The 57,029-nt window shown below is 57.1% G+C and carries 49 protein-coding genes, 4 tRNA genes, 2 pseudogenes and 1 riboswitch (1 of these 56 running past the window's edge); of the genes and pseudogenes, 35 read left to right on the top strand and 20 right to left on the bottom strand.

The window, feature by feature from the left end; translation table 11 throughout:
- Both AACY49_RS19655 and AACY49_RS19650 read right to left on the bottom strand, forming a co-directional pair.
- On the bottom strand, window positions 1–194 hold the 5' portion of the coding sequence (locus AACY49_RS19655) for an XRE family transcriptional regulator (RefSeq protein ID WP_258699472.1). It extends 1 nt beyond the left edge of the window; only the first 194 of its 195 coding nucleotides appear in the window; the start codon lies at window positions 192–194; the stop codon is cut by the window's left edge — 2 of its three bases fall inside, at window positions 1–2.
- Between the two features lie 11 nt (window positions 195–205).
- Window positions 206–523 (bottom strand): helix-turn-helix domain-containing protein, encoded by a 318-nt coding sequence (locus AACY49_RS19650; RefSeq protein ID WP_339525846.1) that lies wholly within the window; start codon window positions 521–523, stop codon window positions 206–208.
- A gap of 278 nt (window positions 524–801) precedes the next feature.
- Between AACY49_RS19650 and bglX the strand changes: the two genes are divergently transcribed.
- Window positions 802–3,084 (top strand): beta-glucosidase BglX, encoded by a 2,283-nt coding sequence (gene bglX / locus AACY49_RS19645; RefSeq protein WP_339525844.1) that lies wholly within the window; start codon window positions 802–804, stop codon window positions 3,082–3,084.
- Between the two features lie 150 nt (window positions 3,085–3,234).
- On the opposite strand, the pseudogene AACY49_RS19640 reads toward bglX, so the two are convergent.
- Window positions 3,235–3,648: pseudogene (locus AACY49_RS19640) on the bottom strand (helix-turn-helix domain-containing protein); the annotation flags it as partial.
- Window positions 3,649–3,653: 5 nt separating this feature from the next.
- Here AACY49_RS19640 and AACY49_RS19635 point away from each other — a divergent pair.
- The 6 genes and pseudogenes from AACY49_RS19635 to AACY49_RS19610 form a co-directional block, all read left to right on the top strand.
- A pseudogene (locus AACY49_RS19635) lies at window positions 3,654–3,773 on the top strand (sulfite exporter TauE/SafE family protein); the annotation flags it as partial.
- Window positions 3,774–3,844: 71 nt separating this feature from the next.
- Window positions 3,845–4,207, top strand: a complete 363-nt coding sequence (locus AACY49_RS19630) for a hypothetical protein (RefSeq protein WP_258699474.1) — start codon at window positions 3,845–3,847, stop codon at window positions 4,205–4,207.
- A gap of 32 nt (window positions 4,208–4,239) precedes the next feature.
- Window positions 4,240–4,929, top strand: coding sequence for a DUF6933 domain-containing protein (locus AACY49_RS19625; protein ID WP_258699475.1), 690 nt, complete (start codon window positions 4,240–4,242; stop codon window positions 4,927–4,929).
- Window positions 4,930–5,018: 89 nt separating this feature from the next.
- Window positions 5,019–6,203 carry a hypothetical protein gene (locus AACY49_RS19620; protein ID WP_339525842.1) on the top strand — a complete coding sequence of 395 codons (1,185 nt, stop codon included), beginning with the start codon at window positions 5,019–5,021 and terminating at the stop codon, window positions 6,201–6,203.
- 99 nt (window positions 6,204–6,302) lie between these two features.
- The gene (locus AACY49_RS19615; protein WP_339525840.1) at window positions 6,303–7,463 is read left to right on the top strand and encodes a hypothetical protein; all 1,161 of its coding nucleotides are present in this window, start codon (window positions 6,303–6,305) and stop codon (window positions 7,461–7,463) included.
- Between the two features lie 78 nt (window positions 7,464–7,541).
- Window positions 7,542–8,723 carry a hypothetical protein gene (locus tag AACY49_RS19610; RefSeq protein WP_339525838.1) on the top strand — a complete coding sequence of 394 codons (1,182 nt, stop codon included), beginning with the start codon at window positions 7,542–7,544 and terminating at the stop codon, window positions 8,721–8,723.
- A 164-nt stretch (window positions 8,724–8,887) separates the two neighbouring features.
- Here AACY49_RS19610 and AACY49_RS19605 read toward each other — a convergent pair whose 3' ends face one another.
- From AACY49_RS19605 to AACY49_RS19595, 3 genes are all read right to left on the bottom strand, one after another.
- A complete protein-coding gene (locus AACY49_RS19605; RefSeq protein WP_339525836.1) occupies window positions 8,888–9,841 on the bottom strand; it encodes a sensor domain-containing diguanylate cyclase in 954 nt (317 codons plus the stop codon).
- A gap of 3 nt (window positions 9,842–9,844) precedes the next feature.
- Window positions 9,845–10,858 carry a response regulator gene (locus AACY49_RS19600; protein ID WP_339525833.1) on the bottom strand — a complete coding sequence of 338 codons (1,014 nt, stop codon included), beginning with the start codon at window positions 10,856–10,858 and terminating at the stop codon, window positions 9,845–9,847.
- A 97-nt stretch (window positions 10,859–10,955) separates the two neighbouring features.
- Window positions 10,956–11,945 (bottom strand): hypothetical protein, encoded by a 990-nt coding sequence (locus tag AACY49_RS19595; RefSeq protein ID WP_339525831.1) that lies wholly within the window; start codon window positions 11,943–11,945, stop codon window positions 10,956–10,958.
- A gap of 310 nt (window positions 11,946–12,255) precedes the next feature.
- On the opposite strand from AACY49_RS19595, the gene AACY49_RS19590 reads away from it, so the two are divergent.
- Window positions 12,256–13,068, top strand: a complete 813-nt coding sequence (locus tag AACY49_RS19590) for an HNH endonuclease (RefSeq protein WP_339525829.1) — start codon at window positions 12,256–12,258, stop codon at window positions 13,066–13,068.
- Window positions 13,069–13,307: 239 nt separating this feature from the next.
- On the opposite strand, the gene AACY49_RS19585 is transcribed toward AACY49_RS19590, so the two are convergent.
- The 4 genes from AACY49_RS19585 to AACY49_RS19570 form a co-directional block, all read right to left on the bottom strand.
- Window positions 13,308–13,823: a BRO-N domain-containing protein gene (locus AACY49_RS19585; protein WP_339525827.1), complete on the bottom strand. Its 516-nt coding sequence runs from the start codon at window positions 13,821–13,823 to the stop codon at window positions 13,308–13,310.
- 390 nt (window positions 13,824–14,213) lie between these two features.
- Window positions 14,214–15,464: a ribonucleotide-diphosphate reductase subunit beta gene (locus AACY49_RS19580; protein WP_258616658.1), complete on the bottom strand. Its 1,251-nt coding sequence runs from the start codon at window positions 15,462–15,464 to the stop codon at window positions 14,214–14,216.
- A 657-nt stretch (window positions 15,465–16,121) separates the two neighbouring features.
- Window positions 16,122–16,394, bottom strand: a complete 273-nt coding sequence (locus tag AACY49_RS19575; protein WP_258699487.1) for a hypothetical protein — start codon at window positions 16,392–16,394, stop codon at window positions 16,122–16,124.
- Window positions 16,395–16,578: 184 nt separating this feature from the next.
- Entirely contained in the window at window positions 16,579–16,842 is a 264-nt protein-coding gene (locus tag AACY49_RS19570; protein ID WP_339525822.1) for a DUF2790 domain-containing protein, read from the bottom strand.
- A 405-nt stretch (window positions 16,843–17,247) separates the two neighbouring features.
- Here AACY49_RS19570 and acs point away from each other — a divergent pair, with 405 nt between their 5' ends.
- Window positions 17,248–19,203: an acetate--CoA ligase gene (acs, locus tag AACY49_RS19565; RefSeq protein ID WP_258699489.1), complete on the top strand. Its 1,956-nt coding sequence runs from the start codon at window positions 17,248–17,250 to the stop codon at window positions 19,201–19,203.
- A 360-nt stretch (window positions 19,204–19,563) separates the two neighbouring features.
- On the opposite strand, the gene AACY49_RS19560 is transcribed toward acs, so the two are convergent.
- Entirely contained in the window at window positions 19,564–19,839 is a 276-nt protein-coding gene (locus AACY49_RS19560; protein WP_258699490.1) for a hypothetical protein, read from the bottom strand.
- Between the two features lie 36 nt (window positions 19,840–19,875).
- On the opposite strand from AACY49_RS19560, the gene AACY49_RS19555 reads away from it, so the two are divergent.
- The 6 genes from AACY49_RS19555 to AACY49_RS19530 all read left to right on the top strand — a co-directional run bounded on the left by AACY49_RS19555 (window position 19,876) and on the right by AACY49_RS19530 (window position 25,169).
- Window positions 19,876–20,649, top strand: a complete 774-nt coding sequence (locus AACY49_RS19555) for an ABC transporter substrate-binding protein (protein ID WP_320393598.1) — start codon at window positions 19,876–19,878, stop codon at window positions 20,647–20,649.
- A gap of 90 nt (window positions 20,650–20,739) precedes the next feature.
- A complete protein-coding gene (locus tag AACY49_RS19550; protein ID WP_007951063.1) occupies window positions 20,740–21,429 on the top strand; it encodes an ABC transporter permease in 690 nt (229 codons plus the stop codon).
- Window positions 21,426–22,124, top strand: a complete 699-nt coding sequence (locus AACY49_RS19545; RefSeq protein ID WP_258699492.1) for an ABC transporter permease — start codon at window positions 21,426–21,428, stop codon at window positions 22,122–22,124. The genes AACY49_RS19550 and AACY49_RS19545 overlap by 4 nt, the downstream gene beginning before the upstream one ends.
- Before the next feature lies 1 nt (window position 22,125).
- Window positions 22,126–23,238, top strand: a complete 1,113-nt coding sequence (locus AACY49_RS19540; RefSeq protein WP_339525818.1) for a succinylglutamate desuccinylase/aspartoacylase family protein — start codon at window positions 22,126–22,128, stop codon at window positions 23,236–23,238.
- Window positions 23,239–23,265: 27 nt separating this feature from the next.
- On the top strand, window positions 23,266–24,030 hold the full coding sequence (locus AACY49_RS19535; RefSeq protein ID WP_046042317.1) for an ABC transporter ATP-binding protein: 765 nt from the start codon (window positions 23,266–23,268) through the stop codon (window positions 24,028–24,030).
- Between the two features lie 158 nt (window positions 24,031–24,188).
- On the top strand, window positions 24,189–25,169 hold the full coding sequence (locus AACY49_RS19530; RefSeq protein ID WP_258699494.1) for a GlxA family transcriptional regulator: 981 nt from the start codon (window positions 24,189–24,191) through the stop codon (window positions 25,167–25,169).
- On the opposite strand, the gene AACY49_RS19525 is transcribed toward AACY49_RS19530, so the two are convergent.
- The gene (locus tag AACY49_RS19525) at window positions 25,166–32,923 is read right to left on the bottom strand and encodes a dermonecrotic toxin domain-containing protein (protein ID WP_339525816.1); all 7,758 of its coding nucleotides are present in this window, start codon (window positions 32,921–32,923) and stop codon (window positions 25,166–25,168) included. The two genes, AACY49_RS19530 and AACY49_RS19525, sit on opposite strands and share 4 nt — an antisense overlap.
- Window positions 32,924–33,229: 306 nt before the next feature.
- Between AACY49_RS19525 and AACY49_RS19520 the strand changes: the two genes are divergently transcribed.
- From AACY49_RS19520 to astE, 7 genes are all read left to right on the top strand, one after another.
- On the top strand, window positions 33,230–34,450 hold the full coding sequence (locus AACY49_RS19520; protein ID WP_258699496.1) for an aspartate aminotransferase family protein: 1,221 nt from the start codon (window positions 33,230–33,232) through the stop codon (window positions 34,448–34,450).
- A gap of 202 nt (window positions 34,451–34,652) precedes the next feature.
- Window positions 34,653–35,672, top strand: coding sequence for an arginine/ornithine succinyltransferase subunit alpha (aruF, locus tag AACY49_RS19515; RefSeq protein WP_258699497.1), 1,020 nt, complete (start codon window positions 34,653–34,655; stop codon window positions 35,670–35,672).
- A gap of 81 nt (window positions 35,673–35,753) precedes the next feature.
- Window positions 35,754–36,779 carry an arginine N-succinyltransferase gene (gene astA, locus AACY49_RS19510; RefSeq protein WP_320393603.1) on the top strand — a complete coding sequence of 342 codons (1,026 nt, stop codon included), beginning with the start codon at window positions 35,754–35,756 and terminating at the stop codon, window positions 36,777–36,779.
- Window positions 36,776–38,245, top strand: coding sequence for a succinylglutamate-semialdehyde dehydrogenase (gene astD / locus AACY49_RS19505; RefSeq protein WP_339525913.1), 1,470 nt, complete (start codon window positions 36,776–36,778; stop codon window positions 38,243–38,245). Before astA ends, astD begins: the two co-directional genes overlap by 4 nt.
- 162 nt (window positions 38,246–38,407) lie before the next feature.
- Window positions 38,408–39,754 carry an N-succinylarginine dihydrolase gene (gene astB, locus AACY49_RS19500; protein ID WP_339525810.1) on the top strand — a complete coding sequence of 449 codons (1,347 nt, stop codon included), beginning with the start codon at window positions 38,408–38,410 and terminating at the stop codon, window positions 39,752–39,754.
- Between the two features lie 72 nt (window positions 39,755–39,826).
- On the top strand, window positions 39,827–40,117 hold the full coding sequence (locus AACY49_RS19495; protein ID WP_258699500.1) for a topoisomerase II: 291 nt from the start codon (window positions 39,827–39,829) through the stop codon (window positions 40,115–40,117).
- A 12-nt stretch (window positions 40,118–40,129) separates the two neighbouring features.
- A complete protein-coding gene (gene astE, locus AACY49_RS19490) occupies window positions 40,130–41,140 on the top strand; it encodes a succinylglutamate desuccinylase (protein ID WP_339525808.1) in 1,011 nt (336 codons plus the stop codon).
- A gap of 128 nt (window positions 41,141–41,268) precedes the next feature.
- Here astE and AACY49_RS19485 read toward each other — a convergent pair whose 3' ends face one another.
- Together AACY49_RS19485 and AACY49_RS19480 are read right to left on the bottom strand one after the other, a co-directional pair.
- Window positions 41,269–41,778: a 6,7-dimethyl-8-ribityllumazine synthase gene (locus AACY49_RS19485; RefSeq protein ID WP_258699502.1), complete on the bottom strand. Its 510-nt coding sequence runs from the start codon at window positions 41,776–41,778 to the stop codon at window positions 41,269–41,271.
- A gap of 115 nt (window positions 41,779–41,893) precedes the next feature.
- A riboswitch (FMN riboswitch) is annotated at window positions 41,894–42,064 on the bottom strand.
- Window positions 42,065–42,184: 120 nt separating this feature from the next.
- On the bottom strand, window positions 42,185–42,364 hold the full coding sequence (locus tag AACY49_RS19480; RefSeq protein ID WP_339525806.1) for a hypothetical protein: 180 nt from the start codon (window positions 42,362–42,364) through the stop codon (window positions 42,185–42,187).
- Here AACY49_RS19480 and ltaE point away from each other — a divergent pair.
- The 7 genes from ltaE to AACY49_RS19445 all read left to right on the top strand — a co-directional run bounded on the left by ltaE (window position 42,363) and on the right by AACY49_RS19445 (window position 48,326).
- Window positions 42,363–43,367, top strand: a complete 1,005-nt coding sequence (ltaE, locus tag AACY49_RS19475; RefSeq protein ID WP_339525803.1) for a low-specificity L-threonine aldolase — start codon at window positions 42,363–42,365, stop codon at window positions 43,365–43,367. The genes AACY49_RS19480 and ltaE overlap by 2 nt on opposite strands.
- Window positions 43,368–43,513: 146 nt before the next feature.
- Window positions 43,514–46,135, top strand: coding sequence for an alanine--tRNA ligase (gene alaS, locus AACY49_RS19470; protein ID WP_258699504.1), 2,622 nt, complete (start codon window positions 43,514–43,516; stop codon window positions 46,133–46,135).
- A 90-nt stretch (window positions 46,136–46,225) separates the two neighbouring features.
- The gene (locus tag AACY49_RS19465; protein WP_105346344.1) at window positions 46,226–47,467 is read left to right on the top strand and encodes an aspartate kinase; all 1,242 of its coding nucleotides are present in this window, start codon (window positions 46,226–46,228) and stop codon (window positions 47,465–47,467) included.
- Between the two features lie 185 nt (window positions 47,468–47,652).
- Window positions 47,653–47,841, top strand: a complete 189-nt coding sequence (gene csrA, locus AACY49_RS19460; RefSeq protein WP_002554426.1) for a carbon storage regulator CsrA — start codon at window positions 47,653–47,655, stop codon at window positions 47,839–47,841.
- Between the two features lie 62 nt (window positions 47,842–47,903).
- Window positions 47,904–47,994: transfer RNA gene (locus AACY49_RS19455), tRNA-Ser, on the top strand.
- A 107-nt stretch (window positions 47,995–48,101) separates the two neighbouring features.
- Window positions 48,102–48,178 (top strand) — tRNA-Arg (locus tag AACY49_RS19450).
- Between the two features lie 71 nt (window positions 48,179–48,249).
- Window positions 48,250–48,326: transfer RNA gene (locus AACY49_RS19445), tRNA-Arg, on the top strand.
- Between the two features lie 19 nt (window positions 48,327–48,345).
- Here the strand turns inward: AACY49_RS19445 and AACY49_RS19440 are convergent.
- On the bottom strand, window positions 48,346–48,864 hold the full coding sequence (locus tag AACY49_RS19440; RefSeq protein ID WP_339525799.1) for a cell envelope protein SmpA: 519 nt from the start codon (window positions 48,862–48,864) through the stop codon (window positions 48,346–48,348).
- A gap of 321 nt (window positions 48,865–49,185) precedes the next feature.
- On the opposite strand from AACY49_RS19440, the gene mgtE reads away from it, so the two are divergent.
- Entirely contained in the window at window positions 49,186–50,628 is a 1,443-nt protein-coding gene (gene mgtE, locus AACY49_RS19435; protein WP_258699506.1) for a magnesium transporter, read from the top strand.
- 171 nt (window positions 50,629–50,799) lie between these two features.
- Here mgtE and AACY49_RS19430 read toward each other — a convergent pair whose 3' ends face one another.
- Complete coding sequence (locus tag AACY49_RS19430) at window positions 50,800–51,126, bottom strand: Arc family DNA-binding protein (protein ID WP_018926380.1); 327 nt, start codon at window positions 51,124–51,126, stop codon at window positions 50,800–50,802.
- 387 nt (window positions 51,127–51,513) lie between these two features.
- Here AACY49_RS19430 and phnN point away from each other — a divergent pair, with 387 nt between their 5' ends.
- Complete coding sequence (gene phnN, locus AACY49_RS19425; protein WP_339525796.1) at window positions 51,514–52,086, top strand: phosphonate metabolism protein/1,5-bisphosphokinase (PRPP-forming) PhnN; 573 nt, start codon at window positions 51,514–51,516, stop codon at window positions 52,084–52,086.
- Here the strand turns inward: phnN and AACY49_RS19420 are convergent.
- Together AACY49_RS19420 and AACY49_RS19415 are read right to left on the bottom strand one after the other, a co-directional pair.
- Window positions 52,061–52,240 (bottom strand): PA3371 family protein, encoded by a 180-nt coding sequence (locus tag AACY49_RS19420; RefSeq protein ID WP_258699507.1) that lies wholly within the window; start codon window positions 52,238–52,240, stop codon window positions 52,061–52,063. The genes phnN and AACY49_RS19420 overlap by 26 nt on opposite strands.
- Before the next feature lie 22 nt (window positions 52,241–52,262).
- A complete protein-coding gene (locus tag AACY49_RS19415) occupies window positions 52,263–52,496 on the bottom strand; it encodes a hypothetical protein (RefSeq protein ID WP_339525794.1) in 234 nt (77 codons plus the stop codon).
- A 277-nt stretch (window positions 52,497–52,773) separates the two neighbouring features.
- On the opposite strand from AACY49_RS19415, the gene AACY49_RS19410 reads away from it, so the two are divergent.
- Both AACY49_RS19410 and AACY49_RS19405 read left to right on the top strand, forming a co-directional pair.
- A tRNA-Arg gene (locus tag AACY49_RS19410) sits at window positions 52,774–52,850 on the top strand.
- Window positions 52,851–52,992: 142 nt separating this feature from the next.
- Complete coding sequence (locus AACY49_RS19405) at window positions 52,993–53,844, top strand: hypothetical protein (RefSeq protein WP_339525792.1); 852 nt, start codon at window positions 52,993–52,995, stop codon at window positions 53,842–53,844.
- On the opposite strand, the gene AACY49_RS19400 is transcribed toward AACY49_RS19405, so the two are convergent.
- Window positions 53,825–54,439 (bottom strand): recombinase family protein, encoded by a 615-nt coding sequence (locus tag AACY49_RS19400; RefSeq protein ID WP_339525790.1) that lies wholly within the window; start codon window positions 54,437–54,439, stop codon window positions 53,825–53,827. The two genes, AACY49_RS19405 and AACY49_RS19400, sit on opposite strands and share 20 nt — an antisense overlap.
- Before the next feature lie 163 nt (window positions 54,440–54,602).
- On the opposite strand from AACY49_RS19400, the gene AACY49_RS19395 reads away from it, so the two are divergent.
- Window positions 54,603–55,265, top strand: coding sequence for a DUF4145 domain-containing protein (locus AACY49_RS19395; RefSeq protein ID WP_339525788.1), 663 nt, complete (start codon window positions 54,603–54,605; stop codon window positions 55,263–55,265).
- Window positions 55,266–55,824: 559 nt separating this feature from the next.
- Here the strand turns inward: AACY49_RS19395 and AACY49_RS19390 are convergent.
- Entirely contained in the window at window positions 55,825–56,481 is a 657-nt protein-coding gene (locus AACY49_RS19390) for a hypothetical protein (protein WP_339525786.1), read from the bottom strand.
- Window positions 56,482–56,725: 244 nt separating this feature from the next.
- Between AACY49_RS19390 and AACY49_RS19385 the strand changes: the two genes are divergently transcribed.
- On the top strand, window positions 56,726–57,029 hold a 304-nt coding region (locus AACY49_RS19385), incomplete at its 3' end, for a transposase (RefSeq protein WP_445262650.1).

The raw sequence follows: 57,029 nt of genomic DNA, 5'->3' as shown, positions 1-57,029 counted from the left end.
TATCTGCGTTCGTCCAGTAACAGGTTTGTATATTCCGAGATTTTTGCCACGGTCAGATCGCAACATTCTCCACGGAGTATTTCGTTCAGTTCCTCCTCAGACAATCCGAGCCGATGGGCAGCCTCAGCCTGACTCAACCGACCGGTTTCGAGGAGCATGCCTATCTTCATAACGTATTCGGCTTTGGCCCGCATCTGCTGAAACCTCACTCAACCATCGCATAATCCGCCCGCCCCACCGGGGCCGGTGTCGACCCTTTCACGTTCATCCCTCTCCCCGGTGCAAACCCCGGGAAAAACGCCAGACCTTGCGATTCAAACCGATACGCCAACGCCAGCCGGGTCACATCCAGCACATCACGCTCCGCCTCGAATCGCTGAATGGCATCAACGGAAACCCCGGATTCCTCAGACAACTCTTCCACACTCCAGCCCAGCATCGCTCGGGCCTGGGCGCAGTGGGCGGGGGTGAACTGGAAGAGGGCGATACGTTCCAGGGTGATTTTCATCGCAAGAGAGGCCATGGTGTTCTCCGGGTTCGAAAGTGGCGATTCGATAAGGTACTGTGTTTTTGTACAGTTGTTTTGAGTCCGGATCAAACTCATTTTTTTGATCGATTCTCTTTTTATGCTCAGGCAGGGGCGCTGGAGCGACTACGCTACTTCTATGCGGGCTCCTGAACGCCCAATGGGTTTTCAATACCGTCAGCAGCAATGATTGAACGTCAGCCTTCTGATCTTCAATGCAGGAAAGGTGGCGTTTCAAAAGCAGTGCGCCACAGCGTTATGCGGGGAAGGGAATCATGAAAAGACTACGTCTGCTATGTGCCCTGATCAGTTTTACAAGTCTGCCCGTCCTGGCCGATACGGTATCGCCAAACAAAGATGCCTTTGTCACCAACCTCATCAATCAGATGACCCTCGACGAAAAAATCGGCCAACTGCGGCTGATCGCTATCGATGAAAAAATGACCCCCGAAAGGATTTGCCAGGAGATCGCCGCCGGGCGAATCGGGGGGACGTATGGCTCTGTAAGCCGTTACATCAACCGCCCCATGCAGGACGCGGCTCAACAAAGCCGTTTGAAAATACCGATGTTTTTCGGCTGGGACGTGATACACGGTCATCGAACCATTTTTCCCATCGGCCTGGCCCTGGCCTCCAGCTGGGATATGGACGCCATCGAGTTGAGCGGTCGAACGGCGGCGAAAGAAGCCAGCGCTGACGGTATCGATCTGACCTTTGCACCGATGATTGATGTCGCCCGTGATCCTCGCTGGGGACGTACATCCGAAGGCTTCGGTGAAGACACCTATCTGGTTTCACGCATTGCCAAAGTGATGGTTCAGGCCTACCAGGGCCAAAGCCTGAATGCACCCGACAGCATCATGGCCAGCGCCAAACACTTCGCGTTGTATGGTGCTGTCGAGGGTGGACGCGACTACAACAGCGTCGACATGGGCCTGGCCAGGATGTACCAGGACTACCTGCCACCTTATCGTTCGGCGATCGAGGGTGGCGCGGGAGCGGTGATGGCGGCGCTTAACTCGATAAATGGTGTGCCGGCAGCGGCCAATGCATGGTTGATGCAAGACCTGCTTCGCAAAGCATGGGGCTTCAAGGGGCTGGTCATCAGCGACCATAACGGGGTCACCGATCTGGTTCAGCATGGTGTTGCGAGGGATCATCGCGAAGCGGCCAGGCTCGCCATCAGGGCCGGCATTGATATGAGCATGAACGACTCCTCCTATGGTCCCGAGCTACCCGGGCTGCTTGAGTCTGGCGCTGTTTCCCAGAGCAATATCGATGACGCGGTGCGGGAAGTCCTGGGTGCCAAGTACGACATGGGGCTGTTCGAAGACCCTTATCGGCGCATCGGCATTGCCAGTGAAGACCCCGCTGATACCAACGACGAAAACCGTCTGCACAGAGCGCAGGCCCGTGAAGTGGCACGCAAGACGTTGGTGCTGCTGAAGAATGAAAACGGGCTCTTGCCGCTAAAAAAAGAGGCGGCGATTGCGCTCATCGGCCCGTTGGCAAAAAGTGCCGTCGACATCATGGGCAGTTGGTCTGCAAGCGGCGTGGCCTCGCAATCGGTGACGATCTACGACGGGCTGAAAAACGCTATGGATAAGGGCTCGCTGATCTATGCCCGAGGCGCCAATCTCACGGAGGATCCTGAGGTCGTTGATTATCTGGGAGTGTTCGAAGTCAAGAACGACGCTCGCCCGGCAGCAGAAATGATTGACGAAGCGGTCAAGGCCGCAGAGCAAGCCGATGTTGTGATTGCAGTGGTGGGCGAGCCCCGCAGCATGTCCCATGAAGCAGCCAGTCGAACCAGCCTCGATCTGCCAGGGCGGCAGAGTGAATTGATCACCGCCCTGAAAGCCACCGGCAAGCCGCTGGTCCTGGTATTGATGAACGGTCGGCCACTGTCCATCGGCAAGGAGCAGAAACAGGCCGACGCGATTCTGGAAACCTGGTACAGCGGCTCTGAGGGGGGCAATGCCGTTGCCGATGTCTTGTTCGGCGACTACAACCCGTCGGGCAAGTTACCCATCACCTTTCCACGCTCCGTGGGGCAGATCCCGAGTTACTACAGCCACTTGAACACCGGTCGCCCCTACCTGCCAGGTGCGCCTCGCAACTACACGTCTCAATATTTCGATCAATCCTATGGTCCGCTGTATCCCTTCGGCTATGGGCTGAGTTATACCGATTTCAGCCTGACCGACATGGCCCTGTCTTCGACCACACTGAACAAGACCGAGAACCTCGTCGCCAGCATCATGGTGAAAAATACCGGCCAGCGCGACGGCGAAACAGTGGTTCAGCTGTATATCCGCGATGTCGTCGGCTCCGTCAGCCGCCCGGTCAAAGAACTGAAGAACTTTCAAAAAATCATGCTCAAGGCCGGAGAGGAGAAAGCGGTCCATTTCAGCATTGGTGAGAACGACTTGAAGTTCTTCAACGCCCAGCTGGAATACACCGCCGAGCCGGGCGAGTTCCGGGTGCAAATCGGTCTGGATTCCCAGGATGTGAAGGAGCAGAGTTTTGAGTTGCTGTCAGAACAAGGCAGTGGCTAAGGCCGCTCAGTCAAGACAATGAAGTGCCAAGCGCAGAACCTGTGCGGGCTTGCTCGCGAAAGCGGCGTGTCAGGCGACATCAATGTTGACTGTGCCGCCGTCTTCGCGAGCAAGCTCGCTCCCACATTGGATTGCGCGGCAGCGGCCTCTCTATTCCGCCCCCTCCAACCAAACGGACGGTGCCAGCCCCAGCACACGACGAAACATCGTCGAGAACGCCACCGGGCTGTCGTAGCCAAAATCCAAAGCAATCCGCGTCACCGGCGTACCCACCGCCAGCCGTGCCAACGCCAGCACCACACAAGCCCGCTGCCGCCATTGGCTGAAACTCAGGCCGGCCTGTTGACGGAACAGACGATTGAACGTACGCAGGCTGATATGCAACTGATCGGCCCATTGTTGCGGCGATTGATGGGTGTTCGGTTGCTGGAGAAACGCCTGACACAACCCGAGCAGTCGCGAATCCATGGGCAACGGAATGTGCAGCGGCAAGTGAGCGCTGCGGGCCAGTTCATGCAGCAGCAAGTCGATCAACGCACCGTCGCGCCCGGCCTCGTCGTATTCCTGCGCTTGGGTCGCTGGTGGGGATTCGGCTGGCTACGCCGTGGATCGGGCGGATACCGGATCGGGTGCATGCGTGGGTTTATATTGGTTTGCTGGTGGTGATGCTGAGTATGTGCGCCAAGTAAGGTTGGAATCTGTGGGCTTATTCGCAAGAATAGGCCTTTGCATTATTTAACATTTCACGTAGGAGAACGTCATGCCGATCCTCGAAAGCGACTGGAAGAAATTCAAGGAATTGCGCGAGATTGCGCTCGATCGTTTCTGCCTGGGTGTGCTCGCCGATGCCGAAACCATCGCCCAGCACAGTGCGCTGTCGCCTCACGCCCGGTACAGAATGCTCTACCGTCTCACCCGTGATCGGGACAAAGATATCGTTCATACCTTCGACCTCTGTAGCCGTTCCAGTGCGCTCATGGCTTTGAGAATGATGGTCATGCATGATCTGTTGACCGACGCGGAATTATCTATCCTCAGCGAAGAAACGCGTGAAAAAATTTCCGGTGTTATTCGTCAGCCTTACGAGCTTGAGTGGGTTGAAGAGATCGTGCGACCAGACTGAGCGACATAACCCTATTAATCAAAGGATCAGGGATGTTGATCTTCAACTGCACCGAAGCGGCCAGCACCTTCTTCAGCCGCGTCCACAAGGGCAAGAAAATGACTCCCGTGGAGAAACCGCCATCGTTCGTTATCGAGGACGATGAGCAGGGTGACTCAGCCGAACAGTGGCTGGTCCACGCCATCACCGTTCAACGCAAGCACGTGTTGTTCGTCATCCATGTGGAAACCCGTTATTGCATGATTTTCGCGGACGCGAAAAAGGCCGACGTGGAAGGTTTTGTTCAACGGTTTGCCGAGCGATGGATCAATGGCCTGATACGCCATGCGGGGCAGAACGATATCCTGCAGTGGGTTAACGATGAGCCGATGATGGAGCGTTTCCAGGAAAACTGCGGCCAGTACACGTTTTACAAACGCGGTCATCGCGGTGCGCAAAAACACATCAACGAGATCGCCTGGATTTTTGAGGATTGCGCCGCGGAATGGGGATCTCTGCCTTCGGACGAATACTCGGCTGGCCGTTTCGATGGTGATATGAACTACACCCTGAGAGGCGGTAAAGGGCACAAGGACTATTACTTTCCGGATGAGGAAATGATGGTCCATTGGTTACGCCAGTACTGCGGCCTCGACGAGTCAGGCATACAGGCTGCGCGTGATCGGCGCAAAGAAGTGAGACGGGAAACTCGAGAACTGATGCATCAGTTTGATCAGGGTTGATTAGACCATATCGATTCTTGGACGCTGCTTCGCCATAATCCGTGCCACGATTTCACGAGTAGACGCTCGCTTCTTTCAAGGATGTTTTGATGTTCAAAGGATTGTTACGCCTGGCGACAGTCGCCACGCTGTTACTCATACTGTGTTCCACTGCTCATGCCGAGGACGGGAGACGAGTGTTCACCGGCACCCTGGGCAAGATGCCGATCGTGCTGGAACTCAACACCAACCAGCCGGACGAAGTCACCGGCCGCTACTTCTATGAGAAATACCATCGCGACCTGGAGCTGAGCGGCTCGCTGCAAGAAAAGACCCTGACGTTAACCGAAGGCAACAACCGCTACAGCGAAGACAAACCCCAGCCAACCCTGAAGTTGCAAGAAACGGCCAACGGCTGGCAAGGCGAATGGAAAGGCCCCAAGGGCAAAGTTCTGCAAATGCAATTGACCGAGGCCAAGATCCCGGCACCGGCTGCAGACGTCTTGCCCTTCATCGCCGCGCTGCCGAAAAGCGACCCTTACGAATATCTGCGCTTGCAAGGCTTGAAACTCAAACCGGGCAAGAAAGAGTCCTTCATGGGCTACGACCTGCAATGGTGGACGGAGCCCGCGTCCGGTCTCTCCATGTTCAGCATCGAGTCCGGCTACCCGAAAGCTGACCAGCAGCGGATCAATCAGCAATTGTTGGAGCGGCTCTGGAGCGAAGTCATCAACTACCACGGCTGCTTGCTGGGAGGTAGGGAATTTGCCGAGTTCGACCAAGGTGTCGCCCCCCAATTCCTATCGCCCGATGTGGTCAGCCTGAACATCTCCACCGGCTACAGCTGCGGCGGCGCTCACCCGGATTTTGGCAATTCGCCGATTAACCTCGACGTTCACACCGGTCATAGCCTGTCGCTGGAAGACGTGCTGTGGATTGGCCAAGGCAAGCCGCTGCTGCATGCCGACCGCTACGGCGCTGGCGATACATCCTTGACCGAGGCAGAGAGCAACGCACGATTCACCTATCAGCGCGAAGTGTTCGTACCATGGCTGATCAAGCAATTCAGCGCGCTGTACCCCGATGAAATGCAGAAGCCGGCGGACGAGGAAGGCTGCGACTACACCGACGAAAGCGTTTGGGGTTATTCCAACTGGCACTTCACCGCAAAAGGCCTGTACCTGGGACCGTACTTCGCCCGCATACAACGCAATTGCGATGATCCGGGCTGGTCAGTGCTGCCGTACGCCGTGGTCAAGCAACATCCCGGCGGCGTGGCTGTGCAACTTCCCTGAGGTTGGGTTACATAAGTATTGCGGACTTGGTGCGTATGGCTTCAAGCAGCACCTGGTCATCCCCCACGAGCATGTGCTCGTTTATACAAGGATGATGTTATGTTCAAAGGACTGTTTCGTCTGAGCGGCGTTATCGCGCTGGCGTGCACAACTTTTTCTACCGCGCTGTGGGCTGAAAACGGTACTCAGGTCTACACCGGAACCGTGGGCAAATCGCCGATTGTGCTGGAGGTGAACGCCAACGGCGGTGAGGGGCGGTACTTTTATCAGAAGTACCGCAAGGACTTGGTGCTCACCGGCAAAAAAGAAGGCGAAATCCTGGTCCTTGACGAAGGAAACCAGCGGTATGGTGAGGATACAGCCCTCCCGCAAATTCGCTTGCAACCCAAGCCCAACGGCTGGTCCGGCGAATGGACCAGCCCTCAGGGCAAAGTCCTCAAGGTCGAGTTGCAGCAAGCCACTCTCCCGCCAGTGTCCGCCGACACCTTGCCCTATCTCGCAGCACTCCATGAAAACTCGCCTTACGAATATTTGCGGCTTCAAGGCATGAAGCTCAAACCAGGAAAGACTGAAACGTTCAACGGCTACTCACTGCAATGGTGGAGCGAGCCGCAAACAAAGACGACGCTGTTTGAAGTCGTTTCGGGCTACGCCACTGAAGAGCGTCAGCGCATCAATCAACAGTTGATGGGGCGCTTGTGGCAGGAAGTGGTGGGTTATTACGGGTGTCTTGCTGGCGGTGGCGTGAACTTCTACTACCAAACGATCAAACCGGTGTTGATGACGCCTTCGGTCATCAGCGTGAACATTGGTACTGAGTACAACTGTGGCGGCGCTTACCCGGATCAGAACGATGTACCGCTTAACCTCGATGCCAAGACCGGCAAGCCCTTGGTGCTTGAGGATATTCTTTGGATAGGGGAGGGCAAACCCCTGCATTACGAAGAACTCTATGGAGAAAGCGACCAATCACCTGACACGTTCACCGCGTTTTCTGCGTACCGTTCCAACGAGCTCGCGCCATGGCTGGTGGCGCAGCTCAGCAAGCTTTATCCAGATCAAATGACCAGTGATGAGGATTGTGCCTACAGTGACGAAGACCGGTGGCGTTACCTGTCTTGGTACTTCACTGAAAACGGTATCAAGCTAGAGCCATCATTTGCTCATGTAGACGCTTCATGTGGGCATGTTGAATGGAGCGTCCTGCCTTACAACCTCATCAAACAACACCCCGGTGGTGTAGCGGTGCAACTGCCTTGAGGCTGGGTTACGTATGGCTTTCAAGCCGCACCTGGCTATCTCCCGCGAGCACGCGTTCATTTATACAAGGATGACTTGATGTTCAAGGGGCTGTGGCGTTTGATCGGCATTGTTGTGCTGGTGTGCTCAACCTTTTCTACTGCGCTGGGGGCTGACGGTGGCAAGCAGGTTTACATCGGAACGTTAGGCCAATCGCCGATAGTGTTGGAGATGAACACCCATAACCCTGATGGCGTGAGTGGGCGTTACTTCTACCAAAAATACCGCAAGGACTTAATGTTCAGTGGCAGTAAGGACGGCGAGACGCTGGTAGTCGATGAGGGTAACGATAGCGATCATGAGGACACGCCGCGCCCGAAAATTCGTCTTCGGCCCACGCCCAATGGCTTGTCTGGGGAATGGACCAGCCCCCAAGGCAAAGCCCTGAAGATAGAATTACTGCAAGCAAAACTACCACCGGTTCCTGCTGGTACTTTGCCTTATCTCGCTATGCTTCATGACGTGACGCCTTATGAGTACTTGCGCCTGCAAGGTATGAAACTCAAACAAGGCAAGACCGAAACCTTCATGGGCTACACACTGCAATGGTGGAGCGAGCCGCAATCCAGGATGTCGATGTTTGAAGTGGTCTCGGGTTACACCGCCGAAGAGCAGCAACGCATCAATCAGCAGTTGATGGGGCGTTTGTGGCAGCAAGTCGTCATCTTCCATGATTGCCTCACCCAGGTCGGCATGAACACCTATAGCCAAACGGCCGATCCGTTGTGGATGTCACCCTCGGTGATCAGCGTGAACATCAGGGCCGAGTCCAACTGTGGCGGGTCCTATTCGGATGAGGGCGACATGCCATTCAATCTCGAAACCAAGACCGGCAAGACCCTGGCGCTGGAAGATGTGCTTTGGATAGGACGGGGCGAGCCGAAGCATTACGAACTAAGCGAGCTCGACGACAAGGCGTCCTATGATGCTTATCTCGCCTATTCCGAATACCGCACCAAAGAATTGGCACCGTGGCTGGTGGGTCAATTGCGTACGCTCTATCCCGAGCAAGTCACCAGCTCGACTGATCGAAATGATGATTGCGTCTACGGTGAAGAGCAGTCGTGGATCTTCCCTTCCTGGTATTTCACCGACAAAGGCATCAAGTTGCTGCCTGCATTTGCCCACAACCAAGCCATGTGCCGAAACGTGGAATGGAGCATCCTGCCGTACAACCTGATCAAACAACACGCTGGGCATGTGGCATTGAAGTTGCCCTGACGCTGAATTACTTATCCGCCAACCCCGGCGCTTCCCGAATAATGAAGTGATCCAGGTTCTCGATATTGGCACTGAACACCCCGAACGTCTGTTCGGGGTTTTTCATGCTCGGCACCTGCTTCAACGCTCTTGTCCGCCGCTACCGTTGGGTTGGGCTGCTTTATTTACTCATACACCGTCACCCGATTGCGCCCGACCTTCTTCGACGCATACAGCGCGTGGTCCGCCCAGGTGATCAGGTCGGTGTAGTTGGTCGAGGGCTGGCTCAGATCGGCCACCCCCAGGCTGATGGTGAAACGGATGCTCTGGCCGTTGTGCAGCACTTCCAGTTCTTCGATTGCCTTACGCAGACGCTCGGCGAAATCCCGTGCACCGCTCTTGTCGGTATCTGAAAGCACCACAGCGAACTCTTCACCGCCATAACGCCCGGCCACATCGGTGTCGCGCACATGCTCACGGACCAGCCTGGCGACTTGCTCGATGACCTTGTCGCCCGCCTGGTGACCATAGGTGTCGTTGACCCGCTTGAAGTGGTCGATATCGAACATCACCAGGCTGATGGCATTGCCATAGCGCTGGTGCCGGGCATAGGCGACTTTCAGGTTTTCTTCCCAATGACCACGGTTGTACAGCCCCGTCAGCCGATCAGTACTGGAGAGTTGTTGCAGTTGCGCATTGGCGGCCTGGAGCTGATGCCGGTTGGCGGCGACGTCGGTGACGTCATAGATCACCAGGCAGATATGGTTGATTTTGCTGTCGGTGGAGCGCAGCGGGAACAACGTGGTGTTCTGGTACATGAACGCTTCCTGGCCGGTGATCGGCTGGTAGTTCTTGAACCGCACCACATACGGGCGCTGCTCCCAGACAGTGAACGCTGGCGTGCCCAGGGTCACGACGCTTTCCACCTTGCGGCGGAACCATTGGCGGTCGATTTCGGGAAACAGATTGAAGAAATACTGATTGTGAGCATCCTTGGGCTGTACCCCGGAGCGGTTCTCCATGAAGGCGTTCCAGACCTGCACGCAGTAGTCGCGGTCGAGCACCACCACACCGACGTCGATGCTCTGGACGATCGCCAGCAACCAGTGAAACTCGTTCAGATCGATAGGATCGTTCATGGCTCAATTCATCAAGTAGGCGAGTTTGTGGGTCAACCGCTCGATTGAGTCTTCCGTGAACAGCAACAATAGGTCGAAACGAATGTCATGCCCTTCCAGGCTGTAGCTGATTTCCACCGCCAGGGTCTTTTTCCAGCGCTTGTGATTGACCCGGATCAGCTCATCGATGGCCGCGTGCTGGCCGAGGACCTGCGGGTGACCTTGAGAAAACGCCACATCGATCTGTTCGGCAATGCTGCTCAGGCAAGCACCGATCAGAACGCTGGAGAGGTCCAGCAGCATTTCCAGGTCTGAATAGTCGGCGCTCTGGCGTTGCATCAATTGCGCGATGTCAGCGATTTCCGAGTCGTGAAACATCAGCAGGGCTTCGCCGGCAATGCCACTGCCGATAAAACCCTGGCAGATGGCCGTGAGTTGCTTGCAACTGCTGGCATCGGTCAGCGCCATGTGCAACTCGCCGACTTCGAGGATGTTCACGTTCGGTACCGGCAACTGCACAAAGACGCCCAACACCTTGGCGATCAGGGCGGCCGCCCGGCCGATGGCAACGTTGACCGTTTCACGGAACACATCGTGAAAACTGATGACGGTATTCGCCGCCGGACGACTCCCCAGCAACGCCTGGTCGGGCTCCATCAGTAGCCCTAGCTGACGGAGTGTCTGGCGCAGCTCGTGTTCGTCGAAAGGCTTTTTCAGGAACGCCAGCGCACCCAGCTCACGCACGCGACGCACCGCTTCTTCCTGAACGTCACCGGAGATCACGATGACGTGCGCCTTCAATCCTTCGGCGCGCAAGGCGCTCAACACCTGATAACCATCCATCTTCGGCATGGTCAGGTCGAGCAGCACCACCTGCCCCAACCCCCGGCGTATGGCCTCCATTGCCTGATGACCATTACCGGCCTCGGTGACCGACACCGGCCAATCCGCCGGCAGTGCCCGTAATACTTGCTTACGAGCCATGCTGGAGTCGTCACAGACCAGTAGGGGAATCACTGACACAGATAAGCCACTCATCAGGGAAAATACTAGCGGCATCATGTCACAAGCTTACAAAGGCCACCTAACAAACGAGGTCTTACTAAGGGCGACGTCCGGCAGGGTGAGCGAATGACTATTTACTCGCCAACCCCGGCGCTTCACGAATGATGAAGTGGTCCAGGTTCTCGATATTGGCACTGAACACGCCGAACGTCTGCTCGGGGTTTTTCTTGCTCGGCACCTGCTTCAACTCCGGCGTCACGCCATAAAAGAAGCAATACAACTGCGCGTCACTGTCGACGGCGTGCTTGATCTCTTCCAGAAACGCTTTGCGCTTGCGGTAGTTGTCGATCAACTTCTTGCTCAAGTAAACGTTCACCGAATAAGGCTTCTTCTTCGCCTCGTCCGGTTGCTTGACCCAGACCTTTTGTTCGAAATCGATGCGAAAGCTCTGCGTGTAATCCTTGATCTCCTTGATCTTGCCCCAGTAAATCAGCCCCTTGTTGTCCTGCAGGTATTCGATCTTCTTGAAGAACGATCCATAAGGCGCCGTGTGCTCGCCAATCTTCAGCGGCATACGCTTGAGCAGATCCTTGTCCTCGAAGTTCGACACAAAACACTCCACCGGATGGGCGAAGACACTGGTCTTGTCCGGCGCCGACTCCCAGCTCGGATGCTCGACGTTACTGGCCGCTGAAGTGGGTGTTGGGTCATCCCGCATGACATCCGCCGCCACCGCCGGGTTGGACGGCTTGCGCACATACTCACGTCGAGTCAGCAACAACTCCGACGGGAAATGCTCCTCCCGACTGTCATCCGATTCCGCCCCGTCCGCCTCCAGGCCCGACGCCGGCGTCTTCAGGCTGACATAAGGACAACCCTCGACATGCCGGGTGCTGGGGATGTTCTTGAAGTGCGGCGTGCGCACGTAATTCACATTCTTGGCGTTGAACGTTCCCAACACGTTGGCGGCATCGAACGCCAAACGGCAGGCATCGTTGGGGCACTGGAAGTGCTCCTTGGCGGAATCGAAGTTCATCGTCTCGTCGAAATTCAAATCGCGCACGTCATAGATCGACAGCTTTTCGTCGAGGCTGAGGCAGTAGGCGAGGTCGAATTTCATGGCGGGCTCGGGTCCTTGAGTGGGGAAGGGTATTAATAGCGGGAGGGGCGTGATAGCGCACCTCTTAATTCGTCAATATCTTCAATCTTTGGGTATGCGTGTGGCACGTTTGGCCTCGCTCACGATGAGGTGCAGTTACGATTTTGCTATCTACGGCATCTGTAAGAAAGGAGATGTTTCTGCGGGTTTTGATTGAGCTGCTAGAGCGAAACTTTTCCTTTGCTGATCGAAATGTGGGAGTTTTTCACGAAGCCTGTAGGAATTTTCTTGTTGTTTGGTAGGCTTCATCTTCTGTTATGAGGATGAATGGATGCCAGCTGTCATTGCCGAAAATGATGTATCGAAGTGGTCCGATAAAACCGGGGCCCGGTATCACTTCCCGAAGCAGTACAGACCAGTGCTCTCCGAAGGAATGGAGGTGCTTTACTACAAAGGGAAAATGAAAAATAAGGCTTTTTCGGATCAGCGCCTGAGTGCGAGCCCACACTATTTTGGTGTTGCTCGAGTAGGGAAGATATATGCGGACAAGGACAGCACAAAGGGTGATCTGTTTGCTGATATTGAGGATTTCAAGCCTTTTGAGTTTGCAGTCCCGAACAAAATTGATGGGGAATACCTTGAGCCAATTCCTCAAAGGCTAAAAGACAATTATTGGCGCAGAAGTGCTCGGGAAATTGATCAAGCCGTATTTGACAGAATTTGCTCTCACGCGGTGCTGAAGGTGCAACTGGACGACGGTTCTAGCCCAATCGATGGCGCGCAGGAGTTTGAGACTAGAGTTACCGGCACTGAAGGGAAAAAAGTCGCCTATTACGGCGTCAGATATGAGCGCAACCCAAAGCTTAGGCTGCAAGCAATCGAAATTCATGGACTTCGATGTAACGCCTGTGAATTTGATTTTGAGAAGGCTTACGGCGAGCACGCGAAAGGCTTTATCCACGTACACCACGTGAAACCCATTTCTGAATATGAAGAAGACCAGGTGGTCGATCCAGCGACCGACATGATTACACTCTGCGCAAATTGCCACGCGGTTGTTCATAAGAAGCCCAACCAGCTGCTGAGCGTTGAACAACTGAAAGGCATTCTCAGTGGGCGTTGGGTTTTCGACGAGTTAACCTAAGGTAGTTGTGTGGTGTAAGAGGAGGGTTGCAGGGGAATTTGAGGTGATTTATTTATCGGACGACTGAAGAGTCCGACTCCTGATCACTCCAATTTGGGATATCGATACAATTGCCCGAGGGTTGAAAAAAACCTCGGGCAATATTTATTGGTCATCAAAGCTGTCTACGAATTGCTAAGAATAGCTACGGATTTCGCAGGCATTCCTAAAAAACACGGCGCCTAGCCCATCGAATGCTTCTACGACTGAAACACCTGAGCGACCCTCCGCCACCATGGTTTCGACACATTCACCCGACTTTGCGTCTGATCGTTTAACAGGTAAGGCATGTCCCGTAACCGAATCCAACCTTCATTCTGCCAATGCAGCAGACTCAACGACATTTCCGGCCAATCCAACAAGCTCAACATCGGCCGATCCGAATTTTCAGATTGCTCCGCATCGCGCAAGGCCGGCACCACCTGATGGGTCAACCACTCTCGCAGCAACCGATTCCCTGGAACATAGTGATACACCAAAAGCGCATACACGCCGGACTCGCTGAGCATTAGCTGTTTTTCTGGTTGTCGGAAATACTCAATCCACAAAACGCGACGCTGATCTTTATCCAGTTTGCTGACCATACGATTACTCAGATGGACACCCATCAAACGGCCAACATCGCGGGCGCAGAACCATGGTTGATTTTCAAGAAGAAGGGCATGGAGGTGAAGGTTGTGGCGGGTGAAGAGCGTCGGCCTAAAGGGATCACGCATGACCGATCGGTGTGGAGTTTCTGCTGGCATATCCATTACCTCTACGTATGAGTGGAAGAGGGCCGGAACCCGACGTAGAGGATCTAAGAAATCCCAACAGGCTCTTTCTCCCACTCACAGGATTGCGCGTATATCGCTGATATCAGCGCGCGTACTGTGGAAAGGAAGTTAGCTTCTACGTTGGGCGTTTCTTAGGCACCTGCTATAGAGCTTAGAGATGCTCTGAAACGACATCAATGCGGACGGTGCTGGAATTGTTGTAGGAGTTTTAGTAGCGAAGGTCGAAATTAGTGAGAATTTTCTTACCCAATAAAAAGGCCCCGATCAGATCGGGGCCTCTTGCAATTCGATTTTTCGATTTACATCGTCAAATCACGGCGAGCTCGGGAATCAATCCCAGCTCAACGCCCCACCCGTCTGATACTCAATAACCCGAGTCTCAAAGAAATTCTTCTCTTTCTTCAAGTCCATAATCTCGCTCATCCAAGGGAACGGGTTAGTCGTCCCTGGATACTCTTCCTTCAAACCAATCTGCGACAAACGACGGTTAGCGATGAACTTCAGGTAATCCTCCATCATCGCCGCATTCATGCCGAGTACGCCGCGTGGCATGGTATCCCGAGCGTATTCAATCTCCAGCTGAGTCCCCTGCAGAATCATCTGGCTCGCTTCTTCCTTCATCTCAGCATCCCACAAATGCGGGTTTTCGATTTTGATCTGGTTGATCACGTCGATGCCGAAGTTCAGGTGCATGGATTCGTCGCGCAGGATGTACTGGAACTGCTCGGCGACGCCGGTCATTTTGTTGCGGCGGCCCATGGAGAGGATTTGGGTGAAGCCGCAGTAGAAGAAGATGCCTTCCAGAACGCAGTAGTAGGCGATCAGGTTGCGCAGCAGTTCCTTGTCGGTTTCGACGGTGCCGGTTTCGAACTTCGGATCGGAGATCGAACGGGTGTATTTCAGGCCCCAGGTGGCTTTTTTCGCGACCGATGGGATCTCGTGGTACATGTTGAAGATTTCGCCTTCATCCATGGCCAACGATTCGATGCAGTACTGGTAGGCGTGGGTGTGGATCGCCTCTTCGAAGGCTTGGCGCAGGATGTACTGGCGGCATTCCGGGTTGGTGATCAGGCGGTACACGGCCAGGACCAGGTTGTTGGCAACCAGGGAGTCGGCGGTGGAGAAGAAGCCGAGGTTGCGCATCACGATGCGGCGCTCGTCGTCGGTCAGGCCTTCCGGGTCTTTCCAGAGGGCGATGTCGGCGGTCATGTTGACTTCTTGCGGCATCCAGTGGTTTGCGCAACCGTCCAGGTACTTCTGCCAGGCCCAGTCGTATTTGAATGGCACGAGCTGGTTGAGGTCGGCGCGGCAGTTGATCATGCGCTTTTCATCGACAGCTACACGGGCAGAGGCGCCTTCCAGTTCGGCGAGGCCTTCGGCGACGTCGAGGGAATCCAGGGCAGCCTTGGCGCGGGCGATCGCGGCGGAGTCCGTCGCGGTCACGGCGCGGGCCTCTTGAGCGGCGGCACCACCGGCGCTGTCGAGGCGGTCCATGTTGGCTTCAGAAGCGTGGCCGGCATTGGCGCCTTTTACAGCGACTTCGCCGTCATCTTCTTTGTCGAATTCGTCCCAGCTCAGCATGACGTGTCGTCTCCTGCGTGAGGGCCAGATTGCCCGTGTGAAAACTGATAGGTTGGTTTTTCACACAGCCTTTTCTGGCCGCGTTGGATCTAAAGGAAATCGTTTGTTGCAGCAGTACAACGCAGGCAATAAACAGAATTTTGTACGGGTGTTCCGAAGCCACTGATGGGCGCAGAGAACGTGAGCCGCTCTGCGTGGGCTTCAGACTGGCTTTTCACCCCTGTAAGGGAATATTGCAGGCCCGTTTAAGTGCGCATTATAAGGAAATTTTCAGCCCCGTGGTGCGGCGAAATGGCACCTGGAGCGGTTGGCGAGGGGCGTTTTCTGGTTGGAGCGAGGGTTTACAGGGCTTTGGCGGAGGAAGTTTTTTTTTCGCCTGTTTTGGCTGGTTTTTGACGGTGAGGCCGGGGTGTTCGCGCCGTTACGGGCAGCTGTTGCGGCGCAAGCCAGGTGGGGCGGGGCTTGCAGGGCAATAGACGGGGTTTTGTGGACGAGATTGTGTGCCATTCTGAGCTGCAAAGGGTCTTGAAAAACGTTGCTCAAAAAACAACCAAAAAACCATGTTTTTCACTACATGTTGTGGTTTTGGTCGATTTTTAACCACTCCAGACACAACTAAGCCCGACCGAAGTCGGGCTGTGAGGTCGCGCTGGGTGTTCAGCTGAAACGAGCGGCCCCCACGCGGTCGGAACCATCGGCAGCAACCTTGGCGGCGCCGGTGTGATCGGAGCCGTCAGCAGCGACTTTGGCAGCGCCGGTACGATCGAAACCGTCAGCCGCGAAAGAGGCAGAACCGGTGTGGTCGTAACCGTCAGAAGCGACAGCCGCGTCGTTGAAAGCAGCCGAGCCCGTGCGGTCGTAGCCATCGGCGGCAAAGGTGTTGGCGGCCAGGACGGAAAGGGTCAGGGCGAGGATCAGTTTAGTTTTCATGGTAGTGGCTCCAGGTTCGTTGGCGTGGTGTGCCTTGGGTGTGGAATTCATACTACGCCAGATAATTTGATTAAAAATCGCAAATAAGTGCTTAAAGCAATCGGTTTTATCGATACAAGGCTCGGCGCTTCATCGGTCTTAAAAAAGGATGGGTCGAGCCTCGGGAGATAAAAGTGGGGGCGGATCAGCCGTTGGAGCAGCCGTTACCCATGACGCTGTAGCGCAGAATGTGCCGCTGGCCTTTGGAGTCGTCGTATTCCATTTTGGCCGGAACCACTTCGCAGACATTCGGGATTTCGCTCATCGAGATCACTTTGGCGATGTCCAGGTGGGTGGAGTAGGTGTATTCCTCGACGACGGGTTGTTGCTGTGCGACATCAGTCGGGACCTCGTCCGCCATGGCGGTTGCGCACAGACTGCTGAGGGCCAGAACTAACAAAGCTTTCATTTCAAATTTACCTTTCTGAGGTCGAATGGGGTCACGCAATCTTTTTGGGATTGCGTGTGGAGCTTTAATAAAGAGTCTTGGATTAACGGCCTTCGTGGGGGCTGCAACTGGGTTAATCACGTTGCCTTGCTGGCGAGACCGATTTTAGGCCTGGGGATGGCGTGCATATAGCCGTGCTTTTGATAAACACTTTTGGCAGATTTGGTAACAATCCTCCGTAAAGATCAAAAGATCGCAGGCTTCGCTAGCGCCTACGGGGGCCCGGAATAGCCGGGTTTGAGCGCCTTGTCGCGATATAGCTACATTCTGTAGGGGCTTGTTACTACCATCGTCGAATGGTTCTATAGGCGCCGCCCGGCTACAACTGGGCCATACAAAAACAACTATTCCACCGAGGTAAGAAAGATGAGTGCGGCTTCTTTGTATCCCGTTCGTCCCGAGGTAGCAGCCAATACGCTGACTGACGAGGCCACTTACAAGGCCATGTACCAGCAGTCGGTCGTCAACCCGGACGGCTTCTGGCGTGAACAAGCCAAGCGACTCGACTGGATCAAGCCTTTCACCACGGTGAAGCAGACGTCCTTCGACGATCACCATGTCGACATCAAGTGGTTCGCCGACGGCACGCTGAACGTTTCCTACAACTGCCTCGACCGTCATCTGGCCGAGCGCGGCGATCAAATCGCGATCATTTGGGAAGGGGATGACCCCGCCGAAAGCCGCAACATCACCTACCGCGAGTTGCATGAAGAAGTCTGCAAGTTCGCCAACGCCTTGCGCGGCCAGGATGTGCATCGCGGCGACGTGGTGACGATCTATATGCCGATGATCCCCGAAGCCGTGGTCGCCATGCTGGCCTGCACCCGGATCGGCGCGATTCACTCGGTGGTGTTCGGTGGTTTCTCGCCGGAAGCTTTGGCTGGCCGCATCATCGACTGCAAATCCAAAGTGGTGATCACCGCCGACGAAGGTGTTCGTGCCGGCAAGAAGATCCCGCTCAAGTCCAACGTCGACGACGCGCTGACCAACCCGGAAACCAGCAGCATTCAGAAAGTCATCGTGTGCAAGCGCACCGGTGGCAACATCAAGTGGAACCAGCATCGCGACATCTGGTACGAAGACCTGATGAAAGTGGCGGGCAGTGTGTGCGCGCCGAAAGAAATGGGCGCCGAAGAAGCGCTGTTCATCCTTTATACCTCCGGCTCCACCGGCAAGCCGAAGGGTGTGCAGCACACCACCGGCGGTTACTTGCTGTATGCGGCGATGACCCACGAGCGCGTGTTCGACTACCGCCCGGGCGAGATCTACTGGTGCACCGCCGACGTCGGTTGGGTCACCGGCCACACCTACATCGTCTACGGCCCGCTGGCCAATGGCGCGACCACGTTGCTGTTCGAAGGCGTGCCGAACTACCCGGACATCACCCGGGTGGCGAAGATCGTCGACAAGCACAAGGTCAACATCCTCTACACCGCGCCGACCGCGATCCGCGCGATGATGGCGTCGGGCACCGCCGCTGTCGAAGGCGCCGATGGCAGCAGCCTGCGTCTGTTGGGCTCAGTCGGTGAGCCGATTAACCCGGAAGCGTGGGACTGGTACTACAAGAATGTCGGCCAATCCCGTTGCCCGATCGTGGATACCTGGTGGCAGACCGAAACAGGCGGCAACATGATGAGCCCGCTGCCGGGTGCTCATGGTCTGAAGCCTGGCTCTGCGGCACGGCCGTTTTTCGGCGTGGTGCCGGCGCTGGTGGACAACCTGGGCAACATCATCGAAGGCGTTGCCGAGGGCAACCTGGTGATTCTCGATTCGTGGCCAGGCCAGGCGCGCACGCTGTATGGCGACCATGACCGCTTCGTCGACACCTACTTCAAGACCTTCCGTGGCATGTATTTCACCGGTGACGGTGCGCGTCGTGACGCAGACGGTTACTACTGGATCACCGGTCGCGTGGATGACGTGCTCAACGTTTCCGGGCATCGCATGGGCACCGCCGAGATCGAAAGCGCGATGGTCGCTCACCCGAAAGTCGCTGAGGCGGCGGTGGTGGGTGTGCCGCACGACATTAAAGGGCAGGGCATTTATGTCTACGTCACGTTGATCGCTGGCGAAGAGCCGAGCGAGCAACTGCGCCTGGAGCTGAAGAACTGGGTGCGTAAAGAGATCGGCCCGATTGCCTCGCCGGATGTCATCCAGTGGGCGCCGGGCCTGCCGAAAACCCGTTCGGGCAAAATCATGCGCCGCATTCTGCGCAAGATTGCCACGGCGGAATACGACGGGTTGGGGGATATTTCGACCCTGGCGGATCCGGGTGTGGTGCAGCATTTGATTGATACGCACAAGACCATGAACGTCGCGTAAGCGCCGATTCCTGAGTCATCGAAGCCCCACCAGGTGTTGAGCCTGGTGGGGTTTTTTATGCTTTGGGTTTTTGTGTTGGCCGTTCTGGCCTCATCGCGAGCAGGCTCGCTCCCACATTTGGAATGCGTTCCCCTGTGGGAGCGAGCCTGCTCGCGAAGGCGATCTGACAGGCAACACATAAACAACTACCAATAATTATCGGCTTCCCCCGTCGGCGCTTTCCCAATGTTACCCATCACCCTTCAAGTAACTGAATGTGTAACCGCGCGCCCGACAACGAGGCATTGAGAAACGCTAAGCCCTGTTTCAGGGCCTCTCAACCCTGCCTGAAAAATAAGACACCACGCTGCGCTTGCTGGATTAGAAGGGTTTGCCAATAATGGGCCCGCAATTTGCAATATAGATCGGTTCAAAATCTTTTGCTCTTGCATGAAATTGCAAGACTGTCAACGCGCTCAAGCGGCTTTTTCGGTGCATCTGTAATTTGTTGTCGCATTGAAGAAATATCGGCTTCGGGCCTGTCGTTAGAATGCCGATCACTCGCTCGTCGTTGTCTGCGTTGAAATCCATCGCAGTCATCCCAGGACGCAGCACCGCTTTCTGTTTAACCCATTCGCATATTGGGCTGTCGCTCACTCTGCCGTTTTTGCCCTTTACCGATGGAGTCCCAAGATGAAGAAACTCGTGCTGCTTGGCGCCCTGGCACTGTCCGTGCTGTCCCTGCCGACATTCGCCGATGAAAAACCTCTGAAAATCGGTATCGAGGCGGCTTACCCTCCGTTCGCCTCCAAAGCGCCGGATGGCAGCATCGTGGGTTTCGACTACGACATCGGCAATGCCCTGTGTGAAGAGATGAAGGTCAAGTGCCAGTGGGTCGAGCAAGAGTTCGACGGCCTGATCCCGGCACTCAAGGTGCGCAAGATCGACGCGATTCTGTCGTCCATGTCGATCACAGAAGACCGCAAGAAGTCCGTGGACTTCACCAACAAGTACTACAACACCCCGGCGCGGCTGGTCATGAAGGCCGGCACTCAGGTCAGCGAAAGCCTGGCTGAGCTGAAGGGCAAGAACATCGGCGTGCAACGTGGTTCGATCCACGAGCGCTTCGCCCGCGAAGTCCTGGCCCCACTGGGTGCCGAGATCAAGCCTTACGGTTCGCAGAACGAAATCTACCTCGACGTGGCCGCCGGTCGCCTCGACGGCACCGTGGCAGACGCGACCCTGCTGGATGACGGCTTCCTGAAAACCGACGCCGGCAAAGGCTTCGCCTTCGTTGGCCCGGCGTTCACCGACGAGAAGTACTTCGGCGACGGCATCGGTATCGCCGTACGCAAAGGCGACGCCTTGAAAGACAAGATCAACACCGCGATCACTGCCATTCGCGCGAACGGCAAGTACAAGCAAATCCAGGACAAGTACTTCGCCTTCGATATCTACGGCAAGTAACCGTCCCCGCAACAAGTCCGAAATGGCGCAAGCAACAGGATCTCTGAGGTTTGCGCCATTTTTTCATCCCAACTTTCGAGGACCTGAATCATGTTGAAAGGCTACGGGGCTGTCATCCTCGATGGCGCATGGCTGACGCTTCAGCTCGCCTTGTCGTCCATGGCCCTGGCCATCGTTCTGGGGCTGATCGGCGTTGCGCTACGTCTGTCGCCGGTGCGCTGGCTGGCCTGGCTGGGCGATCTGTATTCCACGGTGATCCGCGGTATTCCCGATCTGGTGCTGATCCTGCTGATTTTCTACGGCGGCCAGGACCTGCTCAACCGCGTCGCGCCGATGCTCGGTTATGACGACTACATCGACCTGAACCCGCTGGCCGCCGGTATCGGCACCCTGGGCTTCATCTTCGGTGCGTACCTGTCCGAAACCTTTCGTGGTGCGTTCATGGCGATTCCCAAAGGCCAGGCAGAAGCCGGCATGGCGTACGGCATGAGCAGTTTCCAGGTGTTTTTCCGGGTGTTGGTGCCGCAGATGATTCGCCTGGCGATTCCGGGCTTCACCAACAACTGGCTGGTATTGACCAAGGCGACCGCGCTGATTTCGGTGGTCGGTCTGCAAGACATGATGTTCAAGGCCAAGCAGGCGGCAGACGCTACCCGCGAGCCTTTCACCTTCTTCCTCGCAGTGGCGGCGATGTACCTGGTGATCACCAGTGTCTCGTTGCTGGCATTGCGTCACCTTGAGAAGCGCTACTCGGTAGGCGTAAGGGCGGCTGATCTATGATCTTCGACTACAACGTCATTTGGGAGGCCTTGCCGCTGTACTTCGGCGGCCTGGTGACCACCCTCAAACTGCTCGCACTGTCGCTGTTTTTCGGTCTGCTGGCGGCGTTGCCGCTGGGGCTGATGCGCGTCTCCAAGCAGCCGATCGTCAACATGAGTGCCTGGCTGTTCACCTACGTGATCCGCGGCACGCCGATGCTGGTGCAGCTGTTTTTGATCTACTACGGTCTGGCGCAATTCGAAGCTGTGCGGGAGAGCTTCCTCTGGCCGTGGCTGTCCAGCGCCACGTTCTGTGCGTGCCTAGCCTTCGCGATCAACACCAGCGCCTACACCGCCGAAATCATCGCCGGCAGCCTGCGCGCCACGCCGAACGGCGAGATCGAAGCAGCCAAGGCCATGGGCATGTCACGGATCAAGATGTATAAGCGGATCCTGCTGCCATCGGCCCTGCGCCGGGCACTGCCGCAGTACAGCAACGAAGTGATCATGATGCTGCAGACCACCAGCCTGGCGTCCATCGTGACCCTGATCGACATCACCGGTGCCGCGCGCACGGTCAACGCTCAGTTCTACTTGCCGTTCGAGGCCTACATCACCGCCGGCGTGTTCTACCTGTGCCTGACGTTCATTCTGGTGCGCCTGTTCAAAATGGCCGAACACCGTTGGCTGGGCTATCTGGCCCCGCGGAAGCACTGACATGGAACGCATCGATCATGTATTGCCGTGGAGCCACCTGGGCAGCGAACGCCGGATTTCGGTGTTCCGCTTCGGTGCTGGCGAGCGCAAGGCCTACATTCAGGCCAGCCTGCACGCCGATGAACTGCCGGGGATGCGCACGGCCTGGGAGCTGAAAAAGCGCCTGACCGAACTCGAAGCCCAAGGCTTGCTGAACGGTGTGATCGAATTGGTGCCAGTAGCCAATCCACTGGGCCTCGGCCAACTGCTTCAAGGGAACCATCAGGGTCGTTTCGAGGCCGGCAGCGGCAAGAACTTCAACCGGGATTTCGTCGAGTTGAGCGAGCCCGTGGCCGCCGAACTCGATGGGCATCTGGGTGATGATCCGCATGCCAATATTCGACTCATCCGTCAGGCTATGAGCGATCACCTGGCGGCTTTGCCAGAGGCGAGCAGTCAGTTGCAAGGCATGCAGCGCATCTTGCTCAGCCATGCCTGCACCGCCGATGTGGTGCTGGATTTGCACTGCGATTGCGAAGCGGCGCTGCACATGTATGCCTTGCCGCAACACTGGCCGCATTGGCGTTCGTTAGCCGCCCACTTGAACGTCAAGGTCGGGCTGCTGGCGGAAGATTCCGGCGGCAGCTCCTTTGACGAAGCGTGTTCGCTGCCATGGCTGCGTCTGTCGCGGCTGTTCCCGGATGCCCAGATTCCATTGGCATGCCTGGCGACTACCATTGAATTGGGTGGTCAGTCGGATACCGGTCGCCCAGAGGCGGTGGCTCACGCCGAAGGCATTCTGGCGTTCCTTGCCGAGCAGGGTTTGATCGGCGGCGAATGGCCAAAGCCTGTGCAAGAGGCTTGCGAAGGCATGCCGTTCGAAGGCACCGAATTGCTGTTCGCGCCGCATCCTGGTGTGGTGAGTTTTCTGCGTAAACCCGGTGAATGGATCGAAACCGGCGACGAAATTTTTGAAGTGATCGATCCGTTATCGGATCGGGTCAGCACGGTGTGTGCTGGTACGTCCGGGGTGCTGTTTGCCATTGAACGGCTGCGTTATGCCCAACCCGGTTTCTGGCTGGCCAAGGTGGCGGGGCGCGAAGCGCTGCGTCACGGGCGCTTGCTCAACGACTGACTGACTGTTTTTGTGAGAACCGACCGCATGTACAAACTTGAAGTCCAAGACCTGCATAAACGCTATGGCAGTCACGAAGTGCTCAAGGGCGTGTCCCTGAAGGCGGCGGCTGGCGATGTGATCAGCATCATCGGCTCCAGTGGCTCCGGCAAAAGTACCTTCCTGCGCTGCATCAACCTGCTCGAGCAGCCGCACGCGGGCAAGATTCTGCTCAACAACGAAGAGCTGAAACTGGTTGCCAACAAGGATGGCGCGCTCAAGGCCGCCGACCCGAAGCAGCTGCAACGCATGCGTTCGCGCCTGTCGATGGTGTTCCAGCATTTCAACCTGTGGTCGCACATGACTGCGCTGGAAAACATCATGGAAGCGCCGGTCCACGTGCTCGGCATGTCCAAGGCCGAAGCCCGCGAGAAGGCCGAGCACTACCTGAACAAGGTCGGTGTTGCTCATCGTAAAGACGCCTACCCTGGACACATGTCCGGTGGCGAGCAACAGCGTGTGGCGATTGCCCGTGCGCTGGCGATGGAGCCTGAGGTGATGCTGTTCGACGAACCGACCTCGGCCCTCGATCCGGAGTTGGTCGGTGACGTGCTGAAAGTCATGCAGGCCCTGGCGCAGGAAGGCCGGACCATGGTGGTGGTAACGCACGAAATGGGCTTTGCCCGTGAAGTGTCGAACCAACTGGTTTTTCTGCACAAAGGCGTCGTCGAAGAAAGCGGCAACCCGCGTGAAGTGCTGGTGAACCCGCAATCCGAACGTTTGCAACAATTCCTCTCCGGCAGCTTGAAGTAATCAGGACTGCCGTTGTGCACAGGGATAGTGCATGCTTCGCCATTTAGAGGCTGGCCCCGATCCCACATTTGATCTCTGCCGGTGTCGAGATTTGCGTTCATTTACGGGCTAGCATTGGCCCATGCCTTCATCACTGTTTTCGTTTCGGATTGCCCGCCATGACTGCCCATCGAATTGGTTTCCTGATTTGGCCCAGCACTAAAGCTCTGACGCTTGCGCTGGCCGAGGAGGCCTTGCGTGTTGCCCAGCGTGTGCACCCGGACGTTGTTTACGAACTGTCGTTTTTGCAAGCCGAACCGCCAACCGACGGCGCCTGGCAATTGCCGGGTGAGCCCTGGGCCGGCAAGCTCGAAAACTTCCAGAAACTGTTCCTGCTCGCCGATGAGCCGCCGACCTCACTCGCACCGGCGCTCAGCAGTGCACTGAAACAACTGGTGCGAGCCGGTTGTGTGATCGGCGGTTTGTCGGCCGGTGTTTACCCGTTGGCGCAACTCGGTTTGCTCGACGGTTATCGCGCTGCCGTGCATTGGCGCTGGCAGGACGATTTCGCCGAGCGTTTCCCGAAAGTCATCGCCACCAGCCATCTGTTCGACTGGGATCGCGATCGCTTGAGCGCCTGTGGTGGCTTGTCGGTACTGGACTTGTTGCTGGCGGTGCTGGCCCGTGATCACGGCGCCGAACTGGCCGGTGCGGTGTCGGAAGAACTGGTGGTCGAACGCATTCGTGAAGGCGGCGAACGCCAGCGGATTCCGTTGCAGAACCGCTTGGGCTCCAGCCATCCGAAGCTCACCCAGGCGGTGTTGCTGATGGAAGCCAACATCGAAGAGCCGCTGACCACCGACGAAATCGCCCAGCATGTGTGCGTATCGCGTCGGCAGCTGGAGCGGATCTTCAAGCAGTACCTCAACCGCGTGCCGAGCCAGTATTACCTGGAGCTGCGCCTGAACAAGGCCCGGCAGATGTTGATGCAAACCAGCAAGTCGATCATCCAGATCGGCCTGTCGTGTGGCTTCTCTTCGGGGCCGCATTTCTCCAGCGCCTACCGCAACTTCTTCGGTGCCACGCCGCGGGAAGATCGCAACCAGCGGCGCAGCAGCAGTCCGTTCGAATTGTCGTCGGTGCCGCCCGAGCGCGGCTAGACGTATTGCGACCTTGGCGGTGGCGGCGGCTCATTGCCTATGGAAATGGATGAGACTTCGGGTTCCTCTTGCAGCCTTCGCTGTTCGCTCTGTGCGTTTTCCCTGGCAAGACGTTGACTCGTCACGCGCTGTTCGGCGGTGTCGGAGAGTGAGTTGTCACTGAAGTCGAATTCGGTTGTGCCGGTGCCCAGCAGCTCGATCGGCACCTCGACAATGGCGTTCCCGGAGAGGTCAACGGTTTCAAGCTGGCGGCAGTCGAACAAACCCGTCGGTACTTCACTGAGGCCCGTGTGGCTCAAGTCCAGCCAGGACAATGCGGCCATCTGACCCACATCGGGTGTGCGGCTCAGCGGGTTGTTCCGCAGAACCAGTCTGTTGAGGTTCTTCAGGGCGGCCAGTCCCTCCACCGTTTGTTGAGTCAGGCTGATATGGCAGTTGGGCAGGCTGAGTCTCTTGAGTTTGTCCATGGCCAGCACTGCTTGGGGGATGTCGTCCAGACGATAGCCCTGGATGGCAAGCATCTGCAGATTGGCAAAACGCTCGAGAAATTGACCGACACGCGGGGGCGTGGCGTTGCTGCTGGTCAGGTTCAGTGTCTGTATATGGCCGAAGTCAGCCGATAACGTCGGCAATGCACCCGTGATGGGCAGATCGCAAGTGAACTCGAATTCGCTCTGACCCTCTACGGCTATCCGGCGCCAGCAATATTCCAGAAGTTCTTTGAATTGTTCCCTGCGCTCTTGCTCCAGATGCAGGGAATCGGCGTCCAGTGGTGCGGGGACGTCGCTGTTGATCGGAGCTTCTTTTGTCCATGCTTCGAGATCACGAATCAAGGTCGCGAGCTCAGTCTGTCGACGCACGAGTTCAACTCGACCATCAGCCAGTGTCCCGGGCAAGCCATAGACAATATCGTTGATGTGCGTGTCGCTTGATTGCGGATAAAGCGTACGGGCCAGTTGACTGTCTTCGGGGCTGACCGAAACACCGAAATCTACGCCGCTCGCCTGGCGGTGGGTTTTGATCCGCTCCCGTGTGGTTGATGTCAGCGGATTGTGGTCGAGGTCAACGCCGGTGCTGAGATCGGGGGGAAGTTGGAAAAGTTCTTCCGGCAGTACGCTGATACGGTTTTCACTGAACAGTGCAATTTTCAGATCGGGCAGTTCGTGCAAACCGGCTGGAAGATGATCGATCCCCGTTCTGGACAGGTCGATGAAGTCCAGTGCTTTCAGCGCTGTAATGTCCGGGACGCTGCCCAACGGGTTGTTGTACATATCCAGCCCGCTCAGTCGGGGCAGGGAGGACAGGGCAGCTTGTCCCGCTTCATCGAACAGGATGCCGCAGCTGCTGAGCACCAGTGTTTTGAGTCTGGTCATTCGGGAAACGGACGGAGGAAATTTGCCGAGGGCAAAGCGGCGCATTTCCAGGGCCTCCAGTCCGGTAAAACAATTCAGGAAGCCCTCGACGCTCGTGAGGAAATCGTTACCCTGCAGCGCCAACCGGGTGACATGACTGAAGTCAGCGGTCAGCGTTGGCAGCTCACCGATGATGGTCAGATCAATGCCTAGAGAATTGACTCTGAGTTCTGTCTTGCCGGTTTGTCTGCTGCGCCAGAACTGTTTCAGAGTGCGGCTGAAGGCTCTGCGGTTGAACCGCTGCGCAGCCCGGTCAACCGCGTTCATGTTCAGTCCTGTCGTGCCGGTCGGCACGCGCTCTGACCAGGCGGCGAGGTCGCTGACCATTTGTGTGATTTCTGTTTCCCAGCGCGCCAACTGAGCGCTGCCGTCTGCCAGCGTTCCTGGCAATCGATAGATCACATGGGTGGCATCTTCGATGTCCAGCTCCGGAAACAGTGTCTGCGCTTTGGTGATGTCGGCCCTGTCGGGCAGTACGCCGAAATCATTTCCAATGCTGGCGTAGTGCACCTTGATGCGATCACGAGCACTCGGGGACAAAGGGTTGTTCGCCAGATCAATGCCATCGGCCAGATCGATATCCACTGCAAAGAAATCTTCTGGCAGATCAGTAATGGCGTTGCCAGTGAGCTGTGCGCTTCTGAGGTTGGGATGCGTGGCAAGGCCATTGGGCAGGCTGGCGATGCCGGTGTTGTACAGGCGGATATCGTTCAGCGTTGGCATGGGTGTCAGATCGGGAATCAGCCCCAGTGGGTTGTTGCTCAGGTCCAGATGCTCAAGATCAGGGAGTGAATGCAGCAGGGTCTGGCCCTCGGCGGTGAGGGTAATGGCGCATCTACCCAGTGTCAGTTCCTTGAGTTCGGTCAGGCGCGCAAGGTTGGCGGGCACTTGGCCCAAGGTGAAGTCATGCATCTCCAGGACATGTAGCCGGGAAAACAATTCGATGAACGGGGCGATGTCACCAATCGCTGAGTTGCCGATGAGGTGCAGCCTTGAAACATGGCTGAAGTCCGCCGTCAGCCGTGGCATGTCCCCCACAAAGTTCAGGTTTGCAATGAAGTGATCATCGCGCATGCCGGACGTGCTCGATCGGCGTTGCCAGAAGCTCTGTAATTGCCGGGCAAATTCAGATCGGTCCTTGTTGTACATCGTGACGGCATCGTTCGCCTCGCCGGTCAGCGGGTCTTGATGCGGTACCTGAACTGCCCAGGTCTGCAGATCTTGCTTGAGTCTGTCGAGTTCCACTTTCCAGGCCTCAAGCTGTACCCGACCGTCCGCCAGGGTGCCGGGCAAGTCGTAAATGAGTTCGCTGGCCTCGACGGTATCCAGGCTAGGGAACAGTTCTCTGGCCAGGGCGATGTCCGCAGGGTCTGCCAGCACGTCGAAATCCTGCCCGGTTCTGCGGTAGTAGCTTTTAATCCGGTTGCGAGCGTCAGCTGAGAGACCCTGGTTGTCAGCCAGATCAATGCCGTCACTGCGCTCGGCCGGCAGATCAAAAAGCGCATCGGGCAGCTCGACGATGTTGTTTTCACTCAACAGCGCGGTTCCCGGATCGGGGCTCTCGGTGATTCCGGGGGGCAGTTCGCGAAGGCCAGTGGCAGACAGATCGAGGTATTTGAGCGAGGGCAGCAGATTCAGATCAAAAAATGATCCGAGAGGGTTGCCGCGCAATTCGAGTGTTTGCAGCTGCGGCATGGCGCAGAGCGCGGCCTGGTTTTCCGGGGTCATCATGACTCCGCAGTTCTTGAGTCGCAGTGTGAGCAGTTTCGTCGTGTTTATCGATGACAGCGTTGCAGGTTCCAGATCAAAAAAACTCAGCTCCAACAGGGTCAGGTCCTGAAACTGCTGCAGGAAGGGCAAGAGCGCCGAAACATGACGGTTGCCATCAAGGGCGATTTCTCGAACATGGCTGAAATCTGCACGCAGCAACGGCATGTCGCCGATGAACCCCACGGAGGCTTGCAGGCGGTTGCTTTGCAGTGTCGGGGGTAACGGCGGTCTTTGACGCCACAACTGTTCCACTTTGTTGCTGAAGGCTTGCCGGACAAGGCGTTCGTTCTCCTGCTCGTTGACAGTCAACAGCTCACCCGTCTCCGGGGAGCGCTCGGGGATGTTGTCGCTCCATTGTGCAAGGTCGTCATGGAGCCGACGGACTTCGGCTTCCCAAGCGGCGAGTTGGGCGCGGCCTTCGACCAGTGTTCCGGGCAGTTGATAAAGCAGATCAGTGGCTTGCTCGCTGTTGAGGCCTGGAAAGAGCTTGCTCGCCCGATTCATGTCCGCCGCTTCTGGCAGAACGCCAAAGTGCTTTCCGCTTCGCTTGTAGTAGACCTTCACCCGCTCCCGGCTGGTTGAGGAAAGGGGATTGTCGGCAAAACTGAAACCGTCACTGAGCGCAGGAGCCAGATCGAAAAACACCTCGGGAATGTCAATGATCTGATTGCCGGAGAATCGGCTCATGACCAGTTGTGGATGATCCAGCAGACCACCTGGCAGCATCGAGATGCCCGTATTGTCGAGATTGATGTAGCGCAACGAGGGCATTGCGTGAACATCGGGCGCCACCTCGAGGCGGTTGCCTTGCAGGTCCAGGAGCATGAGTTCGGACAAGGGCGCAAACATCGACCGGTTGTTGGCAGGCAGAACGAGACCGCAGTCGCGCATGACCAGATTTTGCAGCAGGGGCATTGAGGTAATGGCTGGCGGCAGGCTCGACAAGTTGAGGTTTTGCACGTCCAGGGATTGCAGTTGCGGGAACTGCTGCAAGAATCCATCGATGGCACCGGTATGAGGGCCGCCGTTGATGCCAAGTGAGGCGACGTGACTGAAGTCGGCATCCGGCACGGGCAGGTCACCGATGATCGGCTGTCTTACCTGAAGGGTGTAACCGGCGGAGCTGCGTATTTCCCTGCGCCAGCAGCGTTCGAGGTTTTTTCTGAGTGTTGCGCGGCTTTGCTTTGCCGCGCGAAGTTCAATGGCCGTCAAGGGCAATCCGCTAGCGGGATCGTTTGTGGGAACCTGGGTTTCCCAGAGACGCAGGTTATCCGTGAGGCGGGTGAGTTCGCTCCTCAGGCGCGCCAGTTCGTTTCTCATCGCCGCCGGGTCATTGCCAAATCTCACCGTAAAATCCCGGGCTTCCTGGGCGTTGTAGCCTCGATAGATCAATCGAACAGCATCCAGCGGCGCAGGAAGGGCAGTGGCAGGCGCATTTGTCTCGGGCAAACCGCTGGCCGGCCGGCCTCTGTGCGCCACCAGACGCAGGGTGTCTATCTGTGGGGCCGGAGTGGAGGGCAGCGCAATCACCACACGTAGCTCATCTCGAGCCAGCGGTCGGGCGCGGATCGCGGCTTTCAGTTGTTCTGCCTGACCGATCTGCAGATTCAAGGCCTGGCGTTCGGCATCCGGCAGGGCGTACAGAATGCTGGAGTAAAAATCAGTAGCCGAATGCAGTTCCTGACCGCGCTCATCAAACGGCCGGTAGCGACCATCGCTCTGCCTGACCAGAACCTTTTGCGCTGGCGCATCGGCGCGACCCGTGCTGTCGAGCATTCTGCCTTCGTAACGCCCGTCGCGAATTTCCAGGTGCACGTCGCCAGTCCAGCCTGGCACGTACCTGAGGCTGTGCAGGGCCAGTGTGTCGGTGTCCGGATTGTTCACCGAGTCCAGTTCCAGTCCTTCAAAAGCACGCGTGACCCGCACTTCTTCCCTGGCGAACTGAACGAGGGCCTGCTGACGCACCGGTAACTGCCCTTCGCTGATTTGCAGCAGCTCATCGCCGGTGGCGTTGTTGAGCAGTTCTTGAGTGACAGGTGTGGGCAATGACGGTTCGTGCTGTGCAATGCGGGTGATCAACGGGTCGCTGGCGCGGGGAATGGCCCGGTAGTGTGATTCAAACAGCGTGCCGCGCTGATTCTTGGCGTGTTGCAGCAGTTGCTGGCGCAAGTTGCGGGAGCGCACGTCCAATGGCAGGTCCGGACCCGCGAATGCTTCGCCCAGCAGCGCTTTGGCGTCCTGTTCGTTGAGTGCCTGCAGCAGCGTCTTGAGGAGGTCGACTTCGAGCAAATTGTCCAAATGAATATCGGTGACAGGCAGGGTTTCGCTGGCTGAAGACTGCCAGCTGACTTCGCCTCGTTGATCCAGCAGGCGTAGCCGTTTGCCGGCCGGCCAGCGCCCTTGCTCGGTAAGCAATTGCAACTGAATCATCGGGTCGGCGGCGCAATACTGTTCGGGCGATTCGCTGCCCAGTTGTTCGATGAACAGCTGCAAATCCTGATCGATTTTGAAGCGCACGATACTGTCGGCCAGCAATGGCGGCAGCGGTTCCTGGTCGGCATGCATCTGGCGCAAGGCATTGTCGTCGTAGCCGCTGATTTGAAGGAGGCGCTCGCGCTGTGCCGGCGTGAACGATTCGACCGAGTGGCCAATCCGTCGCAGCGTCGTGGGTGTATCCCATTCCAGCGGCTGTTCGAGTTCGCTGTGCCAGGCGCCATCGCCGTTGTGTCGCAGCACCGGTGTGTAGGCGTCCGGTCGGGTTGGGTGATCAATGGTGTACTGGCCCGGAATCCGGCTTTCGCTCACCGCGAAATGCGCGTCATCGAGGCGCAGCAGTTTTTTCCCCTGATGCTGGTGCAAGCCCAGTTCGTTCGGTTTGGACTGGGCGTCAGGTACGCTGTTCTGCTCGTATCGGGTCAGATCCGCTTGCCAATAGCGGGTCTGGCCGTCGGGCATGCGCACGGGATTGAAACGTTCGATAAAGGCGACGATTTCCTTGGGAAGGACTTTGCGGAACTCACCGACGACGATGGCGCCGCCAACGGCAAACCCTCCCAGTTGAATCAGTGAGTCGACGGTGCCGATCAGGTGTTGTATCGCCTCAGCGGTCTGCCCCAATGTCCAGTCGACGATGCCTTCGAACACTTCGTCGAGAAACTGATAGGCCATGTATGCCATTACCATTTCGCCGAGAACCGGGACGAAGGGCGCAATGACGAAGGCGGCGGTCTGTACGATCGTCGAGGCGATACCGACAAAGGAATCCCACAACGCCCAGCGCACCCTCGAATCGACTGTGGCGGTCGCGACGGCGATAACCCGGGCGTCATTCAGGATTTTGTTCAGCTTGCCCTGATAGAGGTGTTCCCACAGTTCACTGCGGATCGGTGTCGAGGCCAGTTGCAGGTCTGGCCGCTCGAATGGCTCTTCTCGCCATGGCGGTTGCGCGCTGCCTGTCACAGGCGCGTGCCAAGTCACGCGACTCAGGCGACTGTTCAGGCTGGAGAAGAAAAACCCGCGCTGCTCGTGATTGATGAAACGGCTGAAGAATTTCTGGTATTCGCCGGAACGCAATTGGCGGGTCAGTTCGACTTCCAGTTCGGTGGACGAGGCGTATTCCTTGATCGGATGCAGCGGGTCGTCCGGTACATAGGCCACCACCCGGGCGGCGGTTCGCGGTTCATCCGCAGGCGGGGCGAAGACAATGATGTCGGTGAGGGGCGCGGACATCATCGTCAGGCTGTGGCACAGCAGTGGCTGGCCGTTGATCCGTAAATGCTGCATGCCTAAGACCAGTGCGGAGATCGTGCGGAAATAACCCTCACTGATATCGCCGCTCATGCGGGCAAGCTGCAGGGCGGCTTTCAGTGCAGCCTGCTGGCCTTTGTCGATCTTTTGCCGCAACTGCGCAGCCTTCGCCGGATCGGTAAAGCCGAGATGGTCTTTCAGATACGTCGTGTACTGCGCGCCGATATCCAGCTCTCGGCACAGCTGGGCAAATGCCGCGATGCTCAGCTTTTCCTTGATCGGCGGCAGCGTGTCGAACTGCCCGTTTGCCGAAGGTTGGGTGATGAAAGTCGAAGCGGCATCATAGGCATCGTCCTCGGTTTCCTTTTGCTCGAAGTTATGCAGCGCCGCCTCCAGCAAAGACACCGTCCAGGTGCGGGCGCCAGTCTTGATCGCAAACAGTGGGGTAGTGGTGGGCAGGTACAGGCGCAGGAACGTGGTCCTGACGTCCAGATCCAGATCGAAGCGGGTTTTCAGCGCGGCCTTCAGCAGGGGCTCGGCAAAGGCGCTGGCATCCTTGAAGTGCTCGAGTTGCCGGTCGACATCGTTTTGGGCATTCCAATGTGCGACGTTGAGGGTTTTCAGCAACTGATGCTGGCCCGCCGGCACGGACTGGAGCGTCAGCGGCAGCAAGGGCTGAGTGGCCTTCAACGCCTGGCGTCTGGCTGATGTGGCGTTGCCCAGCCACTGGGGCAGACTGGCCTGCAGATGCAAGTAGTGATCGTCGGGGCGCTGGCTGAGCGCGTCGGCAGTGATGGCAGGTTGCTGTTCTTCGTTGGGGTGCATCGGGCCAATCCTTGGGCGTCTGGAAAGTGCCCAGCAAATCAGAACGATGGGATGCAGGTGCGGTACATATTTATACCAGTGACGCCGACTTGAATTGATATCCTCTCGGGCCTGCCGCAAATCGGCGGCGGCAGTTTAAACTGCGCCTTTGCGACCCTATTTGTCGCATTGCCGTAAACCCGGGCAAAACCTGTGTTTGCGCTATAAGAAGTTGTCGCTTGGCGGCAAGGCCGGGCTGAAAACTGTCCTTACAATCCCCTCATCGCTCGCCAGTTTCAGGCGAGTGTTCCTCATCAGGAGACTCCGATGTCCGTTGAGCACGCTGCGGTAGAACGCGCTGATTTTGACCAGGTAATGGTTCCCAACTACGCGCCAGCCGCCTTCATTCCTGTGCGTGGCGCCGGTTCCCGTGTCTGGGACCAGTCTGGCCGCGAGCTGATCGACTTCGCCGGCGGGATTGCCGTTAACGTATTGGGCCATGCGCACCCGGCGTTGGTTGCTGCATTGACCGAGCAGGCGAACAAGCTGTGGCACGTATCCAACGTGTTCACCAATGAGCCGGCCTTGCGCCTGGCCCATAAGCTGGTCGACGCCACGTTTGCCGAGCGTGTGTTCTTCTGCAACTCCGGCGCCGAAGCCAACGAGGCCGCCTTCAAGCTGGCCCGTCGCGTGGCCCATGACCGTTTCGGTACCGAGAAGTACGAAATCGTCGCTGCGCTCAACAGCTTCCACGGCCGTACCCTGTTCACCGTGAACGTCGGTGGCCAGTCGAAGTACTCCGACGGCTTCGGTCCGAAAATCACCGGCATTACCCACGTGCCTTACAACGATCTGGCCGCGCTGAAAGCCGCTGTTTCCGACAAGACCTGCGCGGTGGTGCTGGAGCCGATCCAGGGTGAAGGCGGCGTACTGCCGGCCGAGCTGTCCTACCTGCAAGGTGCTCGTGAGCTGTGCGACGCGCACAATGCATTGCTGGTCTTCGACGAAGTCCAGACCGGCATGGGCCGTAGCGGCGAGCTGTTCGCCTACATGCATTACGGCGTGACCCCGGACATCCTGACCAGCGCCAAGAGCCTGGGCGGCGGTTTCCCGATCGCAGCGATGCTGACCACCGAAGACCTGGCCAAACACCTGGTCGTTGGCACCCACGGCACCACGTACGGTGGCAACCCGCTGGCGTGTGCTGTCGCTGAGGCAGTAATCGACGTGATCAACACGCCTGAAGTGCTGAACGGCGTCAAAGCCAAGCACGACAAGTTCAAGACCCGTCTTGAGCAGATTGGCGAGAAATACGGCCTCTTCACTCAGGTCCGTGGCCTGGGCCTGTTGCTCGGTTGCGTGCTGAGCGATGCCTGGAAGGGCAAGGCCAAGGACATCTTCAACGCCGCCGAGCGTGAAGGCCTGATGATTCTGCAAGCAGGCCCGGACGTGATTCGTTTCGCCCCAAGCCTGGTGGTTGAAGACGCCGATATCGATGCCGGTCTGGACCGTTTCGAACGCGCCGCGGCCAAGCTGACGCAAGCCTGATAGTCCCTTCGACGCCTGGACTGTTCAGGCGTCGAATCAATTTTTTTGTGCTGGGCACAATACGTGTGGGAGCGGGCTTACCCGCGATGAGGGCCTGACAGCCGACTTCATTGTTATCTGACAGGACGCTATCGCGGGCAAGCCCGCTTCCACATGAGCCGGGCATTTTTCTGATGAATTTTTTCGAGAAAGGAGTGACACCATGCTGGTGATGCGCCCCGCGCAAATGGCTGATCTGGGCGAGGTACAGCGTCTGGCTGCGGACAGCCCGATTGGTGTCACTTCCTTGCCGGATGACGTTGAACGCCTGAGCGACAAGATCGCAGCAAGCGAAGCCTCGTTCGCTGCCGAAGTGAGCTTCAACGGTGAAGAGAGCTATTTCTTCGTGCTCGAAGATACCGCCACCGGCAAGCTGGTCGGTTGTTCGGCCATCGTTGCCTCGGCCGGTTATTCCGAGCCGTTCTACAGCTTCCGTAATGAAACCTTCGTGCACGCTTCCCGCGAGCTGAAGATTCACAACAAGATTCACGTGCTCTCCCAGTGCCACGACCTGACCGGCAACAGCTTGCTGACCAGCTTCTACGTGCAGCGCGAGTTGGTGGGATCGCCTTGGGCTGAACTCAATTCCCGTGGCCGTCTGCTGTTCGTGGCCAGCCACCCGGAGCGCTTTGCCGATTCCGTGGTGACCGAGATCGTCGGCTACAGCGACGAAAATGGCGACTCGCCGTTCTGGGACGCCATCGGTCGCAACTTCTTCGACCTCAACTATGCCGCTGCCGAGCGTCTGTGCGGTCTGAAGAGCCGGACCTTCCTGGCCGAGCTGATGCCGCATTACCCGATCTACGTGCCGCTGCTGCCGGACTCCGCTCAAGAGGCGATGGGCCAGGTGCACCCACGGGCGCAAATCACGTTCGACATCCTGATGCGCGAAGGCTTCGAGACCGATCACTACATCGACATTTTCGACGGTGGCCCGACCCTGCATGCCCGCGTCTCGGGGATCCGTTCGATCGCCCAGAGCCGTGTGGTCCCGGTGAAAATCGGTGAGCCGGTCAAAGGCGCCGGTCGTCAGTACCTGGTGGCCAACGCCCAGTTGCAGGATTACCGCGCCGTTTTGCTCGAGCTCGATTACGCGCCAGGCAAACCCGTGACCCTGGATCTGGAAGCGGCCGAAGCCCTGGGCGTCGGTGAAGGTGCCAGCGTGCGCCTGGTGGCGGTTTAACGCCTGCTTTAATCCTGGAGAGCATCCTGGAAAGCAGCGAAGTTTCACGGGTGGCGTCTGCGGCCCGTTTGAGGAGATAGCATGATCGTTCGTCCCGTACGCAGCAGCGACTTACCCGCTCTGATCGACCTGGCCCGCAGCACCGGCACCGGCCTGACTACCTTGCCGGCCAACGAAGAACGTCTGGCCCATCGGGTCGGCTGGGCCGAGAAAACCTTCCGCGGCGACGCCGGGCGGGGCGATGCGGACTACCTGTTCGTGCTCGAAGATGACAATGGCCGCGTGGTGGGCATTTCCGCCATTGCCGGCGCCGTCGGTCTGCGTGAGCCCTGGTACAACTTCCGGGTGGGCCTGACAGTCAGCGCCTCGCAAGAGCTGAACATCTACCGCGAAATTCCGACGCTGTTCCTGGCCAATGACCTGACCGGCAACTCTGAATTGTGCTCGCTGTTCCTGCACGCCGATTACCGCAGTGGCCTCAATGGCCGCATGCTGGCCAAGGCGCGTCTGCTGTTCATCGCCGAATTCCCGCAACTGTTCGGCAACAAGATCATCGCCGAGATGCGCGGCATGTCCGACGCAGCAGGGCGTTCGCCGTTCTGGGAAAGCCTGGGCCGGCACTTCTTCAAGATGGAATTCAGCCAGGCCGATTACCTGACGGGTGTGGGCAACAAGGCATTCATCGCCGAACTGATGCCGAAATTCCCGCTGTACACCTGCTTCCTGTCGGAAGATGCGCGCAACGTGATCGGCCAGGTTCATCCGGACACCGAGCCGGCCCTGGCGATGCTCAAGAGCGAAGGCTTCAGTTACCAAGGCTACGTCGACATCTTCGACGCAGGTCCCGCGGTGGAGTGCGAAACCACCAAGATCCGCGCGGTGCGCGACAGCCAGGCGCTGGTGCTGGCCATCGGCACTCCGGGTGATGACGCCACGCCGTTCCTGATTCATAACCGCAAGCGAGAAGACTGCCGGATCACTGCCGCGCCAGCACGCTTCGCTGCCGGTACTTTGGTGGTTGATCCGCTGACCGCCAAACGTCTTCAACTCAACGCTGGCGATCAAGTGCGCGCCGTTCCGTTGTCTGTAGCTCGGGAGTCGAAATAATGAATTCGCTATACATCGCCGGTGAATGGCTGGCCGGCCAGGGTGAAAACTTTCAATCGGTAAACCCGGTGACCCAGCAAGTGCTGTGGGCCGGCGAGGGCGCCACTACCGCTCAGGTCGAGTCGGCTGTGCAAGCCGCGCGTCAGGCGTTCCCGGGCTGGGCCCGTCGTACCCTGGAAGAGCGCATCAGCGTGCTGGAAGCCTTTGCCGCCGCACTGAAGAATCACGCTGACGAGCTGGCTCGCACCATCGGTGAAGAAACCGGCAAACCCCTGTGGGAAGCGGCGACCGAAGTCACCAGCATGATCAACAAGATCGCGATCTCGGTGCAGAGCTACCGCGAACGGACTGGCGAGAAGAGCGGCCCGCTGGGCGACGCCACCGCTGTATTGCGTCACAAACCGCACGGCGTGGTGGCGGTGTTCGGTCCTTACAACTTCCCCGGTCACTTGCCGAACGGTCACATTGTGCCGGCGCTGCTGGCCGGCAACAGTGTGCTGTTCAAGCCAAGCGAACTGACCCCGAAAGTCGCCGAGCTGACGGTCAAGTGCTGGATCGAAGCCGGTCTGCCGGCCGGCGTGCTGAACCTGCTGCAAGGCGCTCGCGAAACCGGTATCGCCCTGGCGGCGAACCCGGGCATTGACGGTCTGTTCTTCACCGGTTCCAGCCGTACCGGCAATCACCTGCACAAGCAGTTTTCCGGCCGTCCAGACAAGATTCTCGCGCTGGAAATGGGTGGTAACAACCCGCTGGTGGTGGATCAGGTTGCGGATCTCGATGCTGCCGTTTACACCATCATTCAGTCGGCATTCATTTCTGCCGGCCAGCGTTGCACCTGCGCTCGTCGCTTGCTGGTGCCGCAAGGCGCCTGGGGCGATACGCTGCTGGCGCGTCTGGTGGCGGTCAGCTCGACCCTTTCAGTCGGTGCGTTCGACCAGCAACCGGCGCCGTTCATGGGCTCGGTGATTTCCCTCGGCGCCGCGAAAGCCCTGATGGAAGCGCAAGAACATCTGCTGGCCAACGGCGCAGTGGCGCTGTTGGAAATGACTCAGCCTCAGGCTCAGGCTGCCTTGCTGACCCCTGGCATTCTGGACGTGACAGCGGTTGCCGATCGTCCCGACGAAGAGCTGTTCGGTCCGCTGCTGCAAGTGATCCGCTACGCTGATTTTGAAGCGGCGATCGCTGAAGCCAACGACACCGCCTATGGCCTGGCGGCCGGTCTGCTGTCGGATTCCGAAGCGCGTTATCAGCAGTTCTGGCTGGAAAGCCGGGCCGGTATCGTCAACTGGAACAAGCAGTTGACTGGTGCGGCGAGCAGCGCGCCATTCGGCGGCGTCGGCGCCTCGGGCAACCACCGCGCCAGCGCCTACTACGCCGCAGATTACTGCGCGTACCCGGTGGCCTCGCTGGAGACCCCGAACTTGGTGTTGCCTGCTGCTTTGACGCCTGGCGTGAAGATGGCGTAACGCCAATCGCGGGCAAGCCCGCTCCCACAGGATTTGCGTTGGCCACAACATGTGTGAACACCACCGAACCTGTGGGAGCGGGCTTGCCCGCGAAGGCCGCGACGCGGTCTCAAAGAATAGTTACTGAAGCCTATAACAACAGATTCTCGTGGAGCCTCGCTGATGAAATCCTATGAAGTCAATTTTGACGGTCTAGTGGGGCCGACCCATAACTACGGCGGCCTGTCCTACGGCAACGTCGCGTCCCAGAGCAACAGCCAGCAATCTTCCAATCCGAAGGAAGCCGCGCTGCAAGGCCTGGCGAAGATGAAAGCGCTGATGGAAATGGGCTTTCAGCAAGGCGTGCTGGCACCACAGGAACGTCCGGATGTCGGGGCGCTGCGCCGCCTGGGTTTCAGCGGCACCGATGCGCAAGTGATCGAGCAAGCCGCCAAAGATGCGATGCCACTGCTGGTCGCCAGTTGCTCGGCGTCGAGCATGTGGGTGGCCAACGCCGCCACTGTCAGCCCGAGCGCCGACACCGCGGATGGCCGTGTGCATTTCACCGCCGCCAACCTCAACTGCAAATACCACCGCAGCATCGAACACCCGACCACCAGTCGCGTGCTGGGCGCGATGTTCGCTGACCAGAAACACTTCGCTCACCACGCCGCGTTGCCGGCCGTGGCGCAGTTCGGCGACGAAGGCGCTGCCAACCACACCCGCTTCTGCCGTGACTACGGTGAGGCCGGCGTCGAGTTTTTCGTGTTCGGTCGCAGCGCGTTCGACACCCGTTATCCGGCACCGCAGAAGTACCCGGCGCGCCAGACCCTCGAAGCGTCCCAGGCTGTCGCGCGTCTGCATGGCCTGAGTGATGACGGCGTGGTCTACGCCCAGCAGAATCCTTCGGTGATCGATCAGGGCGTGTTTCACAACGACGTGATCGCCGTGGGCAACGGCGAGGTGCTGTTCTATCACGAGGACGCCTTCCTCGACACCGACCAGATGCTCGCTGAGCTACAAGGCAAACTCGCAAAAGTCGGTGGGAAATTTCAGTCGATCTGCGTACCGCGTTCCGCGGTCACCGTGGAAGACGCCGTTCGTTCCTACCTGTTCAATAGCCAGCTGCTGTCGCGTCCTGACGGCTCCATGTTGTTGATCGTGCCGGAAGAATGCCGTGGCAACGAACGTGTCTGGCAGTACCTGCAAGGCCTGACCGGCTCTGGCGGCCTGATCCGTGAAGTGAAAGTTTTCGATCTCAAGCAGAGCATGCAGAACGGCGGCGGCCCGGCTTGCCTGCGGCTGCGCGTCGCACTCAACGAAACCGAACTGGCGGCCGTCAACCAAGGGGTTATCATGACGGCACCGTTGTACGGCACGTTGACCGAATGGGTCGACAAGCACTACCGCGACCGCATGACCGAAAACGATCTGGCGGACCCGCAATTGCTGCTTGAGTGCCGGACGGCACTGGATGAACTGACGCAAATCCTTAAACTGGGCGCGGTTTATCCATTCCAGATCAATTGATAGCCGGCGCGCCTTGGCTTTTTATATGAACGGCAAGCGCGCCGCTTAATCTCCAGACGAGAGCGTAAATACATGAGCGATACCCTGCAGCTGATCCTTGAAGACACCGACGGCACGCAACTGGAAACGTCCTGCACCCGCGTCGCGGTCATGTGGCAAGGCAAAGAGCTGTGGATCCAGCAGGACGGCCGTGGCCAGTTGCTGATCGGCGTGGACGTCGAAGAAGGTGATGCTGAATACGCCAACCTGCTGTTGCGCCCGTTGGCGACTAATCTGGTAAGTCTGCAACTGGAGATGGAACCGGCCGACCTCAGTGATGATGAGGACCACGTGCACGGCCCGGATTGCAATCACGACCACTAAGGAAGCCGCTCTATGCTCGCCCTCGGCAAACTGCTTGAACTGACCCTCGCCGGCCGCGAACCGGCGGAGAAGACTCAACTGACTGTCGAAGGCGTGCGGATGCGCTGGTTGAGCGAAGGTGCGCTGGAAGTCCGGCCACCTGAAGCTCGCGACAACGGCCTGGACCTGCTGCTTTCGGCCGGCATCCATGGCAACGAAACAGCGCCGATCGAGCTGCTCGATCGCCTGTTGCATGACATCGCCCGCGGTGGCTTGAAGCCGCGCGCACGTATTCTGTTCCTGTTCGGCAACCCCGAGGCCATCCGCCGCGGTGAGCGTTTCATCGAGCAGGACGTCAATCGGCTGTTCAACGGCCGTCACGAACAAAGCAGCGGTTCCGAGGCATTGCGCGCTTGTGAGCTAGAGCGGCTGGCAGCGACTTTCTTCAGCCTGCCGGACCGCAGTCGACTGCACTACGACCTGCACACGGCGATTCGCGGCTCGAAGATTGAGCAATTCGCGTTGTACCCCTGGAAAGAAGATCGACAGCATTCCCGTCAGGAACTGGCTCGCCTGCGCGCCGCGGGCATGGAAGCGGTGCTGCTGCAAAACAAGCCGTCCATCGTGTTCAGCTCGTATACCTATGACAAGCTCGGTGCCGAGTCCTTCACCCTCGAACTGGGCAAGGCAAGACCGTTCGGACAGAACGATGGGGTCAACGTCAGCCTGCTTGAAGCCCGCCTGAAGCAGATCATCGAAGGCACCGAGCCGCCAATGACCGATGAAGGGCTGGAAGGTTTGCAGCTGTTCAGCGTCGCGCGGGAAGTCATCAAGCACAGCGATAGCTTTCGCCTGAACCTGCCGGCGGATATCGAAAACTTTTCGGAGTTGAAGGTGGGGTATGTGCTGGCCGAGGACATCGCCAACACCCGCTGGGTCATCGAAGAGAAGGGCGCCCGGATCATCTTCCCGAACCCCAAGGTCAAGAACGGCCTGCGCGCCGGCATCCTGATCGTGCCGACCACCGACGAAAACCTGGCCTGACCCTGATCTCTGGCTCGACATAAATCCTTGTGGGAGCGGGCTTGCCCGCGATAACGGACTGTCAGTCGATAATTAGGGTGACTGACACACCGCTATCGCGGGCAAGCCCGCTCCCACAGGTTTTGTGTTTAAACGGCTACCGCGCGGGGTTCGCTGCGGCGCAATGCGCGGGTCTTGTGCAGCGTATCCGCGCAAGTCTTCGCCGCTTCCTGACCTTTATGCACGAAATGCTCGAAGAAGAACTTCTGATGTTCTTCGCCGGCATGGAAGTGGTGCGGGGTCAAAACCACTGAGAACACCGGCACTTCGGTTTCCAGCTGAACCTGCATCAGGCCGCTGATCACCGACTGGGCGACGAATTCGTGGCGATAGATGCCGCCGTCGACCACCAGGCCCGCCGCGACGATGCCGGCATAACGACCGGACTTGGCCAGCAGTTTGGCGTGCAGCGGAATTTCAAAGGCGCCGCCAACTTCGAAGAAATCGATGTCCGACTCCTGATAACCCTGGGCAATCATTTCGGTGACGAAGCCTTTACGGCTCTGGTCGACGATTTCCTTGTGCCAGCAGGCCTGGATGAACGCGACGCGCTCGCCCTGATGGTTTTTGCTTTTGCTATCGATTGCGGTGGGTTGCATGTTCTGACTCCTGTTTGTGTGAAAAACAGGGCGTTATGAATCGAATGGGATTTAAGGGTACGCAGGCACAAATGCCTGCGGACGGCGCTTTGGTATAGAGCCCAGGCGGCGTCAATCCCGTTCTCTCTTCATCCGGACTATGACCGTCGGCCCCGGGATCACACCGGGTCTGCTGACCTTGCCGCCATCACAGCCATTGCCGTGCCTGACGCCAAGCGCTCGCGGGCTATGCGCATTGCGCGCAATTACCGCCGGTGGGGAATTACACCCCGCCCTGAGAACGTTTTGCCGCCCGTTTGTTTGGCGGCGAAGCGTTTTTAGCACATATTTCCGTGGCGTGCATGCCAATACCCGTCAATCAAAATGCAGAACCTGTGGGAGCGGGCTTGCCCGCGATAGCGAACTGTCAGTCGATAACCAAGGTGACTGACACAATGCTATCGCGGGCAAGCCCACTCCACATGGATTGCGCTTTTTCGAAGACGTAAAGCGTCTTTTCCTCGCTCAAGGCTTGATTATTTGTCGGCATGACCGCAGTAATTCCATCCTGAAAGGGATTTTCCCTGCTAACCGAGGCCAGATTCATGAGCGTTATCGATCTTCGCAGCGACACCGTCACCCAACCGACCGCAGGGATGCTCGACGCGATGGCCAACGCGGCCACCGGTGACGACGTTTATGGCGAAGATCCGACGGTCAATCGTCTGGAAGCCGAACTGGCAAGACGATTGGGTTTTGCCGCGGCGTTGTTTGTCCCGACGGGCACCATGAGCAATCTTCTAGGCTTGATGGCTCATTGCGGGCGCGGCGACGAGTACATTGTCGGCCAGCAGGCCCATACCTATAAGTACGAAGGTGGCGGCGCGGCAGTGCTCGGTTCGATCCAGCCGCAACCACTGGAAGTACAAGCCGACGGTTCGCTGGACCTGGCGCAGGTCGCCGCCGCGATCAAACCGGATGATTTCCACTTCGCCCGCACCCGCTTGCTGGCACTGGAAAACACTATGCAGGGCAAGGTGCTGCCGTTGGAGTATCTGGCCCAGGCTCGCCGCTTCACTCGTGAGCATGGCCTGGCGCTGCATCTGGATGGCGCGCGGCTCTACAACGCGGCGGTCAAGCTGGGTGTCGATGCCCGGGAGATCACTCAGCATTTCGATTCGGTCTCGGTCTGCCTGTCCAAAGGCCTGGGCGCACCGATTGGTTCGGTCCTGTGCGGCTCGGTCGAGTTGATTGCCAAGGCACGACGTTTGCGCAAGATGGTCGGCGGCGGCATGCGTCAGGCCGGGATTCTCGCGGCGGCGGGGCTGTATGCGCTGGATAATAATGTTCAGCGCCTGGCCGACGACCACGCCAATGCACAGTTGCTGGCCGAGGGACTACGGGCGGCGGGCTATGAAGTCGAGCCGGTGCAGACCAACATGGTTTACGTGGCAATGGGCGACAAGGCCGAAGCGATCAAGGCCTTCGCCGCGACACGCGGGATCAAACTCAGCGCTGCCGGTCGTCTGCGAATGGTCACGCACATGGACGTCAGCCGTGCGCAAATCGAGCAGGTCGTCGCTACATTCGTCGACTTTTCCCGCAACTGATCGCGTTAGCGGTCCAATTGACTGTTTCTATCGTATAAACACGCTGTACCCCGCGCGCTGGGCCGATATAATGCGGCCCTTTGCCGTCGCTTCGTCTGTTGACGTTTCGCACAGGCCTTTGGCCGCAGCCTCCGTGGAAGAACCTAATGAAAAGCGCAGAAATCCGTGAAGCCTTCCTTCGCTTCTTCGAAGAGCAAGGCCACACCCGTGTAGCCTCCAGCTCTTTGATTCCGGGCAACGACCCAACCCTGCTGTTCACTAACGCGGGGATGAACCAGTTCAAGGACTGCTTCCTGGGCCAGGAAAAGCGCGCGTACACCCGCGCCGTCAGCAGTCAGAAATGCGTGCGCGCCGGCGGCAAGCACAACGACCTGGAAAACGTCGGCTATACCGCCCGTCACCACACCTTCTTCGAAATGCTGGGTAACTTCAGCTTCGGTGATTATTTCAAGCGTGACGCCATCACCTACGCCTGGAACTTCCTGACCTGCGAGAAGTGGCTGAACCTGCCGAAAGAAAAGCTCTGGGTCACCGTCTACGCCAGCGATGACGAGGCGTACGACATCTGGACCAAGGAGATCGGCGTTCCGGCCGAGCGCATGGTTCGCATCGGCGACAACAAGGGTGCGCCATACGCTTCCGACAACTTCTGGACCATGGGCGATACCGGCCCGTGCGGTCCTTGCACCGAGATTTTCTACGATCACGGCGCCGACATCTGGGGTGGCCCGCCGGGCTCGCCGGAAGAAGACGGCGACCGTTACATCGAGATCTGGAACAACGTGTTCATGCAGTTCAACCGCACCGCCGATGGCGTGTTGCACCCGTTGCCTGCGCCGTCGGTGGACACCGGCATGGGCCTGGAGCGGATCAGTGCCGTGCTGCAGCACGTTCACTCGAACTATGAAATCGACCTGTTCCAGAGCCTGCTGAGTGCATCGGCCAAGGCCATCGGTTGCACCAACGACGCTCAGGCATCCCTGAAAGTCGTGGCTGACCACATCCGCTCCTGCGGCTTCCTGATTGCCGACGGCGTGCTGCCGTCCAACGAAGGCCGCGGTTATGTGCTGCGCCGGATCATTCGCCGCGCTTGCCGTCACGGCAACAAACTGGGTGCCAAGGGCAGCTTCTTCTACCAGATCGTTGCGGCGTTGGTCGCCGAGATGGGCGAAGCGTTCCCTGAGCTGAAATCCCAGCAGGCGCACATCGAGCGCGTGCTGAAAGCCGAAGAAGAGCAGTTCGCCAAAACCCTGGAACAGGGCCTGAAGATCCTCGAGCAGGATCTGGCCGAACTCAAAGGCGACGTGGTACCGGGCGACGTGGTGTTCAAGCTTTACGACACTTACGGCTTCCCGATGGACCTGACCGGCGACATCGCGCGTGAGCGCAGCCTGACCATCGACGAAGCAGGCTTTGAGCGCGAAATGGAAGCCCAGCGCGTCCGTGCCCGCTCCGCCAGCTCCTTTGGCATGGACTACAACAGCCTGGTCAAGGTTGATGTGGCCACCGAGTTCACCGGTTACACCGCTCACAGTGGTTCTGCCAAAATCGTTGCTCTCTATAAAGACGGGCAATCGGTTGACGTATTGAGCGAAGGCGAAGAGGGTGTGGTCGTTCTCGATCAGACGCCGTTCTATGCGGAATCCGGTGGTCAGATTGGTGATTGCGGCTTCCTGCAGGCTGGCGCTGCGCGTTTCGACGTACGCGACACCACCAAGACCGGCGGTGCGTTCTTGCACCACGGTGTGCTGGATTCGGGCAGCCTGATCGTGGGCACTCCGGTCGAGACTCATGTGGATGCCGAAGTGCGTCACGCGACTTCGCTGAACCACTCGGCGACTCACTTGCTGCACGCCGCATTGCGCCAGGTGCTGGGCGAGCATGTTCAGCAGAAAGGTTCGTTGGTCGACAGTCAGCGTCTACGCTTTGACTTCAGCCACTTTGAAGCGATCAAGCCTGAACAACTGAAAGCGCTGGAAGAAATCGTCAACGCCGAAATTCGCAAGAACTCCGAAGTTGAAACCGAAGAAACCGATATCGATACCGCCAAGCAAAAAGGCGCCATGGCGCTGTTCGGCGAGAAGTACGGCGATAGCGTGCGCGTACTGAGCATGGGTGACTTCTCTGTCGAGCTGTGCGGTGGTATCCATGCCAATCGCACCGGCGACATCGGCTTGCTGAAAATCATCAGCGAAGGCGGTGTGGCCTCCGGTGTGCGGCGTATCGAGGCTGTGACCGGCGCAGCAGCGCTGGCCTACTTGAACGCGGCTGAAGAACAACTCAAGGAAGCGGCCAACCTGGTCAAGGGCAGCCGCGATAACCTGATCGACAAGCTGTCGGCTGTGCTGGAGCGCAACCGTCTGCTGGAGAAGCAACTCGAGCAGTTGCAGGCCAAGGCGGCCAGCGCGGCGGGCGACGATCTGTCGGCTTCTGCTTTGGACGTCAAAGGCGTGAAAGTGCTGGCCGTGCGTCTGGACGGTCAGGACGGCAAGGCGCTGTTGGCGCTGGTCGATCAACTGAAAAACAAACTCGGCCGCGCAGTGATCCTGCTCGGCAGTGTCCATGAGGAAAAGGTCGTACTGGTTGCAGGCGTGACCAAAGACCTGACTGGCCAACTCAAAGCCGGTGATTTGATGAAGCAGGCTGCTGCGGCAGTGGGCGGGAAGGGCGGTGGTCGTCCAGATATGGCGCAGGGCGGTGGTACTGACGCTGGCGCACTGGATGCTGCATTGGCCCTGACTGTTCCATTTGTAGAGCAGGGTTTATAAGGCAGTGTGTATGGCCCGCGGTCTAGTGGCGGGCCAGAACGCTGTTTGAGTGATTATTGGGCGCCCTTCATGGGCAGAGGCGGCTTTGAAATGGCTTTGATCGTACAGAAATTTGGAGGCACCTCAGTCGGCACTGTCGAGAGAATCGAGCAGGTCGCCGACAAGGTTAAGAAATTCCGCGATGCGGGCGATGACCTGGTGGTTGTGCTGTCTGCAATGAGCGGCGAAACCAACCGTCTGATCGATCTGGCCAAGCAAATCAGTGGTGACGGCCAACCGGTTCCTCGCGAGCTGGATGTGATCGTTTCCACCGGTGAGCAGGTGACGATTGCACTGTTGGCCATGGCGCTGATCAAGCGCGGCGTGCCAGCGGTGTCGTACACCGGTAATCAGGTACGGATTCTGACGGATAGCGCGCACAATAAAGCGCGTATCTTGCAGATTGATGACCAGAAGATTCGCGGTGACCTGAAGGCCGGTCGTGTGGTGGTTGTCGCCGGTTTCCAGGGCGTCGACGAGCACGGCAATATCACCACGCTCGGTCGTGGCGGTTCCGACACCACTGGCGTGGCGCTGGCGGCGGCACTGAAGGCTGACGAGTGCCAGATCTACACTGACGTCGACGGCGTCTACACCACCGACCCGCGTGTGGTGTCCGTGGCTCAGCGTCTGGACAAGATCACCTTTGAAGAGATGCTGGAAATGGCCAGCCTCGGTTCCAAGGTATTGCAGATCCGTGCGGTCGAGTTCGCCGGCAAGTACAACGTTCCGCTGCGCGTACTGCACAGCTTCAAGGAGGGTCCGGGCACCCTCATTACTATTGATGAAGAGGAAACCATGGAACAGCCGATCATTTCCGGCATCGCTTTCAACCGCGATGAAGCCAAGCTGACCATCCGTGGCGTGCCAGACACCCCGGGCGTGGCGTTCAAGATTCTCGGCCCGATCAGTGCCGCGAACATCGAAGTCGATATGATCGTGCAGAACGTCGCGCACGATAACACCACCGACTTCACCTTCACTGTGCACCGCAACGACTACCAGGCGGCGCAAACCGTACTGGAAAACACCGCTCGCGAGATCGGTGCCCGTGAAGTCGTGGGCGACACCAAGATTGCCAAGGTCTCGATCGTCGGCGTCGGCATGCGCTCCCACGCGGGCGTGGCCAGCCGTATGTTCGAATCCCTGGCGAAAGAAAGCATCAACATCCAGATGATCTCGACCTCGGAAATCAAGGTGTCCGTGGTGATCGAAGAGAAGTACCTGGAACTGGCTGTGCGCGCGCTGCACACAGCTTTCGAACTGGACGCGCCGGCCCGACAGGGCGAGTGATGCGTTCCCCGAAGGGCGCGGTCTGACCGCGCCCTTCGTTTTTTGAATGGTGCGTACCAAAGCTGTTCTTTTGCTCGCGCTAGTCAATACTCAGGCATGTAGGGCTACGATCGTTCCGGTTGTAGGTCGAATGCCTTTTTTTTGCAGACTGTTGTCCCTGAAATGAAATGCGTGAGGAGAAAGGTATGCTGATTCTGACTCGTCGGTGCGCAGAAAGCCTGATTATTGGTGATGGCGAAATCACCGTGACCGTGCTCGGCGTTAAAGGAAATCAAGTGCGTATTGGTGTCAATGCCCCGAAAGAGGTTGCTGTGCACCGTGAAGAAATTTACCTGCGTATAAAGAAAGAGAAGGACGAAGAACCAAGCCATTAATTTTTATCGTTTTTTATGTTTGCAAACGGGGAAAAGGTTGGTTAAGATACGCCCCGTGTTGCGGAGAGCTGGCCGAGTGGCCGAAGGCGCTCCCCTGCTAAGGGAGTACACCTCAAAAGGGTGTCGGGGGTTCGAATCCCCCGTTCTCCGCCATTATTTGCTTAGTACGTTGTAATCTGGCTTTTTCGGTAAGTTGTTGAAATTACTAGAAAAAGTGCTTTACAAAAAGATTTAACGGCCTATAATGCGCGGCAACAAATGCACTCGTAGCTCAGCTGGATAGAGTACTCGGCTACGAACCGAGCGGTCACAGGTTCGAATCCTGTCGAGTGCACCATTTAAGAGTTGTTTGCAGTAATGTGAATAACTTGGCTCCAACCAGTTGTGATCTGGTATAAAAACACAAATGCACTCGTAGCTCAGCTGGATAGAGTACTCGGCTACGAACCGAGCGGTCACAGGTTCGAATCCTGTCGAGTGCACCAAACACCAAAAAGCCCGCGTTTAACGCGGGCTTTTTGCCGTCTGCGATTTGGCTTTTCCTTTGGTACAACCCTTCTCATCGAACTCGACGTGAGCACTACGCCCTCGCTTGTTGTCATAGCGGTAGCTCGTGGCTGAATTGCGGGTGCTGATCTTGTCGGGCTTGCCGAGAGCGCTTTCGACTTCTTGTTGAGTCATGCCAGCGACGACCCGCTGATTGATGATCGCTATGCGGCGCTCCTTCGCGCTGAGCAGATTTCCACATTTGTCCTCGGGCTGGCCAACGACCGTCGGCGCTCTTCTTTGGATTTTCATACCTGATGTTTCGCGAAACTCGGCTTCTGGCATCAGGGCTGTCGTGCTCCCGGGTATGAAGGTGTGAACGTCCTGAAGTGAAAGGTTTTCTCCGGCCGTACAGCTCAAGGTCGTGAAGGTGATGCGCCCATCAGGGGCTTCACACCGGTGAACGGTCGTGGCAAGCGCCCGGGGCGGCAGGCAGAGCAGGGCGGCAAGCAAAAAATAATGTGCATTCCATGGCATTCGGCGTCCTCCTTGACGGTCCTTATCAAGGGTAGCCGTTACATTTTTCGATGATGGTGTGTTTTCTTTTCAGGATAAGTCGTCGCAGTTCCATGGATCAGCACCGCGCTCAGGTTTGTCTCGCAAGCGCTTGTTTCAGCCGCGATTTTTTAACGTTTAAAACCATCAGGCGGTGTTATCATTGCGCCCGTCAGCCCCGCCGGGGCTTGTGGAATACCTCCATGGACTTACCCAGTAGTTACTCAGTACCCCGTTTTTACAATCATGAATTGACTGATTGATCCTTCCGGCGTGCCCCGCTGCTGGGAGTGGAGTTCGCCTATGTCTGAAGCTGAAGTAAAGAAAACGCAGGAAAGCTTGCAGGACCGCCTCGCTCAAGTCGTTGAGCTGCTGCAACGCCAGCGGGTGGTCGAAGACCTGACTCATCGCCAGGAAGGTCCGCATCACGACCGGGTCGAGAACCTGGTTCACCGGCAAAACCTCGTCGAGTTGCAACGCAAGCTCGATGATCTGCACTCCGCTGACGTTGCCTACATCCTTGAAGCCTTGCCGCTGGACGATCGTCTGACCGTCTGGCAATTGGTCAAGGCCGATCGCGACGGCGACATTCTGCTTGAAGTATCCGATTCGGTTCGTGAGACCCTGATCGCCGACATGGACGATCACGAGCTCCTGGCTGCGGCCAAGGACATGGATGCCGACGAACTGGCTGACCTGGCCTCCGAGCTGCCGAGAGACGTCGTCCACGAGCTGATGGAAACCCTCGATGGCCAACAGCGTGAGCGCGTCCGCTCCGCGTTGTCCTATGACGAGGAGCAGGTCGGTGCGCTGATGGACTTCGAGATGGTGACCATCCGTGAGGATGTCAGTCTCGAAGTGGTTTTGCGTTACCTGCGTCGCCTCAAGGAGCTACCGGGTCACACCGACAAACTGTTCGTGGTCGATTACGACGGCGTGCTCAAGGGCGTGTTGCCGATCAAGCGTCTGCTGGTCAACGACCCGGAAAAACAGGTGTCGGAAGTCATGGCCAGCGACCCGGTGAGTTTTCATCCGGACGAAGACGCCTACGAGGCCGCTCAGGCGTTCGAGCGTTACGACTTGATCTCGGCGCCGGTGGTCGACAAGAACGGCAAGCTGATCGGTCGTCTGACCATCGATGAAATGGTCGACCTGATTCGTGAAGAGAGCGAAAACGAAGTTCTCAACATGGCGGGTCTGCGCGAAGAGGAAGATATTTTCGCGTCAGTCTGGAAATCCCTGCGCAACCGTTGGGCCTGGCTGGCGGTGAACCTGATTACCGCGTTCGTTGCATCCCGGGTGATCGGTCTGTTCGAAGGCTCCATTGAAAAACTGGTAGCACTCGCGGCATTGATGCCGATCGTGGCGGGTATCGGCGGCAACTCGGGTAACCAGACGATCACCATGATCGTTCGCGCCATGGCGCTGGATCAGGTCAGCACCGGCAATACGTCGCGGCTGATGCGCAAGGAGTTGGCGGTCGGCTTGATCAATGGCCTGGTCTGGGGTGGGGTGATTGGTGTGGTGTCCTATCTGCTTTATGGCAGTTGGTCCCTGGGCGTGGTAATGACTGCCGCCATGACGCTTAACCTGTTGCTTGCGGCATTAATGGGGGTCTTGATTCCGATGACCCTGGCGCGGCTTGGGCGCGACCCGGCAATGGGCGCCAGCGTGATGATCACTGCCATGACTGACAGTGGTGGCTTTTTCATCTTCCTCGGGTTGGCGACAATTTTCCTGCTCTGACGTCCTGCTTTAAAGGAACCCGCTCAATTGGCAAATGCCAGTCAGTTAAAGCGCTGAACCTGTGGGGGCGGGCTTAACTGACAGGCATTAGCCCAATCGGCGGGTTTTTTTTGCCCGAATTTCAGGCAAAAAAAAGCCAGCAATTACGCTGGCTTGAGCTTTCGGGATGAATCAGGAAACGTCTGCGGCCATTTCGGCGTCATGGGCGATCAGCGAAACCAAAGCGTTTTGCTGGCGATGGGAGAGTTGGCGGAAGCGTTGCAGCAGTTCACGTTCGTGCAATGACAGCTCGGGGCTGTCCAGGCGCATGCTTAATTCTTCGCCCAACGCGCCTTCCTGAATAAGACTCTGTTCAAGGCGCGCGATGATTTCGGAATTCATGCTGCGATGATGATTGCGAGCCACCTCGGCAATGCGTTCACGCATTCCGTCTGGCAGACGTACGACGAACTTGTCAGCCGTACGGCTGGAATAAATTGCCTGTTTCAATGGGCGCATAAATTTAACCGGTTAGTTCAGGGGAGCGGTTCTCGGGATTGGCCGCAGGATGTCAGATAGGACAAGCGCTCCGACCAAATGTTCAACCTGAATTGATAGAGGCGCGCATCATGCCTCAAATTAGCCAGATCATTGGCGTCAATTCTGTGACAAATATTGATCCGGGTAAAGGCTTAATGCCAGCACCTATTATCAGAAATGCGGACTGGTTTGAAAACAATCCATGAGTCCGTATCGCTGACCGCGTCCTCTTGCCCGACAGATGATGCCCGAAGACCCCTGAAGGTGCATGCTACGCGGATTCGATCCTTGTTCCTTGCCTTTATACAGGATAGTGGCAAATGGCCGATTTACTAGGGCAGACGGATGGTATGGAATGATTTCGGGATGGATGGCAGGCTGATTTACTTGATGGGGCCTTCCGGATCCGGCAAGGACAGCCTTATCGAAACCGCTCGTGAGCCCTTGCGGGCACGCAATTGCGAGGTGGTGCGCCGGGTTATTACGCGCTCGGCTGAGTCCGTGGGTGAAGACGCCATCGAGGTATCCCGCAAAGAGTTCGAACGACGCAGAAGCCAAGGGGATTTTGCGCTGTCGTGGCAAGCCAATGGGCTGGATTACGGTATTCCTGTGCGCATAGACCAATGGCTCAAGGACGGGCGAGATGTGTTGATCAATGGTTCGCGCGGACACCTGGCTGATGCGCAGCAGCGCTATCCCACGCTATTTCCGGTGCTGTTGACGGTCAAGGATGAAGTCCTGCGAGAGCGCCTGCTACGGCGGGGGCGTGAGAACCCGGCAGAAATTGAAGCAAGACTGCGCCGCAATGCGCTGTTCACGGCTGGCGATTCAATCGGTGATACGCGGATACATCGACTGGATAACTCCGGCGACCTTGCTGTCACGGTCGCTAATCTTCTGAAGCTGCTGAGCCTCAGCGCAAAACCGGATCGAACTTGATCTTGCGCCCGGCGATCAGCGCCAGCACGAACAGCGTACCAAACATGCCGCAGGCAATCAGGGGCAGGGTGACGACCGTGTCCTGGAACAATGACAGATGAAGAATGCCACTCAGTAAAGCGAGGACGAAAAATCCTGCGGCTGATTTGGACATGCTGTGCTCCTGATGGGGTGATTCAAAATACCAAGCGTTCGAAAGACTGTGTGCGCAGCTGAATACGCTCCTGGCTCACCTCTTGGCAGACAACACCGGGCTGATCGCTCATGACCGCCAATTGAGGCGCTTTTTGCAGCTGCAGGTAATGGGGTATGCGTTGGGCAACCGTCGCCGCATCGTTTTCGGGGAAGAATTGAAAACCCAACAGAACCACCAGGGCGACTGCATTCGCGACTAAAAGAGCGCTGTTCATGGGGCTGATCTCCCTCGTTCATTGAGAACAGTCGAAGCAGCCCGCATGCCAAAAGTTTAGCGGCTATTAAATCCTTTAAAAACAAAGAATTAAGATATTTTCACAAAATACCGTCGTTGCATTTTTACGGCGATGCAATTTGCACGGTAAACAAAGCCACGCTACCGTGAGGCGTCTGCCTACACTTAAAAAGCCCTACGGATGACATGACAAACGCGGGCCTGCCCGTTAACATGCACGCCGTCCATCGCTGCGCATTCCTTTGCCGGCGACGTGTGTCTCAGTAGCTCAATTGGATAGAGCATCCCCCTCCTAAGGGGAAGGTTGGCAGTTCGAACCTGCCCTGGGACACCATATAATTCGGGCCTTTCAGCCTGTTACCTAGGTAGCATCATTTTTTGGTGACAGCAGGGTGACAGCAGTAGGTCTAAAAAGCCCCGCTCAGATTTAGCCTGACGGGGCTTTTTCATTTCTGTCCGCCATCTCCAGGATGTGTATGGAAACATTGACGAATTTTGCTTTGACCACAGCCACCTCCGCCGGGATCAGCGCACTGCTCGTGGCCATTCTTGGATGGCTCTGTAGGGCTTGGATAACCGAACGCCTGAAAGGGAGCATCAAGCATGAATATGACGATCGACTGGAAAAGCTAAAGGCTGAACTGAAAACGCAAGGAGACGCCCACTTGGCCTCCTTGAAAGCTGAAGTGGATCGGCAGGCAGAAAAACTTCGGATAGCTGCAACATCTTTTTCTGAAGTTCAGAAAGCAACCATCACGAAAAAAATCGAAGCAGTAGATGTACTTTGGTTGGGGGTAATTCAGGCTCGTAAGGCCTTTCCCGGCATCTTGTCGCTAACTGACATTCTCACTGATGAGGAAATGAAAGGCTTCTACACCGATCCGTCATTGCGTCCGTATTCGGCGCGGATGGGCGATATTGTCGAGATGGACTACTTCAGCGCCGGGCTCGAAGAGGTGGAGCGGATGCGACCCCATTTAGGCGAGTACATCTGGGCGCTCTACGTCACGTATCGTACCGTCTTGGGGCGATCGATTGTGCTCATCAAAAAAGGTAAGGAGCAGCCTCAGAAGATCGCTTGGCACCAAGACGAAAATATCAAGATGCTCATTGCGTCCGCATTTGGTGAAAAGGGCTTCAGAGAGTTCGAAGAGTTAAAGTTTGCTAGGTATCGTTGGCTTACCTCGCAGTTCGACCTGCTGCTATTCAAAGCGATCGATACGTTGCTCACCGGAAAAAGCTTCAGCGAAGCGGCACTGCAACAAGCCCAAGAGATGGAAGGGCTAATCAGCTCTGGCGCTCGCACTACTACTGAGTTGCGTCCCTAATCCGAAGGACTGTAGTGGTGGAACAGTCAGCGTGTCGCGCTGTTGCTCGTATCCCAAGGCCGGCTTTTAGTAGCTCTTTAACTCTCTTGTGCAGATCCTCATCTACCGGCCGACCCTGGTACTTGCCAGCAGCTTTCGCCTTCTCGATACCTTGAGCCTGGCGTTCGCGGCGCTGCTCGTAATCCTTGCGCGCGATCGCGGCCATCATTTCCACCAGCATTGAGTTGATCGCTCCCAGCATCCGGCCGGTGAACTCGTCGCCCTTGGTATCCTGCATTCCCTGGTGGCTGGTTGGCAGATCGAGCGCGACGATGCGCAAGCCCTTGGAATCGATCGCGGCCTTGAGCTTCTGCCAGTCCTCTACAGGAAGGCGTGAGAGGCGGTCTATCGACTCCACCAGCAATACGTCACCCTTGCGCGCATCTTTGAGCAGACGCAGCAGCTCAGGCCTGTCTGCGGTCGCGCCGCTGGCGTTCTCCAGGTACTCACTCGCGATGACCTTGTTGTGGTCGGTGGCGAATTGCTCGAGCGATGCCCGGCCGCGGCTGGCGTCCTGTTCTTCGGTCGAAGCTCGGAGGTATGCACGGATGAACATGATGGGTGCCTGTATCAGTTAGGGTGTTCTCCTAATACTGTTTCACTTTGGGTGTTACTTATCAAGCGAAAAGGCTGAAAAAGGCAAAATCTGCCCGTATCTGAATGGGCACACCCGAACAATGCATTACACTCGAGGCATTTAGCCATAAAGAGGAGTGTCTATGGTTGCCAGATATGAAGCACCTACATTTCAGGGTAAGGCGTTCACTTGCCTTCATCCGGAATGCATGACTCTCACGTCGATGAGCTGGACTGCGCTCATAGGTAGGAAATGGGGCGATGCTTTTTCGACCGATTACTGGTATTGCAAATGTGATCACTGTGAACAGAACAGCGTTTGGCTGCGTTATGGCGAAGGTGACGATGAAGGCCGACTGATCTACCCAAACCAGCTTTCAGTTCCTCATGGTCACGAGGCTATGCCGAAGGAATGCCTAGCCGATTTTGATGAAGCACGGGAAATTTGCGAGCGCTCTCCTAGAGGGGCCGCGGCGTTGCTCAGATTGTGTCTTCAGAAGCTATTGGTTCACTTGGGAGGCAAGGGGGAGAAGATTGATACGGATATCAAGGCGCTCGTTGCAAGCGGTCTTGATGTGCACGTTCAGCAAGCTCTCGACGTGATTCGCGTCACTGGCAATAATGCAGTCCATCCGCTGGAAATGAACCTGGAAGACGATCATGACAGCGTTCTTGTGCTCTTCGAGATGATCAATTTCATTGTCGAGGAGCGCATCAGTCGACCACTGAAGACAAAGAGTCGATTCGCAAATCTTCCCGAAAAAGCTCGTCAGGCAATACAAAAGCGGGATAAGCCCAAGGCGTGATGTGAGCAGTTTTGCGCGCATCCGCGCTGCTCTACTCAATTGGAAAGCTCCTCCACTGTGGTACGCAGGGCGATCTGGTTTTGGTTCTGTGCGTTGAGTAAGCCAGCTATCAGTGTGTTGTTCATTGCATTCCTCCATGTGAATCCGAAGGGTAGCAGGGCACTCGGTATGCGGCCGGCCAGCGTTTGGTAATGGTGCCGGCGCTACCACTCTCAAGAATCGGCTGAAAACTTAGCCCATCGACCCGCGGAAGCCGTTTCTTTGAGATCAAAACGTCTCATGTCGCGATATTTCACTGTGGGAGCGTGGTATCGCAGGGGGGTTACCTGGGGAGGGGAGATGCACTCAAACCTGAGGGCATTAGCCAGATGCGCGGAATTCTGCTCGTATCTCGTCCCAGCACCTGATGTGCTCAGATTTGAGCATGCCAACGATGGTCCAGTTTTGGACTATCCCCACTTTCAGATTTGCCTGGTCAACGTTAGATAGCGGTGGGTTCAGTTATGGAAGTAGGGGGGAATGCTGGTTAGATTTAGTGATAATTGTGATGGTCTCCTAATCAATCTCGTATGGTTTTAGTTATTATGCTGGACACTCTGTCGACTTTTCCCTCGACTTCTATGCGAGCGGTTTCAAGAAGCTCGGAAATTGGCCTTGAATCGTTGCCGAACTTAAGATTTAGCCACACTTCTGACAAGAAGGAGAGCAGTGAGGTTGTTTCATTCCATACATCTGTGGATATGAACGGTCTACTAGCATATGCAATTCCGTCAGCCGCGTTTATCTTCGATTGGAAATCATCTACTGTTTCTTCAATATATCGATTTTTAAGTTCAATGGCGCGATCGCACTCATAGTCTTCAATCTCTGCCCTGCTGACACCATATAGGTCAGCTAAAGTCCAAGGGTTGATGTCGTCGCTTATTCTGTTGAGAGCAACCAGTGCTATCGATACTGCTCCCCACAGTTCTTTATAAGTGGCTACCTCATCTTTGGCTATAGCAGAGTGAAATCCTTTAAATCTTTCAATGTCGCGATTAAACTTTGCTTTAAGGTGCTCCAGATTTACTGCTGATTCAATGCGCATTTTTTCTAGTCTATCTGAAATAACCCCTTTTAAAGCCTCTAAGCCAAATGCTTTGGCGGCAGCAAGTAGCCCAATTATCAAGCCGCTCCAGGCAGCTGCGTTATTTATATCACCCATATCTATAGCCATTTTAGCTTCCCTTCTTCGAGTAATGCTCGTTAAGCGGAGATGACTTTATATTAGCAAAGGATTTTCCATTGAGTGGCAACGGCTCAACTGTGTGCGACTCAAGAATTTTTTAAATTAAGAGGGAATGCTTCTCTTTTGATTTTGAGCTTTGCCTTGGGGGAGGGAGCAGGGCGGTGAACGAGCCCCATGAAAGACAGGACACCGTTTCCCCCTTACGATAAGGGATAGGCAAACGGTTATGTTTATGACTAACAGCAACGATAAGAGTGGGGAGCTTTTGGGCCAGGAGCGGCGGCGCCGCTGGAGCCCAGAGCAAAAACTGGCCATGGTTCGCGAGAGCCTTGAGCCAGGACAAAGCGTTTCGGTGGTGGCTCGGCGTAATGGCATCAATGCCAACCAGTTGTTCCTGTGGCGCAAGCTGTACCAGGACGGCAGCCTGTCGGCGGTCAGTGCAGGCGAAGCCGTGGTGCCTGCCTCCGAGCTGAGCGATGCGCTCAAGCAGATCCGTGAACTGCAACGGATGCTGGGCAAGAAAACGATGGAAGCAG

The sequence above is a fragment of the Pseudomonas sp. EL_65y_Pfl2_R96 genome, assembly GCF_963970905.1.
Taxonomy (GTDB): Bacteria; Pseudomonadota; Gammaproteobacteria; order Pseudomonadales; family Pseudomonadaceae; genus Aquipseudomonas.
Note: the sequence above shows the minus strand (reverse complement) of the source record. Positions and strands in the feature narration are given on the sequence as shown.

Excerpts from the sequence above, each read along its gene's own strand:
- AACY49_RS19650 (WP_339525846.1), bottom strand. The coding sequence starts at position 523 with ATGGCCTCTCTTGCGATGAAAATCACCCTGGAACGTATCGCCCTCTTC.
- bglX (WP_339525844.1), top strand. The coding sequence starts at position 802 with ATGAAAAGACTACGTCTGCTATGTGCCCTGATCAGTTTTACAAGTCTG.
- AACY49_RS19630 (WP_258699474.1), top strand. The coding sequence starts at position 3,845 with ATGCCGATCCTCGAAAGCGACTGGAAGAAATTCAAGGAATTGCGCGAG.
- AACY49_RS19625 (WP_258699475.1), top strand. The coding sequence starts at position 4,240 with ATGTTGATCTTCAACTGCACCGAAGCGGCCAGCACCTTCTTCAGCCGC.
- AACY49_RS19620 (WP_339525842.1), top strand. The coding sequence starts at position 5,019 with ATGTTCAAAGGATTGTTACGCCTGGCGACAGTCGCCACGCTGTTACTC.
- AACY49_RS19615 (WP_339525840.1), top strand. The coding sequence starts at position 6,303 with ATGTTCAAAGGACTGTTTCGTCTGAGCGGCGTTATCGCGCTGGCGTGC.
- AACY49_RS19610 (WP_339525838.1), top strand. The coding sequence starts at position 7,542 with ATGTTCAAGGGGCTGTGGCGTTTGATCGGCATTGTTGTGCTGGTGTGC.
- AACY49_RS19605 (WP_339525836.1), bottom strand. The coding sequence starts at position 9,841 with ATGAACGATCCTATCGATCTGAACGAGTTTCACTGGTTGCTGGCGATC.
- AACY49_RS19600 (WP_339525833.1), bottom strand. The coding sequence starts at position 10,858 with ATGAGTGGCTTATCTGTGTCAGTGATTCCCCTACTGGTCTGTGACGAC.
- AACY49_RS19595 (WP_339525831.1), bottom strand. The coding sequence starts at position 11,945 with ATGAAATTCGACCTCGCCTACTGCCTCAGCCTCGACGAAAAGCTGTCG.
- AACY49_RS19590 (WP_339525829.1), top strand. The coding sequence starts at position 12,256 with ATGCCAGCTGTCATTGCCGAAAATGATGTATCGAAGTGGTCCGATAAA.
- AACY49_RS19585 (WP_339525827.1), bottom strand. The coding sequence starts at position 13,823 with ATGCGTGATCCCTTTAGGCCGACGCTCTTCACCCGCCACAACCTTCAC.
- AACY49_RS19580 (WP_258616658.1), bottom strand. The coding sequence starts at position 15,464 with ATGCTGAGCTGGGACGAATTCGACAAAGAAGATGACGGCGAAGTCGCT.
- AACY49_RS19575 (WP_258699487.1), bottom strand. The coding sequence starts at position 16,394 with ATGAAAACTAAACTGATCCTCGCCCTGACCCTTTCCGTCCTGGCCGCC.
- AACY49_RS19570 (WP_339525822.1), bottom strand. The coding sequence starts at position 16,842 with ATGAAAGCTTTGTTAGTTCTGGCCCTCAGCAGTCTGTGCGCAACCGCC.
- acs (WP_258699489.1), top strand. The coding sequence starts at position 17,248 with ATGAGTGCGGCTTCTTTGTATCCCGTTCGTCCCGAGGTAGCAGCCAAT.
- AACY49_RS19555 (WP_320393598.1), top strand. The coding sequence starts at position 19,876 with ATGAAGAAACTCGTGCTGCTTGGCGCCCTGGCACTGTCCGTGCTGTCC.
- AACY49_RS19550 (WP_007951063.1), top strand. The coding sequence starts at position 20,740 with ATGTTGAAAGGCTACGGGGCTGTCATCCTCGATGGCGCATGGCTGACG.
- AACY49_RS19545 (WP_258699492.1), top strand. The coding sequence starts at position 21,426 with ATGATCTTCGACTACAACGTCATTTGGGAGGCCTTGCCGCTGTACTTC.
- AACY49_RS19540 (WP_339525818.1), top strand. The coding sequence starts at position 22,126 with ATGGAACGCATCGATCATGTATTGCCGTGGAGCCACCTGGGCAGCGAA.
- AACY49_RS19535 (WP_046042317.1), top strand. The coding sequence starts at position 23,266 with ATGTACAAACTTGAAGTCCAAGACCTGCATAAACGCTATGGCAGTCAC.
- AACY49_RS19530 (WP_258699494.1), top strand. The coding sequence starts at position 24,189 with ATGACTGCCCATCGAATTGGTTTCCTGATTTGGCCCAGCACTAAAGCT.
- AACY49_RS19525 (WP_339525816.1), bottom strand. The coding sequence starts at position 32,923 with ATGCACCCCAACGAAGAACAGCAACCTGCCATCACTGCCGACGCGCTC.
- AACY49_RS19520 (WP_258699496.1), top strand. The coding sequence starts at position 33,230 with ATGTCCGTTGAGCACGCTGCGGTAGAACGCGCTGATTTTGACCAGGTA.
- aruF (WP_258699497.1), top strand. The coding sequence starts at position 34,653 with ATGCTGGTGATGCGCCCCGCGCAAATGGCTGATCTGGGCGAGGTACAG.
- astA (WP_320393603.1), top strand. The coding sequence starts at position 35,754 with ATGATCGTTCGTCCCGTACGCAGCAGCGACTTACCCGCTCTGATCGAC.
- astB (WP_339525810.1), top strand. The coding sequence starts at position 38,408 with ATGAAATCCTATGAAGTCAATTTTGACGGTCTAGTGGGGCCGACCCAT.
- AACY49_RS19495 (WP_258699500.1), top strand. The coding sequence starts at position 39,827 with ATGAGCGATACCCTGCAGCTGATCCTTGAAGACACCGACGGCACGCAA.
- astE (WP_339525808.1), top strand. The coding sequence starts at position 40,130 with ATGCTCGCCCTCGGCAAACTGCTTGAACTGACCCTCGCCGGCCGCGAA.
- AACY49_RS19485 (WP_258699502.1), bottom strand. The coding sequence starts at position 41,778 with ATGCAACCCACCGCAATCGATAGCAAAAGCAAAAACCATCAGGGCGAG.
- ltaE (WP_339525803.1), top strand. The coding sequence starts at position 42,363 with ATGAGCGTTATCGATCTTCGCAGCGACACCGTCACCCAACCGACCGCA.
- AACY49_RS19480 (WP_339525806.1), bottom strand. The coding sequence starts at position 42,364 with ATGAATCTGGCCTCGGTTAGCAGGGAAAATCCCTTTCAGGATGGAATT.
- alaS (WP_258699504.1), top strand. The coding sequence starts at position 43,514 with ATGAAAAGCGCAGAAATCCGTGAAGCCTTCCTTCGCTTCTTCGAAGAG.
- AACY49_RS19465 (WP_105346344.1), top strand. The coding sequence starts at position 46,226 with ATGGCTTTGATCGTACAGAAATTTGGAGGCACCTCAGTCGGCACTGTC.
- csrA (WP_002554426.1), top strand. The coding sequence starts at position 47,653 with ATGCTGATTCTGACTCGTCGGTGCGCAGAAAGCCTGATTATTGGTGAT.
- AACY49_RS19440 (WP_339525799.1), bottom strand. The coding sequence starts at position 48,864 with ATGCCATGGAATGCACATTATTTTTTGCTTGCCGCCCTGCTCTGCCTG.
- mgtE (WP_258699506.1), top strand. The coding sequence starts at position 49,186 with ATGTCTGAAGCTGAAGTAAAGAAAACGCAGGAAAGCTTGCAGGACCGC.
- AACY49_RS19430 (WP_018926380.1), bottom strand. The coding sequence starts at position 51,126 with ATGCGCCCATTGAAACAGGCAATTTATTCCAGCCGTACGGCTGACAAG.
- phnN (WP_339525796.1), top strand. The coding sequence starts at position 51,514 with ATGGATGGCAGGCTGATTTACTTGATGGGGCCTTCCGGATCCGGCAAG.
- AACY49_RS19420 (WP_258699507.1), bottom strand. The coding sequence starts at position 52,240 with ATGTCCAAATCAGCCGCAGGATTTTTCGTCCTCGCTTTACTGAGTGGC.
- AACY49_RS19415 (WP_339525794.1), bottom strand. The coding sequence starts at position 52,496 with ATGAACAGCGCTCTTTTAGTCGCGAATGCAGTCGCCCTGGTGGTTCTG.
- AACY49_RS19405 (WP_339525792.1), top strand. The coding sequence starts at position 52,993 with ATGGAAACATTGACGAATTTTGCTTTGACCACAGCCACCTCCGCCGGG.
- AACY49_RS19400 (WP_339525790.1), bottom strand. The coding sequence starts at position 54,439 with ATGTTCATCCGTGCATACCTCCGAGCTTCGACCGAAGAACAGGACGCC.
- AACY49_RS19395 (WP_339525788.1), top strand. The coding sequence starts at position 54,603 with ATGGTTGCCAGATATGAAGCACCTACATTTCAGGGTAAGGCGTTCACT.
- AACY49_RS19390 (WP_339525786.1), bottom strand. The coding sequence starts at position 56,481 with ATGGCTATAGATATGGGTGATATAAATAACGCAGCTGCCTGGAGCGGC.